The 55,551-nt window shown below is 63.5% G+C and carries 55 protein-coding genes (2 of these 55 running past the window's edge); 33 read left to right on the forward strand and 22 right to left on the reverse strand.

Features of this window, described 5'->3' with window-relative positions:
- The 5 genes from AC1DUB_RS03145 to AC1DUB_RS03165 all read left to right on the forward strand — a co-directional run.
- A protein-coding gene (locus AC1DUB_RS03145; protein ID WP_477728260.1) for an aromatic ring-hydroxylating oxygenase subunit alpha crosses the window boundary here: on the forward strand, nt 1–710 show its 3' portion. 547 nt of this gene lie to the left of the window's left edge; 710 of the gene's 1,257 nt are visible here — the last part of the coding sequence; its start codon lies beyond the left edge, outside the window; it ends in the stop codon at nt 708–710.
- A gap of 28 nt (nt 711–738) precedes the next feature.
- Nucleotides 739–1,839: an FAD-binding oxidoreductase gene (locus tag AC1DUB_RS03150; protein WP_477728261.1), complete on the forward strand. Its 1,101-nt coding sequence runs from the start codon at nt 739–741 to the stop codon at nt 1,837–1,839.
- A gap of 222 nt (nt 1,840–2,061) precedes the next feature.
- Nucleotides 2,062–3,099 (forward strand): quaternary amine ABC transporter ATP-binding protein, encoded by a 1,038-nt coding sequence (locus AC1DUB_RS03155; protein WP_477728262.1) that lies wholly within the window; start codon nt 2,062–2,064, stop codon nt 3,097–3,099.
- Nucleotides 3,092–3,964, forward strand: coding sequence for an ABC transporter permease (locus AC1DUB_RS03160; RefSeq protein ID WP_477728263.1), 873 nt, complete (start codon nt 3,092–3,094; stop codon nt 3,962–3,964). The genes AC1DUB_RS03155 and AC1DUB_RS03160 overlap by 8 nt, the downstream gene beginning before the upstream one ends.
- Nucleotides 3,965–3,983: 19 nt before the next feature.
- The gene (locus AC1DUB_RS03165) at nt 3,984–5,060 is read left to right on the forward strand and encodes a GlxA family transcriptional regulator (protein WP_477728264.1); all 1,077 of its coding nucleotides are present in this window, start codon (nt 3,984–3,986) and stop codon (nt 5,058–5,060) included.
- 120 nt (nt 5,061–5,180) lie between these two features.
- Here the strand turns inward: AC1DUB_RS03165 and AC1DUB_RS03170 are convergent, their stop codons facing one another.
- Nucleotides 5,181–5,354, reverse strand: a complete 174-nt coding sequence (locus AC1DUB_RS03170; protein WP_477728265.1) for a hypothetical protein — start codon at nt 5,352–5,354, stop codon at nt 5,181–5,183.
- Between the two features lie 95 nt (nt 5,355–5,449).
- Between AC1DUB_RS03170 and fdhA the strand changes: the two genes are divergently transcribed.
- From fdhA to AC1DUB_RS03190, 4 genes are all read left to right on the forward strand, one after another.
- Nucleotides 5,450–6,652: a formaldehyde dehydrogenase, glutathione-independent gene (gene fdhA, locus AC1DUB_RS03175; RefSeq protein WP_477728266.1), complete on the forward strand. Its 1,203-nt coding sequence runs from the start codon at nt 5,450–5,452 to the stop codon at nt 6,650–6,652.
- Nucleotides 6,653–6,742: 90 nt separating this feature from the next.
- Complete coding sequence (gene purU, locus AC1DUB_RS03180) at nt 6,743–7,603, forward strand: formyltetrahydrofolate deformylase (RefSeq protein WP_477728267.1); 861 nt, start codon at nt 6,743–6,745, stop codon at nt 7,601–7,603.
- A gap of 125 nt (nt 7,604–7,728) precedes the next feature.
- Nucleotides 7,729–9,120 carry an L-serine ammonia-lyase gene (locus tag AC1DUB_RS03185; protein ID WP_477728268.1) on the forward strand — a complete coding sequence of 464 codons (1,392 nt, stop codon included), beginning with the start codon at nt 7,729–7,731 and terminating at the stop codon, nt 9,118–9,120.
- A gap of 67 nt (nt 9,121–9,187) precedes the next feature.
- Nucleotides 9,188–9,637 carry a dihydroneopterin aldolase gene (locus AC1DUB_RS03190; RefSeq protein WP_477728269.1) on the forward strand — a complete coding sequence of 150 codons (450 nt, stop codon included), beginning with the start codon at nt 9,188–9,190 and terminating at the stop codon, nt 9,635–9,637.
- Between the two features lie 136 nt (nt 9,638–9,773).
- Here the strand turns inward: AC1DUB_RS03190 and AC1DUB_RS03195 are convergent, their stop codons facing one another.
- Nucleotides 9,774–11,108 (reverse strand): aminotransferase-like domain-containing protein, encoded by a 1,335-nt coding sequence (locus AC1DUB_RS03195; protein ID WP_477728270.1) that lies wholly within the window; start codon nt 11,106–11,108, stop codon nt 9,774–9,776.
- Between the two features lie 93 nt (nt 11,109–11,201).
- Between AC1DUB_RS03195 and AC1DUB_RS03200 the strand changes: the two genes are divergently transcribed.
- Nucleotides 11,202–11,819, forward strand: coding sequence for a DJ-1/PfpI family protein (locus AC1DUB_RS03200; RefSeq protein WP_477728271.1), 618 nt, complete (start codon nt 11,202–11,204; stop codon nt 11,817–11,819).
- Between the two features lie 27 nt (nt 11,820–11,846).
- The gene (locus tag AC1DUB_RS03205) at nt 11,847–12,482 is read left to right on the forward strand and encodes an FMN-binding negative transcriptional regulator (RefSeq protein WP_477728272.1); all 636 of its coding nucleotides are present in this window, start codon (nt 11,847–11,849) and stop codon (nt 12,480–12,482) included.
- Nucleotides 12,483–12,759: 277 nt separating this feature from the next.
- On the opposite strand, the gene AC1DUB_RS03210 is transcribed toward AC1DUB_RS03205, so the two are convergent.
- Nucleotides 12,760–13,617 carry a LysR family transcriptional regulator gene (locus AC1DUB_RS03210; protein WP_477728368.1) on the reverse strand — a complete coding sequence of 286 codons (858 nt, stop codon included), beginning with the start codon at nt 13,615–13,617 and terminating at the stop codon, nt 12,760–12,762.
- Between the two features lie 83 nt (nt 13,618–13,700).
- Between AC1DUB_RS03210 and AC1DUB_RS03215 the strand changes: the two genes are divergently transcribed.
- Nucleotides 13,701–14,081, forward strand: a complete 381-nt coding sequence (locus AC1DUB_RS03215) for a tautomerase family protein (RefSeq protein WP_477728273.1) — start codon at nt 13,701–13,703, stop codon at nt 14,079–14,081.
- A 56-nt stretch (nt 14,082–14,137) separates the two neighbouring features.
- Here the strand turns inward: AC1DUB_RS03215 and AC1DUB_RS03220 are convergent, their stop codons facing one another.
- The gene (locus AC1DUB_RS03220; RefSeq protein WP_477728274.1) at nt 14,138–14,602 is read right to left on the reverse strand and encodes a ferritin-like domain-containing protein; all 465 of its coding nucleotides are present in this window, start codon (nt 14,600–14,602) and stop codon (nt 14,138–14,140) included.
- Between the two features lie 87 nt (nt 14,603–14,689).
- Nucleotides 14,690–15,091 carry a cupin domain-containing protein gene (locus AC1DUB_RS03225; protein WP_477728275.1) on the reverse strand — a complete coding sequence of 134 codons (402 nt, stop codon included), beginning with the start codon at nt 15,089–15,091 and terminating at the stop codon, nt 14,690–14,692.
- A gap of 691 nt (nt 15,092–15,782) precedes the next feature.
- On the opposite strand from AC1DUB_RS03225, the gene AC1DUB_RS03230 reads away from it, so the two are divergent.
- The gene (locus AC1DUB_RS03230) at nt 15,783–16,280 is read left to right on the forward strand and encodes an ureidoglycolate lyase (RefSeq protein WP_477728276.1); all 498 of its coding nucleotides are present in this window, start codon (nt 15,783–15,785) and stop codon (nt 16,278–16,280) included.
- Between the two features lie 206 nt (nt 16,281–16,486).
- Here the strand turns inward: AC1DUB_RS03230 and AC1DUB_RS03235 are convergent, their stop codons facing one another.
- From AC1DUB_RS03235 to AC1DUB_RS03245, 3 genes are all read right to left on the reverse strand, one after another.
- The gene (locus AC1DUB_RS03235; RefSeq protein WP_477728277.1) at nt 16,487–17,503 is read right to left on the reverse strand and encodes a ribonuclease Z; all 1,017 of its coding nucleotides are present in this window, start codon (nt 17,501–17,503) and stop codon (nt 16,487–16,489) included.
- Nucleotides 17,504–17,805: 302 nt separating this feature from the next.
- Nucleotides 17,806–18,618, reverse strand: a complete 813-nt coding sequence (locus tag AC1DUB_RS03240; RefSeq protein ID WP_477728278.1) for a class I SAM-dependent methyltransferase — start codon at nt 18,616–18,618, stop codon at nt 17,806–17,808.
- 379 nt (nt 18,619–18,997) lie between these two features.
- On the reverse strand, nt 18,998–20,032 hold the full coding sequence (locus tag AC1DUB_RS03245) for a saccharopine dehydrogenase family protein (RefSeq protein ID WP_477728279.1): 1,035 nt from the start codon (nt 20,030–20,032) through the stop codon (nt 18,998–19,000).
- 112 nt (nt 20,033–20,144) lie between these two features.
- Here AC1DUB_RS03245 and AC1DUB_RS03250 point away from each other — a divergent pair, with 112 nt between their 5' ends.
- The 6 genes from AC1DUB_RS03250 to AC1DUB_RS03275 all read left to right on the forward strand — a co-directional run bounded on the left by AC1DUB_RS03250 (nt 20,145) and on the right by AC1DUB_RS03275 (nt 24,864).
- Nucleotides 20,145–20,756 carry a TetR/AcrR family transcriptional regulator gene (locus AC1DUB_RS03250; RefSeq protein WP_477728280.1) on the forward strand — a complete coding sequence of 204 codons (612 nt, stop codon included), beginning with the start codon at nt 20,145–20,147 and terminating at the stop codon, nt 20,754–20,756.
- Between the two features lie 222 nt (nt 20,757–20,978).
- Nucleotides 20,979–21,281, forward strand: a complete 303-nt coding sequence (locus AC1DUB_RS03255) for a cupin domain-containing protein (protein WP_477728281.1) — start codon at nt 20,979–20,981, stop codon at nt 21,279–21,281.
- Nucleotides 21,282–21,362: 81 nt separating this feature from the next.
- Complete coding sequence (locus AC1DUB_RS03260; RefSeq protein ID WP_477728282.1) at nt 21,363–22,583, forward strand: helix-turn-helix domain-containing protein; 1,221 nt, start codon at nt 21,363–21,365, stop codon at nt 22,581–22,583.
- A 46-nt stretch (nt 22,584–22,629) separates the two neighbouring features.
- Nucleotides 22,630–23,301, forward strand: a complete 672-nt coding sequence (locus AC1DUB_RS03265) for a Vgb family protein (protein ID WP_477728283.1) — start codon at nt 22,630–22,632, stop codon at nt 23,299–23,301.
- Between the two features lie 155 nt (nt 23,302–23,456).
- Nucleotides 23,457–24,248: a DUF899 domain-containing protein gene (locus tag AC1DUB_RS03270; RefSeq protein WP_477728284.1), complete on the forward strand. Its 792-nt coding sequence runs from the start codon at nt 23,457–23,459 to the stop codon at nt 24,246–24,248.
- 25 nt (nt 24,249–24,273) lie between these two features.
- On the forward strand, nt 24,274–24,864 hold the full coding sequence (locus AC1DUB_RS03275) for a hypothetical protein (RefSeq protein ID WP_477728285.1): 591 nt from the start codon (nt 24,274–24,276) through the stop codon (nt 24,862–24,864).
- A gap of 120 nt (nt 24,865–24,984) precedes the next feature.
- Here the strand turns inward: AC1DUB_RS03275 and AC1DUB_RS03280 are convergent, their stop codons facing one another.
- From AC1DUB_RS03280 to AC1DUB_RS03305, 6 genes are all read right to left on the reverse strand, one after another.
- Entirely contained in the window at nt 24,985–25,500 is a 516-nt protein-coding gene (locus AC1DUB_RS03280; RefSeq protein WP_477728286.1) for a GlcG/HbpS family heme-binding protein, read from the reverse strand.
- A 429-nt stretch (nt 25,501–25,929) separates the two neighbouring features.
- Nucleotides 25,930–27,507 (reverse strand): AMP-binding protein, encoded by a 1,578-nt coding sequence (locus AC1DUB_RS03285; RefSeq protein ID WP_477728287.1) that lies wholly within the window; start codon nt 27,505–27,507, stop codon nt 25,930–25,932.
- Complete coding sequence (locus AC1DUB_RS03290) at nt 27,500–29,149, reverse strand: ABC transporter permease subunit (protein ID WP_477728288.1); 1,650 nt, start codon at nt 29,147–29,149, stop codon at nt 27,500–27,502. The genes AC1DUB_RS03285 and AC1DUB_RS03290 overlap by 8 nt, the downstream gene beginning before the upstream one ends.
- Nucleotides 29,150–29,298: 149 nt before the next feature.
- Nucleotides 29,299–30,351 (reverse strand): ABC transporter ATP-binding protein, encoded by a 1,053-nt coding sequence (locus tag AC1DUB_RS03295; RefSeq protein WP_477728289.1) that lies wholly within the window; start codon nt 30,349–30,351, stop codon nt 29,299–29,301.
- Between the two features lie 2 nt (nt 30,352–30,353).
- Nucleotides 30,354–31,415, reverse strand: a complete 1,062-nt coding sequence (locus tag AC1DUB_RS03300; RefSeq protein ID WP_477728290.1) for an ABC transporter substrate-binding protein — start codon at nt 31,413–31,415, stop codon at nt 30,354–30,356.
- A gap of 47 nt (nt 31,416–31,462) precedes the next feature.
- A complete protein-coding gene (locus tag AC1DUB_RS03305) occupies nt 31,463–32,251 on the reverse strand; it encodes an enoyl-CoA hydratase/isomerase family protein (RefSeq protein ID WP_477728291.1) in 789 nt (262 codons plus the stop codon).
- A gap of 431 nt (nt 32,252–32,682) precedes the next feature.
- Between AC1DUB_RS03305 and AC1DUB_RS03310 the strand changes: the two genes are divergently transcribed.
- Together AC1DUB_RS03310 and AC1DUB_RS03315 are read left to right on the forward strand one after the other, a co-directional pair.
- Nucleotides 32,683–33,534: an IclR family transcriptional regulator gene (locus AC1DUB_RS03310; protein WP_477728292.1), complete on the forward strand. Its 852-nt coding sequence runs from the start codon at nt 32,683–32,685 to the stop codon at nt 33,532–33,534.
- A 340-nt stretch (nt 33,535–33,874) separates the two neighbouring features.
- Complete coding sequence (locus tag AC1DUB_RS03315; protein WP_477728293.1) at nt 33,875–35,236, forward strand: MBL fold metallo-hydrolase; 1,362 nt, start codon at nt 33,875–33,877, stop codon at nt 35,234–35,236.
- Nucleotides 35,237–35,274: 38 nt separating this feature from the next.
- Here the strand turns inward: AC1DUB_RS03315 and AC1DUB_RS03320 are convergent, their stop codons facing one another.
- The 4 genes from AC1DUB_RS03320 to AC1DUB_RS03335 all read right to left on the reverse strand — a co-directional run bounded on the left by AC1DUB_RS03320 (nt 35,275) and on the right by AC1DUB_RS03335 (nt 40,823).
- The gene (locus AC1DUB_RS03320; RefSeq protein WP_477728294.1) at nt 35,275–35,985 is read right to left on the reverse strand and encodes a sulfite exporter TauE/SafE family protein; all 711 of its coding nucleotides are present in this window, start codon (nt 35,983–35,985) and stop codon (nt 35,275–35,277) included.
- A gap of 15 nt (nt 35,986–36,000) precedes the next feature.
- A complete protein-coding gene (hemN, locus tag AC1DUB_RS03325; protein ID WP_477728295.1) occupies nt 36,001–37,389 on the reverse strand; it encodes an oxygen-independent coproporphyrinogen III oxidase in 1,389 nt (462 codons plus the stop codon).
- A 257-nt stretch (nt 37,390–37,646) separates the two neighbouring features.
- Nucleotides 37,647–38,111 (reverse strand): universal stress protein, encoded by a 465-nt coding sequence (locus tag AC1DUB_RS03330; protein ID WP_477728296.1) that lies wholly within the window; start codon nt 38,109–38,111, stop codon nt 37,647–37,649.
- A 24-nt stretch (nt 38,112–38,135) separates the two neighbouring features.
- Entirely contained in the window at nt 38,136–40,823 is a 2,688-nt protein-coding gene (locus AC1DUB_RS03335; RefSeq protein ID WP_477728297.1) for a bifunctional acetate--CoA ligase family protein/GNAT family N-acetyltransferase, read from the reverse strand.
- A gap of 335 nt (nt 40,824–41,158) precedes the next feature.
- Between AC1DUB_RS03335 and AC1DUB_RS03340 the strand changes: the two genes are divergently transcribed.
- Both AC1DUB_RS03340 and AC1DUB_RS03345 read left to right on the forward strand, forming a co-directional pair.
- Nucleotides 41,159–41,563, forward strand: coding sequence for a TraR/DksA family transcriptional regulator (locus AC1DUB_RS03340; protein WP_477728298.1), 405 nt, complete (start codon nt 41,159–41,161; stop codon nt 41,561–41,563).
- 42 nt (nt 41,564–41,605) lie between these two features.
- On the forward strand, nt 41,606–42,073 hold the full coding sequence (locus AC1DUB_RS03345; protein ID WP_477728299.1) for a phasin family protein: 468 nt from the start codon (nt 41,606–41,608) through the stop codon (nt 42,071–42,073).
- A gap of 47 nt (nt 42,074–42,120) precedes the next feature.
- On the opposite strand, the gene AC1DUB_RS03350 is transcribed toward AC1DUB_RS03345, so the two are convergent.
- Nucleotides 42,121–43,875, reverse strand: a complete 1,755-nt coding sequence (locus AC1DUB_RS03350) for a PHA/PHB synthase family protein (RefSeq protein ID WP_477728300.1) — start codon at nt 43,873–43,875, stop codon at nt 42,121–42,123.
- 152 nt (nt 43,876–44,027) lie between these two features.
- On the opposite strand from AC1DUB_RS03350, the gene AC1DUB_RS03355 reads away from it, so the two are divergent.
- Both AC1DUB_RS03355 and AC1DUB_RS03360 read left to right on the forward strand, forming a co-directional pair.
- Nucleotides 44,028–45,017: a zinc-dependent alcohol dehydrogenase family protein gene (locus tag AC1DUB_RS03355; RefSeq protein ID WP_477728301.1), complete on the forward strand. Its 990-nt coding sequence runs from the start codon at nt 44,028–44,030 to the stop codon at nt 45,015–45,017.
- A 289-nt stretch (nt 45,018–45,306) separates the two neighbouring features.
- Complete coding sequence (locus AC1DUB_RS03360) at nt 45,307–45,960, forward strand: BON domain-containing protein (protein WP_477728302.1); 654 nt, start codon at nt 45,307–45,309, stop codon at nt 45,958–45,960.
- Nucleotides 45,961–45,966: 6 nt separating this feature from the next.
- Here AC1DUB_RS03360 and AC1DUB_RS03365 read toward each other — a convergent pair.
- A protein-coding gene (locus tag AC1DUB_RS03365) for an IS5 family transposase (protein ID WP_477728303.1) occupies nt 45,967–46,729 on the reverse strand; the annotation gives its coding sequence in 2 pieces (ribosomal slippage) (nt 45,967–46,417 and nt 46,416–46,729; 765 coding nt in all).
- 245 nt (nt 46,730–46,974) lie between these two features.
- On the opposite strand from AC1DUB_RS03365, the gene AC1DUB_RS03370 reads away from it, so the two are divergent.
- Nucleotides 46,975–47,289: an Hsp20/alpha crystallin family protein gene (locus tag AC1DUB_RS03370; RefSeq protein ID WP_477728304.1), complete on the forward strand. Its 315-nt coding sequence runs from the start codon at nt 46,975–46,977 to the stop codon at nt 47,287–47,289.
- Nucleotides 47,290–47,685: 396 nt separating this feature from the next.
- Here the strand turns inward: AC1DUB_RS03370 and phbB are convergent, their stop codons facing one another.
- Nucleotides 47,686–48,435, reverse strand: coding sequence for an acetoacetyl-CoA reductase (gene phbB / locus AC1DUB_RS03375; protein ID WP_477728305.1), 750 nt, complete (start codon nt 48,433–48,435; stop codon nt 47,686–47,688).
- Between the two features lie 247 nt (nt 48,436–48,682).
- Nucleotides 48,683–49,138 carry a universal stress protein gene (locus AC1DUB_RS03380; RefSeq protein ID WP_477728306.1) on the reverse strand — a complete coding sequence of 152 codons (456 nt, stop codon included), beginning with the start codon at nt 49,136–49,138 and terminating at the stop codon, nt 48,683–48,685.
- Nucleotides 49,139–49,472: 334 nt separating this feature from the next.
- Between AC1DUB_RS03380 and AC1DUB_RS03385 the strand changes: the two genes are divergently transcribed.
- From AC1DUB_RS03385 to AC1DUB_RS03415, 7 genes are all read left to right on the forward strand, one after another.
- On the forward strand, nt 49,473–49,607 hold the full coding sequence (locus AC1DUB_RS03385) for a hypothetical protein (RefSeq protein WP_477728307.1): 135 nt from the start codon (nt 49,473–49,475) through the stop codon (nt 49,605–49,607).
- The gene (locus AC1DUB_RS03390) at nt 49,608–50,255 is read left to right on the forward strand and encodes a DUF6629 family protein (protein WP_477728308.1); all 648 of its coding nucleotides are present in this window, start codon (nt 49,608–49,610) and stop codon (nt 50,253–50,255) included.
- Nucleotides 50,252–51,757: a bifunctional aminoglycoside phosphotransferase/ATP-binding protein gene (locus AC1DUB_RS03395; protein ID WP_477728309.1), complete on the forward strand. Its 1,506-nt coding sequence runs from the start codon at nt 50,252–50,254 to the stop codon at nt 51,755–51,757. The genes AC1DUB_RS03390 and AC1DUB_RS03395 overlap by 4 nt, the downstream gene beginning before the upstream one ends.
- Nucleotides 51,758–51,877: 120 nt before the next feature.
- A complete protein-coding gene (locus AC1DUB_RS03400) occupies nt 51,878–53,413 on the forward strand; it encodes a thymidine phosphorylase family protein (RefSeq protein WP_477728310.1) in 1,536 nt (511 codons plus the stop codon).
- The gene (locus AC1DUB_RS03405; protein ID WP_477728311.1) at nt 53,413–54,315 is read left to right on the forward strand and encodes a ribose-phosphate pyrophosphokinase; all 903 of its coding nucleotides are present in this window, start codon (nt 53,413–53,415) and stop codon (nt 54,313–54,315) included. Before AC1DUB_RS03400 ends, AC1DUB_RS03405 begins: the two co-directional genes overlap by 1 nt.
- Entirely contained in the window at nt 54,312–54,905 is a 594-nt protein-coding gene (locus AC1DUB_RS03410) for an NAD(P)H-dependent oxidoreductase (protein WP_477728312.1), read from the forward strand. Before AC1DUB_RS03405 ends, AC1DUB_RS03410 begins: the two co-directional genes overlap by 4 nt.
- A gap of 39 nt (nt 54,906–54,944) precedes the next feature.
- Nucleotides 54,945–55,551 carry the 5' portion of a cation-translocating P-type ATPase gene (locus tag AC1DUB_RS03415; protein ID WP_477728313.1) on the forward strand. It continues 2,282 nt past the right edge of the window, so the window shows 607 of its 2,889 coding nt (coding positions 1–607); its start codon is at nt 54,945–54,947; the stop codon falls past the right edge of the window.

Below are 55,551 nucleotides of genomic sequence, written 5' to 3' on the forward strand. Positions count from 1 at the left end.
GCAAGGTAGCGGCCCAGGTCGATCTGGTGGAAGACTGCAACTGGAAGCTCACCATGGAGAACAACCGCGAGTGCTACCACTGCATGAGTAACCACCCGGAGTTGACCATCTCCTTGTACGAATACGGCTTTGGCTACCAGCCGGACGAACACAACGCGGCGGGGCTACAGCGCTTTCAAGACATCATGGCCGCCAACCACGAACGCTGGGAGGCCATGGGCCTGCCCTCCGCAGAGATCGAAACCCTGGACTCGCGCATCACCGGCTTTCGCGCCCAGCGCCTGCCGATCGACCGCTCAGGCCAGTCACAAACCATGAACGCCGAAGTGGCGTCGAAGAAGTTGCTGGCCAACTTCGTCGATCCAGCACTCGGCGGCTTGTCGTTCTGGACCCAGCCGAATTCCTGGCACCACTTCATGAGCGACCACATCGTCAGCTTTTCGGTGTTGCCGATTTCCGCCACCAAAACCCTGGTGCGCACCACCTGGTGTGTGCACAAGGATGCGGTCGAGGGCGTGGACTACACCGTGGACAACCTGACGGCCGTGTGGAATGCCACCAACGCGCAAGACCGCCGCCTGGTGGAAGAGTCGCAGATTGGCATTGCCAGCGGCGCCTACGAACCCGGCCCTTACTCGCCTTTCACCGAAGGTCTGGTCGAAAAATTTTGCAACTGGTATGTGAACCGTCTAAGCACGCTGACCCGCTGAGCATTTGCCCTTCCCTTTGCCCTTCCCGATGTCCACACCACTCCACGCTCCCGACCTGGCTGCCCCCGCGTCCCAGCCCTGGTCTGCCGACCAGGACGAAACCCTGCGCTGCGTGCAAATCCGCCAGGAAACCGTCGATGTCAAAACTTTCATACTGGCCGCCAAGGGCCCACGCAGTTTTCGCTACCTGCCGGGCCAGTTCATCACACTGGAGCTGCAGATCAACGGCCGCAGCGTGAATCGCTGCTACACGCTGTCTTCCACCCCCACCCGTCCGGACCTCGTAAGCATCACCGTCAAGCGGGTGCCGGGCGGCGAGGTGTCCAACTGGCTGCACGAGCACTTGCGCGTGGGCATGGACTTGGGCGCAATGGGGCCCTCCGGCGACTTCAGCTGCTTCAAGGCACCGGCCCAACGGTATCTATTCCTGTCGGGCGGCAGCGGTGTGACGCCCTTGATGTCGATGACGCGGGCACTGCACGACCTGGGCAGCGATGCCGACATCGTGTTTGTGCACTGCGCGCGCAGCCCTGCTGATGTGCTGTTCCCGGAAGAGCTGAGCCTGATGGCGCGCAACATGACACAACTGCGGCTGGCCACCGTGTGCGAGCAACACAGCCCCGGCAGCGCCTACGCCGGACATTTGGGGCGCATGGATGCGGCGCGGCTGGCCCATATTGCCCCCGACTTTTTGCAGCGCGATGTCTACACCTGTGGCCCGGCACCGTTCATGGCGGCGGTGCGCGCACTGCTGGTGGCGGCGGGTTTCGACATGCAGCGGTATCGGGAAGAGAGTTTCTCTTTTGAAGCTGCGGCACCAGCGGCAATGAACAACGCGACTGCAGCACAAAATGAAAATGCGGTTTCTGTATACCAAATTCAACTACAGAAAATGGGCCAGGCATTTTCATGCCGTGCCGATCAAACTATTTTGCAAGCAGCGGTTACTGCGGGTTTGCGCCTTCCCTCTTCTTGCAGCAGTGGCGCCTGCAGCACCTGCAAAACAAAAAAAATAGCCGGCCAGGTAGACATGAAACATGCCGGCGGCATTCGCCAACGCGAAATTGACCAAGGTTGGATTTTGCCCTGTTGCAGCAGGCCCGTGAGTGATATTGCACTGGATCGGTGAGTTCAAAAACGTGCATGTGCCGATACAAAAATCGCTTCAAGTTTCCATTTGTAATCATGAAAATCTATTTTGGTGCTACTGACAAAAATAGAAGTCCAAGAAGTCCAACCTATAGGCAAACCCCATAGCCTAAAACATATTCGCCCTAGAAAATAGTGGCACGCTGTTTGCTCATAAGAAAAACCCGCAACAGACAGTGAAAAATTCCCCAGGAGACCCACGATGCCCAAACCCAAAATCAGCGTTAGAAATCTTTACAAAATATTCGGAAATAATATTTCCGAGGCATTGAAGTTGCTGGGAGAAGGCCTAAGCAAAGACGAAGTATTTGCCAAAACCGGGCATGTCGTGGGCGTCAACAAAGTCAGCTTCGACGTAATGGCGGGCGAAATTTATGTGCTGATGGGTTTGTCGGGCTCGGGTAAATCCACCTTGATTCGGCTCATCAACCGCCTGGTTGAGCCGTCCTCAGGGTCCATCAACATTGATAGCGAAGACATAGCCGCCCTGCCGCAGTGTGACCTGGTCAAGTGGCGGCGCAAGCGGGTCGCGATGGTGTTCCAGTCTTTTGCGCTGATGCCGCACCGCAATGTGCTGGACAACGCTGCCTTTGGCCTGGAAATGGCGGGCACGCCGCGCAAAGCGCGTGAAGACCGGGCCATGGAAGTACTGCGCCAAGTGGGCTTACAGACTTACGCGGCCAAATACCCGTCGCAGTTGTCGGGCGGCATGCAGCAACGTGTAGGACTGGCGCGGGCTCTGGCCGTAGACCCCGACATCTTGCTGATGGACGAGGCCTTCTCGGCACTCGACCCGCTCAAGCGCGTCGAGATGCAAAGCCTGATGCTCGATTTGCAGCGTGAGCAGCAGCGCACGGTGTTGTTCGTCTCGCACGACCTCGAAGAAGCACTGCGCATCGGCACCCGCATCGCCATCATGGAAGGCGGCAACCTGGTGCAAGAGGGCACCGCCCACCAAATCATCACCCAACCTGCCAACGACTACGTGCGCAAGTTTTTCGAAGGCGTGGACACTTCGCGCTACCTGACAGCGGCGGACTTGCTGGACCCCGGACTGAACGGCCACTCCTACAACGGCGGGCCGCGCCTCCCCTCCCACACCACCCTGCCCGAGGCCATGAAAATCGTGCTGGGCATGGACCAGCCGGTGGGCGTATTCGACGCCACCGATCGCTTGTTGGGCTGCATTTCCGCTCGCAGCCTGCTTGTCAAAATGTCCCAAGAGGCCCGCCATGTCTGATCTTTTATCCCGAGTCACCGAAGCCTCGCACGACGTGCTGCCCCTGGGCCGCTGGGTCAATACCGGGGTGAAACACCTGCTGGACAACGGCGCTACCGTATTCGATTCAATTGGCGTGGTGGTGGAGCAATTTGCCCAATGGGTCGAGATGGGCATGTTGGCCCTGCCCTTCTGGCTGGTAATTCTGATCGCCGCGGCCGTGGGCGTTCGCCGCCTGGGCTGGAAGTTTGGGGTGTTTGTGGCGCTGGCCTTGACGCTGATTGTGGTCACCGGATTCTGGTTGCAAACCATGGTCACGTTGGCCCTGACACTCTCGGCCACGCTTATCAGCCTGTTTTTCGGTATTCCGCTGGGCATTTGGTGCGCACGCAACAACCGCGTCAATTCCACCGTACGGCCGATGCTGGACTTCATGCAAACCATGCCCGCCTTTGTGTACCTGATTCCTGCTGCCATGCTGTTCGGCCTGGGCCGGGTGCCGGGCACCATTGCCACCGTGATCTTCGCCATGCCGCCGGTGGTGCGCCTGACCAGCCTGGGCATCCGCCAGGTGAGCTCCGAACAGGTGGAAGCCGGCAACGCCTTTGGTTGTACCTCCACCCAGTTGCTGTTCAAGGTGCAACTGCCCATCGCCATGCCGACCATCATGGCAGGCGTCAACCAGACCATCATGATGGCGCTGTCGATGGTCATCATCGCCTCGATGGTCGGCGCGGGCGGTCTGGGCAACGACGTACTCGCCAGCATCCAGCGCCTGAACATCGGCTTGGGGTTTGAGAGTGGGCTGGCAGTGGTTTTGCTGGCCATCATCCTCGACCGCCTTACCGAGAGTTTTGGTGCAGCCCGCAAGAGCAGCGATAGCTAAGTTCCGATAGGAGCGCCCCGTGCCACGCATCCCTCTTGAATCTCCCCCGTCCGCAGCTTTGGGTGCCAACGACGGAAAGTCTAAAAAGGGCAGTACCCATATCGGCTTCATCCTGTTGCACGACTACTCGATGATCGCCTTTGCCAATGCCGTAGAAACGCTGCGCATGGCCAACTACATCAGTCGCCGCCCGCTGTACCGATGGACCGTGGTGAGCCCCGACCAGATAGCCGCCGTGGCCAGCAATGGATTGGCCCTGACGTCCATCGGAGATCTTGCCGACCTGGCCGAATGCGACATGGTATTTGTCTGTGGCGGTGTCAACATCCGCAGCGTGACGAATGACGCCGTACGCCAACTTCTGCGCCAATGCGCCGCCACCGGCGCGGCCATGGGCGCGCTGTGTACGGGCTCTTTTGCTCTGGCCAGCGCCGGACTGCTGGACGGTTACCGGTGTGCCATCCATTGGGAGAATCTGGCGGCGATCAGCGAAGAGTTTCCCAAGGTGCGATTTGCGCCTGAGGTTTTCATCCTCGACCGCGACCGTATGACCTGCTCGGGCGGTACAGCACCCCTGCACCTGATGCTGCACCTGATCCGGGACCACCACGGCGCCAAGCTGGTGATGGATATCTCCGAACAATTCATCGTAGAACGGCTGCGTGCCAGCAACGACCGCCAGCGCATTCCGCAGCCCGAGTGCATCGGCCCGGGTTACCAGCATTTGACCGAGGCCGCCGAGATCATGGCAGCCAACATTGAAGACCCCTTGCCCCTGGCCGAACTGGCCAGCGCCATCGGGCTGTCGCTGCGCCAGCTGGAGCGCTTGTTCCACCGCTACTTCAGCATAAACCCGGCGCAGTACTACATGAACCTGCGACTGCGCCGCGCCCAGGAATTGCTGACGCACAGCAGCCAGCCCATCATGCAGGTCACCGTGGCTTGCGGTTTCCAGTCCTCATCGCATTTCTGCAAGGCCTACCGTAGTTTGTTCGGACACGCGCCCAGCGAGGAGCGCCGCCGCCAGGCGGGCGATGGCGAATCGCGCACAGCGGCTTCGCACAAACGTCCAGCATCTGTGATACGGGTGGCTTGAAGCACCTGGCCCCGACCGAGTACCCGCCGCTGCGGTACAACTCCACGTCGTTCCCAGCAAAGTTCTACCGCGTCAACCTGTAAAAGTGCAGTGGTGCCGTCGCGCCGTGCTACTTCACATTTACAAGGAACGGGTCATGAAGTCAAAACCAGCCATTGCGGGCTTGGCCTCAACGGTGAGGCCGAGGTATTCACCATCGTGCCACCGGGCTATGAAGCGCGTTGCCTCGAATGTGGTGGTGCAAAAAAGGCTGCCATTCAGCACGGCAATGGACACCGCGGTGATGCTGGCCATTCTCAACAAAGCCAGACCCAAGCAAGCAGCACGCGCCTAAAACCACAGCCATATAAGCCATACAAGCCATTTCATGCAAAACCAAGGAGACAAAAATGTCAGCTAATCGCGGTGTCGTTTACCTGCGCCAGGGCCAGGTCGAAGTTCAGTCCATTCCGTTTCCCAAACTGGTCAATCCACTGGGTAGCACAGCCGAACACGGCGTGATCCTGAAGGTGCTCACCACCAACATCTGCGGCTCCGACCAGCATATGGTGCGCGGCCGCACCACAGCGTCGGCCGGGCTGGTGCTGGGCCATGAAATCACGGGAGAGGTACTCGAAGTGGGCCGTGACGTTGAAACGCTGAAACGCGGCGACGTCGTTTCAGTTCCGTTCAATGTGGCATGTGGGCGCTGCCGCACCTGCAAAGAGCAGCACACTGGTGTCTGCCTGAGCGTCAACCCGTCGCGTGCGGGCGGGGCCTATGGATACGTCGATATGGGTGGCTGGATCGGCGGGCAAGCCGAATATGTCATGGTGCCGTACGCCGACTTCAATTTGTTGAAGTTTCCTGATCGCGCGCAGGCGATTGAAAAAATCCGCGACCTGACCTGCCTGTCCGACATCCTGCCCACCGGCTACCACGGTGCGGTGACGGCCGGGGTTGGCCCAGGCAGCACGGTGTATGTGGCGGGTGCAGGGCCGGTTGGCCTGGCCGCCGCCGCATCAGCACGACTACTGGGGGCTGCTGTTGTCATCGTCGGTGACATCAATCCGGTGCGCCTCGAACATGCACGCAAGGTTGGTTTCGAGACAGTCGATTTGTCGAAGGATGCAACGCTGGTCGAACAGATTGCGCACATTCTGGGTACGCCGGAAGTCGACTGTGCCGTTGACGCGGTGGGCTTCGAGGCGCGTGGCCATGGCCATGCAGGCTCGCAGGTGGAAGCCCCGGCCACGGTGCTCAATTCGTTGATGGAGGTCACGCGGGCAGCGGGCAAGATAGGCATTCCGGGCCTGTACGTCACGGAGGACCCCGGTGGCGTCGACAAGGCAGCAAAACACGGCTCCCTCAGCATTCGCCTGGGTCTGGGCTGGGCCAAATCGCACAGTTTCTTTACCGGCCAGACGCCCGTCATGAAATACAACCGCGCGCTGATGCAAGCCATTCTGTGGGACCGTATCAAGATCGCCGATGTGGTGGGTGTGCAAGTGATATCGCTCGACGACGCACCCTTGGGCTATGCCGAGTTCGACGCTGGCGCGCCGAAAAAATTCGTCATCGACCCGCATGGACAACTGAAGAAGGCCGCCTAGCTTTCATGAATCCGGGGCGATGCCCCGCATGGTGAAAACGTTATGCAAAATTCAACCAAAACCCACAGCCCTTCAAACTCTTTCGCGCTCATGACGTCGGACCAAAACAACCATTACTGCCTGAATCTGGCCTGCGGCAGCGCCCGAGGGCAGGTCGCCGCCGTATCTGCATTGCTCGACCAGCATGGGGCTTACATCGAACAGTTTTCGGTGTTTGACGACCATACGACCGAGCGTTTTTTTGTACGTGGCGTTTTCAGCTTGCGCAGTCCAGTAGAAGTCTTGCGCTGCGCTTTTGCCGAATTGGCGCAAGGCTTCCCACAGGCGCAATGGCAGGTGCATGACCTGGCGCAGCCGACCCGCGTGCTGGTCATGGTGTCCAGGTTTGACCATTGCCTGCGTGAACTGATTGCGCAGTGGCGACGCGGTGAATTGAAGATGGACATTGTTGCCATCGTTTCCAACCATGCCGATCTGGCACCCTTGGCCGAAGCCGAGGGCCTGCCTTTTCACCATCTGCCGATCAGCGCCGAGACCAAGCCCGCGCAGGAAGAAAAACTGCAACAGCTGATCGCCGATACCAGGGCCGAATTCGTGGTGCTGGCCCGCTACATGCAGGTTTTGTCAGAGGCGCTGTGCCTGCAATTACATGGCCGGGTCATCAATATCCACCATTCGTTTCTACCCGGCTTCAAAGGCGGCAAGCCGTACCAGCAGGCCCACGACCGTGGTGTCAAGCTGATTGGTGCCACCGCCCACTTTGCCACCACCGACCTGGACGAAGGCCCCATCATCGAGCAGTCGCTCGAACGCGTAGACCATGCCGATACGCCGCAAAATCTGTCACAGGCGGGCCGCCTGGTGGAAAGCCTGGTGTTGTCGCGGGCCCTGCGTTTCGTACTGGAGCGGCGGGTATTTATCAACGGCATGAAAACCGTGGTGCTGCGTTGACCATCATGCCGGCCGAAAAGCTGGCCGGCGCCATCCGAGGCAAGGCACCTTTGCCGCGCTCGGGCACCCCTTTCTTCGTGCATCCCCAGTATCAAAGCGCACAGCGCTAAACGAGATCCTCCACCATGGCTGTCAGTGTTTTTGATATTTTCAAGATTGGTATCGGCCCGAGCAGCTCGCACACCGTGGGTCCGATGCGGGCGGCTCACCTGTTCACCGACCGGCTGCTGCATCAAGGCCTGTTGGCGTCCTGCGCACGTATCGAGGTCAAGCTGTACGGCTCCCTGGGCTCGACGGGCAAAGGCCACGGCACCGACAAAGCCGTCCTGCTAGGGCTGGAAGGACATGATCCCGAAAACGTCGACGTGGAAGCCATTCCAGCACTGCTGGAGGCGATCCGCACCACAGGCCAACTACGGCTGGCAGGCCAGCACGCGGTTCCATTCAAGGAAAAAGACCATCTGGCGTTTTACCGCCGCGAGACTCTGCCCTTTCACCCCAACGGCATGCGCTGCATCGCGTATGACGCGGTGGGCGCAGAGCTGCTGAACCGCTGCTACTACTCGGTGGGTGGTGGCTTTGTGGTCAGCGACGAAGTGGCGGCCGATGGGAGCAAGCAAAAAATACTGGCGCCAGACATCACCGTGCTGCCTTACCCCTTCCACAGCGGCGATGAGCTGATGCAGCAATGCAAAACCGCGGGCATCTCGATTGCCGAACTCATGCGCCGCAATGAACGGCATTGGCGCAGCGATGCCGACATCGACGCGGGCCTGCAAAAGATCTGGACGGTGATGCAAGCCTGCGTAGAGCGCGGCTGCCGCACCCAGGGCGTATTGCCCGGCGGCTTCAGAATCAAGCGTCGTGCGGCCGACCTTCACCACAGACTCCGTTCCAATCCGGAGGCCGCCCTGCGTGATCCGCTGCAGGTGCTGGACTGGGTCAACCTCTACGCCTTGGCGGTAAACGAAGAAAACGCCGCGGGGGGCCGCGTCGTCACGGCGCCCACCAATGGCGCAGCGGGCATCGTGCCGGCCGTTCTGCACTATTACGTGCGCTTTGTCGCCACGTCCACGCCAAACGGCGTGATCGACTTCCTGTTGACCGCCGCCGCCATTGGCATGCTGTACAAGGAAAATGCCTCGATCTCGGGGGCCGAAGTCGGCTGCCAGGGCGAGGTCGGCGTGGCTTGCTCCATGGCGGCAGCGGCATTGTGTGCCGTCATGGGGGGTACCCCGGAGCAAGTGGAAAACGCGGCCGAAATTGGCATGGAGCACCACCTGGGGCTGACCTGCGACCCGGTCGGCGGGCTGGTTCAGATACCTTGCATTGAACGCAACGCGATTGCCTCGGTCAAGGCCATCAATGCCGCCCGTATGGCCTTGCATGGCGACGGCACGCATCATGTGAGCCTGGACAAAGTCATCAAGACCATGCGCGAAACCGGTGCCGACATGATGACCAAGTACAAGGAGACCGCGCGCGGTGGCCTGGCGGTCAACATCGTTGAATGTTAGTGTTTAAACGACATCGGTCGCAACGTTTTGCGCACCGCCTCGATCAAATGCGTGAGTTGAACGGCTGATGACGCTTCACTCCAAATGGACGATCCGCGTCCAGTCGCTCCGGACACGGTTGCGCGTCGGCATTTACGAGCATGAACGTGAATCGCAGCCGGTTCTGGTGAGCTTGTGCATCAGCGGACTGGCCGAGACATTCCCCTCTACGTTGGCTCAATGTTTCGACTACGAGCCGATCTGCCGATGGGTACTCGACGAGTGGCCGCTGAGCGCACATACGCCTTTGCTGGAAACGCGCCTGAACGAATTGGTGAATCACGTGTTTTCCGACAAACGGATCACGGATGTATGGGTCGGTTTGCATAAAACGCAACCCGTCCCTCAGGCCCAGTTTGTGGGACTGGAACGTGATATCACGCGCCTTCAATTCGAGGAACAGCAGCGCATGTATCGAGCGGCTGGCTCTGTCGACCCGGCCGTAACTTCGCAAACCGACCTGCAGCACGGGCATTAATCCAAGGCAAGCTCAGTAAACATAGGACTTCCACGCTGCTCGCGCCATACCCGACGTTGCCATCGGCAGGTTGGGTATCGGCCATGTGGTGCCGATTTTTCGAGGATTGCTGCACCCGCAACCAGATGCCCGTGCCTCAATAGGTTTGTTCATCGATCACGCGCCTGACCTTCTCCAGCGCCTCTCGGAGGGTATCCAGCTCGACGGATCCCAATGCCAATCGGATTGCATGCGGCACTTGGGCGGACGTTGCGAAAGGCTCAGCCGTTGACACCGAGATCCGTTCGCGCATGAGCGCCATCACCACCTGGTCGGCACGGACCTCTTCCGCCAGGGGGAGCCAGACGAAATAGGACGCGGGATGGCTAACGCGAGGCATTCTGACGAGGATGTCGTTGGCGATCGCTTGCCGGATCGTTGCATCCCGGCGCTTCTCCGATTCGAGGCGGGTGACGGTGCCGTCGTCGAGCCAAGCGCATGCGATCGCCGTCATCACGCCAGGCGTATTCCAAATGGTGGCCCTGATCGCTCGCTCGATCCTGGGCACCCATTCAGCCGGTGCGGCGATAAATCCAACGCGCAGCCCTGTTGCTACGCTCTTGGAAAATCCCGAGACGTAGACAGTCGTCTCAGGGGCAAGCGCAGCCAAAGGGGCGGGTGGATCCTCAGCAAGAAAGGCATAAGCCGCATCCTCAATGATGAGCAGACCATGCCGACGGGCGATCGAAACCAATTGCCGCCGCCGGCTTGCACTCATCACCCACCCCAGAGGATTGTTCAGCGTCGGCATCACATAGATGGCCCGCACCCGTCGCCTCGTGCACAACCGCTCCAGCGCGTCCAGATCAGGGCCATGTCCGGCCGCCGGGACGGGCGCCAGCTCCAGGCGATGCGCTTCAGCCAACAGCTTGAACCCCGGATAGGTCAGTGCGTCGGTCGCAACCACGTCACCTGGCTGCAGCAGCGCCATCACGGTCGTTGCCAACCCATGCTGGGCCCCATTGACGATCATCACCTGGTCCGCCGTCACCGTTAGACCCCGGCATGCGAGATGGCGAGCCACTGTCGCCCGCTCGTGCTGGCGCCCTCCATGGGGTTGGTAGCGCAACAGGGCTTCCAGGTCCCCAGAAGCGGCGAGCTGGCGCAAGGCCACTCGCAGCAACTCGGCCTGGCCCGGCAGCGACGGATAGTTGAAGTTCAGATCCACCATGTCCGCTGCAACGACATGCTGGTCAATGCCCAGGCCGCGAGGAAGCAAGGCCTCTCTGACAAAGGTACCGCGGCCAGTCTCACCGCTGACCAGTCCCATGGCCTCGAGTTCCGCATAGACGCGGGTCGCGGTAACCAGGGCAAGGCCCTCTTTGGCAGCGAGTTGCCGGTGGGTTGGCAAGCGTGTACCCGGCGGCAGGAGACCTGCGCGAATTTCAGCGGCGAGTGCGTCGACCAACTGCTTGTAGCGGGCGTGGGCCATGCGTCAATGTATCCATGACAATAATTTGATTGTATTGCGAGTTGGTCCTACGATGCCATATCGCAACCCACCTTGCCAGGAGCAGACGACACCATGCACATCGCCATCCTCACCTTTGAAGGCTTCAACGAACTCGACTCACTCATTGCACTCGGCATCCTCAACCGTGTAAAGAAGCCGAACTGGCGCGTCTCGATCGCCAGCCCTGCTGCGAAGGTCCGTTCGATGAACGGCGTGGTGCTCGAGGCGCAGGCATCCCTTCGGGACGCCGCTGAGGCCGATGCGGTGATCGTTGGAAGTGGCATGCAGACAAGGGAGGTCGTCGCCGACGCGGCGTTGATGGCGCAATTGAAGCTCGACCCATCACGACAACTGCTGGGCGCGCAGTGCTCCGGCACACTCGTGTTGGCCAAACTGGGGCTGCTTGATGGTGTCCCGGCGTGTACGGATCTGACGACCAAACCCTGGGTCGAAGAAGCCGGCATCGCTGTGCTGAACCAGCCTTTCGTTGCCAGGGGCAATGTGGCAACTGCGGGTGGTTGCCTGGCATCGCAGTATCTGGCCATTTGGGTCATTGCCCGTTTGGTGGGCCTCGAGGCGGCCCAGAGCGCGATGCACTACGTCGCACCCGTGGGAGAAAAGGAAGACTACGTATCGCGCGCGATGCGAAATATCACGCCGTACTTGCAAGGAGCGGTTGTGGCCGCGTGAGATTGGTTACAAGCTTTCGGAGCCAGGATGTACGTCCCAAGCCACTTTGAGGAATCGCAAGCAGAAGCCTTGCACAGCTTTATCGTCGAACACCCGTTGGGGGTACTCGTTACCCACGACAGGGATGGGTTGGACGCCAACCACCTACCATTCGAGCTGGATGCCAATGGTGGGAAACACGGGGTTTTGCGAGCACATGTGGCACGCAACAACCCGGTCTGGCAGTCGATTGGCAACGGGGCTGAAGTGCTCGTGGTGTTTCGCGCGGAAGAGGCTTACATCTCACCGAACTGGTACCCCAGCAAGCATGAGACACACCAGCAGGTGCCGACGTGGAACTACAGGGTCGTGCACGCTCATGGACGGATCACCATACGCGACGAAGAAAAGTACGTTCGTGGTGTCGTCGCCCGACTGACACGCAGGCACGAGGCTGGTCAACCGACACCCTGGAAGATGGGCGATGCGCCGCAGGACTACATCGACACGATGTTGCAGGCCATCGTGGGCATTGAAATCGAGATCACCCGTCTGGTCGGCAAATTCAAATTGAGTCAGAACCGGGCAGCATGTGACCGAGTCAGTGCCGGCGAGGCCTTGATCAGGCAGGGAGACATCGCGTTGGGACGAGCGATGCTGGACGCCAAGCCATCACCAACATGACCGCCCGGCGTGCGGCCTTGCCTCTGTGACATGGGGCGTTCACTTGGGGTCGACTGCCGACATAGGTCTACCCGAAATGCTCGCTCCATACCCGAGGTTGACATCGGCGGGTTGGGTGTCGGCAATGTGGCGCCGATTTCGATGATTGCTGCACCCGGATCCGGCCAACTGCGGCCTCTCGACAATGTCGGCTTTCCGGAGTTTGCCGCAATGAGCCTGGTTCTCGGCACCTCATCTTCTTTCACCAGCTGTGTGGCTTATCCTGCGTGGCTCATCGTTAGCCTCGTACCGCGCTCTTGAAGGCAGCCGAAAGCGCGGCAAGCGCATCGCGCGACCGGCCGTCCTTGACCCTTGAGTGAAGCAGAACTGGCAAGCGCGGTAAATCGGGAAGCCCGAGCTTGGGGCCCACGTCAACTGCGCCAAATGGCAGCATGCGCGGAGCCAATGCAGCAACGCCCAGCCCGGCCATGACGGCCGCAGCGACCGCCGCAACGCCGCCGCCGACGAAAATTTCTGTCCAGGGCACGCCTGCCGCATCGAGAAACTGCCCGGCCATCACACGCACGCCGCAGGGCTCGGCAAGCGTGGCAAGCGGCAGGGGCTCGCCCGCGCGATGCTGCCAGCCTGGCGCTGCGAACCAGCCGAATTTTTCTTCGATAAGAATTTCCCCGTCGCTGCGCCCGACATGCAGGCGGACGATCACCGTGTCGAGTTCCCGCCGGTCGAAGCTTTGAAGCAGGTCGCCCGACGATCCGATCCGGATTTCGATCAATAGCTGCGGGTCGTGCGCGTTCATGCGCGCGATCAACGCGGGGAGCTCCGGCCCCGCAACATGGTCGCTGATGCCGATGGTGAGGCGCTGCCGCGCTCCGGCAAATACGGCGAGCGCGCGCTCATGTACTTCCAGGAGCTCGCGGGCGTGTTCGAGGAAGGCTGCGCCCTGCGCCGAAAGCTCCACGTACCGGGGCGTCCGCTCGACGAGCCGGCAGCCAAGCCTGTCTTCGAGCCGCTTGAGCTTCAAGCTGACCGCGGCCTGCGTCGTCCGCATGGCTTCAGCCGCGCGCGTGAAGCTGCCAAGCTCGGCGATGCGGATGAAAGCCGCGACGGCATCCAGGTCGAGGGGGCGCTCTATCATATTCAAACGTTATTATTGATATAAATATCCATAGCATATCGAAATAGATAACATGCAGCCAGCACAACATGGAAAGGCCCCCAATGCCGCTGCTTCACATCTCACTACGCGCCGGAAAGCCGGAAGCCTACCGGCAGGCGATCTTCGACAGCCTTTACCGCGCGATGCGCGAAACGTTCAACGTGCCCGAAGACGACGAGTTCATGACCATCACGGAGCATGACGCTGCGAACTTCCGCTACGGCACGTCTTATCTTGGCGTCGCCCGGAGCGACGATCTCGTGTTTATCCAGATCACCGCGAACAACACCCGCACCGTGGAACAGAAGAAGGCGCTGTTCCGGCGGATCGCGGAGCTGCTCGGCGAAAGCCCCGGCATCCGGTCGGAAGACGTGCTCGTGAGCATTGTCGAGGTCGCGAAAGAGAATTGGTCCCTCGGCCACGGCCTCGCGCAATACGCTTGAGGCGATTGCGTTGAACGCGGCCGCAGTTTGCGGGCTGCTGGTCGCTTTCGTTCCGGTCAACCTTGGGGCGGGGCGAACGCCGCGGCATGTCCCGGTTTGCGCAGCATCTTGTCCACGTCCCCGGCATGCAGTTCTTCCAGTTGGATCATCTGGCGAGCATATTCTTCCAGCGCGACGGAGCGATGCTCCACCAGTGTCAATAGCTCGCGGTACAGCTTCAAGGCACCCATCTCTGCTTCCAGTGACTCGCGCAAGATCGCGGCGATATCAAAGGTGTGGCTGTCCAGCAGCTTGCCGATCGCAAGCGACGGATAGGCGCCGAGCGTGGTGATCCATTCCCCGGCCTGCTGGGCATGCAACAGCGATTCAGTGGCCTGTTCGCGCAACCAGGCAACAACCGGAATACGGCCAAACCCGAATACCAGAAATGAGTAGTGGGTGTAGCGGACGACGCCGGCGAGCTCGGCCTCAAGTATCCGGTTCAGCACGCCAACGACCTGGTCTTTTTCAATCTCCGACATGATTCGTCCTTCCTGAAGCTCTTTCAATACGGATAGGAAATTCAACCATCTCTGCGCGAAGCGGTCGCCAAACTCAGAGCTGAGGCCTTATGGATCGTTGATGGTTTCGTGTTCAGCGGGAATGAGGATCTCGAGGAGCTCGCAGTCGTCCGACCAGCCGACGACCGTGTGGCGGATGCCGGGTGGCTGGACCCAGCACGACCCGGCGACCAGCCGCTGTGGTCCGATGCCCTCGAAGTCTGTCTGGAACCAGCCCTTCAGACAGTAGACCAGCTGGAAGTGCACATTGTGGTGATGCCGCACGCTGAGTTCGGTGCGGAACGGTGCGATCATGCGGATCACATGTGCCTTAGCCAACCCATTGGTCGCAGCCGCGACGCCCAGATCGCGGTAAGCCGAGTAGTCCCGCAGGCCACCGGTCTTGAAGTCGGCCTCGTCGTGGTGGCTGATGACAAAGCGCTGCGGCGCCTCGCGAGAAGGACGTTCCATCTGATGCTCCGAAAAGATCGTCAGACCGCAATTTAACCTCCGAATTCAGAGTGACGCAAGCGCATGGCGGCGCCAGCGCCGTCAGGCTGTCAGCCGACATTGGTATGGGGGCTGACAGCAGCGGAGATCCGAGGTTGTCGCCCTTCGACGAGCGGCGCAACCATCTCGCGACCATGCGGCGCAGGTCGGGAAGCAACAGGATCGGGGTGCGATCAATCCGGTTCTTGCGCTGCATTGATCACCCGGCGTAATCAGCCTGCGGACACTGGCGATTGCCTGCGCCTGGCCGGAACCACCAGTTAGAGTTAGGCGGTCCCAATGGGAGGTCCGATTTCGCTGCAATGCGGGTGCGCGGCATCCTCCATAGCCGACTTTGGAGTTGACAGTCAGCTTTCGGCGGCGATGCGATGTTGGCCCAGATTCTCGCAAATGCTTCAATCAGTTGTCCCCGCTGCCTGTGGCCTACGCTGTTGATAACTTTTTGGATAAGTCCCCAAAGCAGCGCCAGCACTGGGTTGGCAGATCATGCTAAAAAATGAGGCAGTATGGATGTTCGCCGAGCCGTGACAACCGGGCAACGCCTTATGCTGTACAAAACAACAGTTTCTAACTATCTGCATGTCGCTCGTCCCTTTCGATCTCGCCACCCCCACCTCTGAAGGGCACCACCATGTCAACCCGTAGCCACGTCATGCCCATCGAACCCCTCAGCGCGGGAGCGTTTCGCCGCTACGGCGATGTCATTGAGGCCAGTGATTCAGTCGAGCAGTTCACGGTCAACCAGGGCGACGCGACGCGGTACCACGATCTGGCAACGGTGGACGTGGCTGCCGAGCATGGCCATCCGGTCATTAGCATTTTCCGCGCGCAGCCATGCAACTTGCCCCTGCGCCTGCGGCTGCTCGAGCGCCACCCGATCGGCAGCCAAGCGTTCATTCCGATGGGAAATCACCCCTATCTGGTGATTGTGGCCGCGGCCGACACGCCGCTGAGCCCACAGCACATCCACTGCTTTCGGGCGTCGCCTGGCCAAGGTGTCAATTTTGCACGCGGGACATGGCATCACCCGGTGCTGCCCCTGCACTCGGCTTGCGATTTTCTCGTGATCGACCGGGGCGGGCCGTCGAAGCTCCCCAATTGCGAGGAACTCGCGCTGGATGATGAATTGGAACTGTGGATCGAAGCTTGAGCACAACGCCAGCACACCAAGGGCTCTCTTGGGGAATGCGTCCAGCCGATCGAGCAGTGCGCGCCTGCGGACCATGAGGCCGACACGATCAGAGATACCAGCCGTCGCACAAGCCCAACGCGGCCAGTGCCTCGTCCACTCATCCATGCCGGATCAGTTTGGCCGACAGGACCCGCCGGCCGCGTCTACTCAGGACTGGCTCGCAGTCACACCGGCCAACCCGACCAGGCCGCCCGCGCTTCGGCGATCAGTTCAGCCGATCGTCTTGCGTAGCGTGGCGAGTAGTGGAATGGCACGATGGCCCTGGCGCCGACACGGCGCGCAATATCGCCGGCCTGGCGGGCCGTCAGGTGATTCTTGCGTGCCGCATGCGCCTGGTCCTCCTCCAGGAACACGCTTTCGATGAAGAGCATGTCCACATCTGCAAGCAGTTGCGCGAGCGTCTCGATGTTGGCGTCGGTGTATCGGAGGTCGGTGACATAGCCAATGCGCCGACCCGGAACGACATCGAGGACCAGATGGCGCAACTCGGCGAGCTGGCGTTCCATGGCGTGCTCGCCTTGTCGATCACGCCACCGCACCTGAATCGACGTGTCATCCGGTGCTCCCGTCAGAACCGCATGCTTGAGTTCGCGTAACCACGGTCCCGTCGTTACGCCGAGCGCCGCCAGGCGATCCGTCGCCACCCTGAGCTGGGCTTTCTCCTCGATCACATAGGCCACGCAGGGGATAGCGTGATCGACGAAGCGGCCGCGAACGCGAAAGAGCGCTTCCTCGTGCAGCACGTCGTCGGGCAGCTCGAAAGAGGCGCCAGCCTCGCGCGCAAACCCACGCCGACTCGAAAAGCGGGACCACTGCCCGCGCCGGTCCACCCCGACTTCACAGACATCGATCACCAGCTCGACCTCGTAGCGGTGCACGATATTCCAGGTGTAGGCCAGCAGCTTGTGTTCGACCTGCGCCACGAAGTCGGGCCCGCCGAACAGGACCAGGCTCGCCTTGCGTCCCAGCACGACGCGCAGCAGGTGATCGAAGCCCGAAAAGTGGTCCATGTGCGCGTGGGTAACAAAGACATGCGACAGCCGCAACAGCTTGCGCGGCGGCAGCACGGAGAGGTCGCCGAGATCGAACAACAGCGAGCGCCGTTCGTCACGGAACTCGACATACAGGGCCGGGTCGCCGAATGGGTCGTTGACGAGACGGGGTTCGAACAGGGAAGGCATGGAAGTTCAGCGTGCGGTTCGCGGCCGTGTGGCATCGGCGTCACATGATTTTCGCTCCAAGCGGGTTTGGCAGCCAAATTTTGACGGGCTTGTTTAAAGTCATAAAAACGCGCCTGTCACTGTGAGATGCCGGGCGACTGCCAAGTGCCCAAAGCGGAGACCGGATCAGACTCACTGCCGACATAGGCGTATCCAAGCAGCTCGCTCCATACCTGACGTTGACATCGGCAGATTGGGTATCGGCAATGTGGCGTCTATTTCGATGATTGCTGCACCCGTACCCTCCTTGCACCGGGACTCCGCTATCGCGCCGCTACGATCACATGCGCCTGAATTTTACCGACCACCGGGCCTTCGCCATGGCGGCTGGCGATCGCCTCCGTCGCGCGGTCCGTAGCGAGCTGAAGCAAGCTGGCGTCGCGCGCCTCGATTTCGTTGCGCAGCGGCGTTCCCTGGCAATAGGCGGTGGCGGCGGCGCGTGCCGAGGGCGCGCGACTCACCTTCTCACGCGTCTCGATCTCGATGTCGGCGAACCCTGCGCGTCTCAATTCCTCGCGGATCAGTGCGATATCGTGATAACCGTGCGGCGTGCGGGCGAGGAATCGCGGCGGGTCGTGCGGAAACACCGCAGCGACGGCGTTGGTGACTTCGTCGGCAAAGGCGTTCTCTTCGATGCGGTCCCAGACACTGAAGACAAAGCGCCCGCCTGGCCTCAGCACGCGACGCGCCTCGGCGTAGCCGGCGACCCGATCAGGGAAAAACATCGCGCCGAACTGGCAGCACACGACGTCGAACGAGGCATCTTCGAACGGCAGGTCGAGCGCGTCGGCCTGCCGCCATTCGATGCGGCTATCGCCCCCCTGCCGGGTGGCGGCATAGTCGAGCATGGGCTGGTTGAGGTCGGTCACCACGTAGCGCGCGTCGGCGCTGAGTTTTGGCGCAAGCGCCCGCGTGACCACGCCGCTGCCGGCCGCCGTTTCAAGCACCGAGCCGGGCAAGGAGGCAGCGACAAGCTCCGCCATGTCGGTGGCATAGGCCCCGAAGATCAGGGGGACCATCAGCGTGTCGTAGAACTTCGGGATCGAGCCCGCAAACACTTTGTCGCTCTCAGCCATAAGACCCCCTTGAAAACTCGAAATGGCGCCTGTGACCACCCATTCCAGAGCGGGCCAGGCCTCTCCAACGAGTCCGCCGCCTGGTTGGGCATTGGCTACGATGCGCTATTGTGGCCACGCATGCCAGCCTCGTCAACGGCGTCCTGCGGTCTTCTCCATCATGCTTGTCGACTCCTTTGCCGGAGATTCCCGCCTGCGTAAGGCGCCTCGGGCGCATTCAGCCCATGGATTCAGAGCGAATGGCTGCTTGACTGGCGTCGAACGAATGCTTTCGTCTCGATTCATCACGCTTCGCCGTCATCAACGCTCATCGGCTTGCAAGCTCAGCCTGAGCCCTCTCCTGCATCACTCCTCAGGATTTCAGAGGGCTCGAAGAAACTCATCGTATTTCCAATGAGAGATGCTCAGGACAGAGCGACGCCAGGAAGTCCCGCGCGTCAAATGCCTGTCCAGCGGTAAAGACGCCGGCTGTTTTGACCTGGCCGCTGACGACTCGCGCCATCGCCTCCACGACGAGAGGAGCGCTGAACGCGTAAATGTCTCGCCCGCTGGCAACTGCCCGGCGCTCCTCGCCTCCCCGGCGCACAAGCACTTCAACCAGAAAAGTTTGTGATGATCGGCCGCTTTCGTCGCTTGCCGTCGGCGCCAGCTGATTCGGATCGGTCAGGTCCTTGACTGCTGCGACCGTCATGTACGAGCGAATCTCGGGCGTCTTCAGGTGACGCGAGATCGTCACGGTGTCCGCCATGGTGAACTCTGCGATGACCGGCTGCTTTCCCATTGGCGCGGGAAACGTCCAGTCGACGACCGGCGCCGCCCCCGTGACATATGACAGTTTCCCGTTCGCGAAGACAACCCGACGGCCGTCCCGACGCTGCTTCGAAACTTGCCCCGCGACCAATGTACCGGGCGTCGGCCTCCAGCTGTCAAGTCCGTATGCGATGGAAATTTCATCAGCCGAAGTCCAGTCGCCCATCGCCGCGGTCGCCAACAGATCACCCAGCCCCCCGTAGAACGCCATGGCGTGCACAACCACAATGCCTCCTTCGCGTGCGCGATCAGCGAACAGCTCGAAGGTGTCAATGTTGGCCTCTATTTCCGCCGCAACGTCCAGATAGGGAATCCGGGCACGCAATGCGGCTTCGATCAGGGGGGCGGAGGTGCTGGCAAAAGGGCCGGCACAGTTGATGACCGCCACGGCACCCATCAGCGCACGATCGAGCGAGGCAGGCTCATCGACCGATGCGGGCCGCACCTCAAGCCCGGGGTGTTCCGCCCCGACGGCGCTCAACTTCCCGGGATCGCGTCCGGAGAGGATGGGCGTCCAGCCACGCCTGCGCAACTCCGAAACTACGAACCGCCCGGTGTGCCCATAGGCGCCATACACGGTCACAGCTTGTTTTTTTGATGTCATCACTGAATCCCTTCGATGGAGAGCCATCTGCCGCAAGACGCTACAGATCTGTACTCTTTCAATGAGTGTAGAGTACAGATCTGTAGCGTGTCAAGGATATAGAGGAAATGCAATGAAAAAGCGTACGACGGAGACCACCAAAGTGAGTGATGAGCAGGGTGTCCTGAGCGTGCGGGAACGCCTCCTTGAGACCGCGGCGACGCTCTTCTACCAGGAAGGCGTCAGAGCCGTCGGCGTCGATCTTGTGGTCGAACGATCCGGCGTGGCCAAAACCAGCCTCTACCGGCACTTCGCCACCAAGGACGACCTCGTGGTTGCATTTCTCGAGCACGAGGATGCCGAGTATTGGAGTGACTGGGAAAGTGTCGCGGCGCAAGGCAAGGATGATGCCGAAGCGGAACTTCAGGCGCTTCTGCACTGGATCGCCGAGCATATCGCCGGGCCGAAGTACCGCGGCTGCCCGTTTCTCAATGTGGCGACCGAGTTCCCGGCCCCAGCCCATCCCGCCCGCGCAGTCGCCAGAAGGAACAAGGTGGAACTGCATCGCCGTCTCGGCGTGCTGGCCAAGAAAATGGGGGCTCGCAAGCCTGACGAGCTGGCCGACCAGCTTGTGCTTCTCATCGATGGTGCCTATATGAACGGTCCGCTTCTCGGCAAGAAGGGGCCGGCGCACTCGTTCGTGGCGGCGGGAATGGCTTTGATCCTTGCTGCTCCACGTCGCTGATGTTCGAGGCAACGACCGAACGCACCGAACAGCCGCTTTGGTCCCGTTGTTGACCGCCATGAACGACCGCTGACCGGCAAGTCGCCCATTAAAATTCAACATCCAGAAAGCTGCCGCTGGCGAGTACCCGCAAACGCTGCAAAGTCGCCATTGGCTTTTCAACCCGAGCCCAATGGCGCTCGTCTGCAGCCCTGTGGCGGTCACCGCGGTTACGATTGGTAGATGAGCAAGATTGATTTACGGGCAGTTGCATCTACCCTTCCAAGCGCTTGGCGCTCCAGGGTAGTCGGCTTGGCGGCAGGTGCTAACGTCAAGGTTCTCCGAATGGATGGGAGCGAGTATCCAAATGAAGACCACGGTTTTGATGAAGCGCTCCTCGTCGTCGAAGGACAGATGAACTTGAGGCTCAACAGCGAGCTTGTGCAGGTTGCAGCAGGCGAGATCTACATTGTTCCTGCGGGTGTCCCACACGCCGTTGCATCCGGAAGCCATGGCACGCTTGTCATCATTGACCGCGACGCGTAACCTCTCCATCAAGGGGACGTCTTGCGGCAAGCCGCAAGCCGCCCCTTGCGTCGTCAGGGCGCAAGTGGCTAGCCTATCGTCATGGATTCCCTGATTACCGCCTCCGCGCGCGCGCTTGCCGCCGGCGACGCGCTCGGCGCCCTCAAGCGGGTCGCCCTGCGCGACGACCCGCCGGCGCTGGCCCTGCGCGGCATCGCCATGGCCCAGCTCGGTGAGCACGCGCGCGCCCGCGAACTCCTTCGCCGCGCTGCCCGTGGCTTTGGCGCCCACGAGGAGCTGGCGCGGGCCCGCTGCGTCGTGGCGGAAGCCGAAGTGGCGCTGGCCATGCGCGACTTCGCCGGCTCGCCGCGCTCGCTGGCAGCGGCAGCGGCCACGCTGGAGGCGCATGCCGACACCGCCAATGCGCTGCAGGCGTGGCTGATCACGGCGCGCCGGCTGTTGCTGCTGGGTCGGCTTGATGAGGCGGCAGCCGCGCTGGCACAGCTGGATGCTCGCGGCCTGCCGCCTTCGCTGAGAGCGGTGGCCGAACTGACCGCAGCCGAACTTGCGCTGCGCTCACTGCGCGTCGGCGAGGCGCGGATGGCGCTGGCGCGTGCGCACGCGGCGGCTGAACGCGCACAGGTGCCGGCGCTCATGGCCGAGGTCACAGAAGCGCGCGCCGCACTCGATCGCCCTGCTGCCCGGCGCCTCACCGCCGACGGCGGGCAGGCGCTGCGCCTCGACGAGGTCTCGGCGCTCCTGGCCTCGGACGCGCTGGTGGTTGACGCCTGCCGGCGCGGACTGGGCGCCGGCGACCAGTGGCGGCCGCTGGCGCGCCGGCCTGTGCTGTTCTCGCTGGCACGTTCGCTCGCTGAAGCATGGCCGGGCGACGTGAGCCGCGAAGCCTTGATCGAATCCGCGTTTCGCACCAGGCGCCCTGACGAGACACATCGGGCGCGCCTGAGGGTCGAGATCGGCCGCTTGCGCGCGCTGGTCAAAACACTCGCAGCCATCGAAGCCACCGAGCGAGGCTTTATCTTGAAGCCGCTGGCCGAGCGCGACGTGGCCGTGCTGGCGCCGCCCATTGACGGCGACCAGGCATCGCTGGTGGCGCTGCTCTCCGATGGCGCGGCCTGGTCGACCTCCGCCCTGGCGCTGGCCCTGGGGGCAAGCCAGCGCACCGTGCAGCGGGCGCTGGCCGATCTCGAAGCCGACGGGCGGGTGCGCTCCATTGGGCGCGCGCGGGCGCAGCGCTGGCTGGCGCCACCGCTGGCGGGATTCACGACGATCTTGTTACTCCCCGCTGCGCTGCCGATTGGGTAGAGTTGTCTCCACGGCGCCGATTCACGGTGCGTCACAAGGAGCAGCGATGAGCAGCAAGACAATCAAGGACAGACCCGAGGCCAAGGCACGCCCTGCCGAGGTCGTGCGCGAATACGGCCCCTTCCCCGGCGTCAATGACATTGCCGGCGTCACCCACGACGGAAAGCGTGTCTGGGCCGCCACCGGCGCCAGGCTGATTGCCTTCGACCCCGCCAGCGGCGAGCAGACGCGCACGCTGGAGTGCGCGGGCGACGCCGGCACCGCCTTTGACGGCACGCACATCTACCAGATCGCCGAGACGCGCATCGACAAGATCGACCCGGCCACCGGCAAGGTGGTGGCGTCCATCCCGGCGCCCGGCAGCGGAAGCGACTCGGGCCTGACCTGGGCAGAGGGCAGCCTGTGGGTGGGCCAGTACCGTGACCGCAAGATCCACCAGGTCGACCCGAAGACAGGCGCCATCCAGCGCACGATTGAATCCAACCGCTTCGTCACCGGCGTGACCTGGGTSGACGGCGAACTGTGGCACGGCACCTGGGAGGGCGACGACAGCGAGATTCGCCGGATCGACCCGCAAAGCGGCGCCGTGCTCGAGCGGCTGGAGATGCCGCATGGCGTCGGCGTCAGCGGTTTGGAATCCGACGGCGCGGACCTCTTTTATTGCGGCGGCGGAAAGAGCGGAAAAGTCCGCGCCGTGCGGCGGCCCAAGGCCGCATAGAACGCAGCTCGCAAGGCATGGCGCCCTTGCGCTGACAACCCCATTCGGCCTTAAGGCCGATAACGAGCGCACCTGTTACCAGCACGGGTCGGGCAGCGCATTGACTCACGCAAGGCAAACCCATGCAAACGGCTCATCGAGCCAAGGAGAAAACCATGAATACAGCAACTGCCGAAAAAATGAACACCACAAACCACCCCGTCGTCTCCAGGGAGCGATGGCTGGCCGAGCGCAAGACGCTGCTGGCGCAAGAGAAGGAGCTGACGCACCTGCGCGACCAGATTGCCAGCGAGCGCCGCGCCCTGCCCTGGGTTCGCATCGAGAAGAGCTATGTTTTCGACACGCCCCAAGGAAAGCGTTCGCTCGCCGACCTGTTTGAAGGCCGCCGCCAGTTGATAGTGCAGCACTTCATGTTCGGCCCCGGCTGGGAGCAGGGCTGCCCGAGCTGCTCCTTCATGGCCGACCACACCGACGGCATGAAGATCCACCTTGAGCACCGCGACGTGAGCTTCGTGGCCGTCTCGCGCGCGACACTGCCCGAGATCGAGCGCTTTCGCCAGCGCATGGGCTGGCAGTTCAAGTGGGTTTCATCGAACGGCAACGACTTCAACTACGACTTCCACGTGAGCTTCAAGCCGGAGGAACGAGTCAACGGCACCGTCAACTACAACTACGGCATGGTGGAATTCCCGGCCGAGGAAGCCCCTGGCATCAGCCTGTTCTACAAGGACGACGCGGGCGAGGTCTTTCACACCTACTCGACCTACGGGCGCGGTGTGGAGGTGATGATAGGCACTTACAACATGCTGGACCTCGCGCCCAAGGGCCGTGACGAACACGACGGGTTCTACAAGATGGACTGGGTGCGCCACCACGACCGCTACGAAACCGCGTCCGCATTTACGTCCGCGCCTGAAGCCGCTTCGTGCTGCAGCACGAAGGCCTGACCGACCCGGGACCGGTGCGCGCATCATGTCAAGCCTTTGGCCGTGGTTCGTGGTGGCAGGGGTCGGCGCCCTTCATGGGCTGAACCCTGCAAGTGGCTGGATATGGGCCGCCGCCTGGGGCCTGCGCTCGCGCGACCGGGCGCAGGCACTGCGGGCCCTGGTGCCGATCGCGGCCGGGCACGCCGCATCGGTTGCGCTGGTGGCCGGCGCGGTGGTATTCGGCCTGGCGATGGATCGTGCAATGCTCCAGGTCCTGGCGGGCGGCGTCCTTGCCGTCGCCGTGATCGCTCACCTGTCGGGGCGCCTGCCCAAGGTGGCGCGCGCGCCTGCAGGGCACGCCGGGCTGGCGCTCTGGTCCTTCATAATGTCCACCGCGCACGGCGCTGGCTTGATGCTGGTGCCGGCACTGATTCCGCTTTGCGCCGGGGACGCATCGGCCCGCGAGATCACCGCATCAGGTTCACTGATGCTGGCGCTTGCGGCGGTGGGGGTTCACACCGCGGCGATGCTCGCCGTCACCGGCGTGGTCGCCACCGGCGTTTGCCGTGGCTTTGATGCCGGTGCCCGTTTGCTTGGCGGCCGCAAGCGGGAGCCGCCTGCAGCGCCGCACGGATAGCCGGTTCTGCGCGTTCTTCCGGAATATTCGTTGGCACCGAAGGCATGGGCCGAGACTGACGGCGGGTTGATTGACGCCATCAAAGGACGTTCGCGAGGCCGCAGACGTCTACATGCAGACTCACTTCAGCCCCTCAAGTCCGGCCTTCGCCACTTGCCCATCCTGCGCACAGCTCCCCCCAGAGACACCGATCGCCCCCACGATCTTCCCATCAACAATCACGGGCAAGCCGCCCTCGAGCGGCACAGCGCCCGCTAGTCCCAACACCCGGTTGCCGCTGCCGCCCCCGCCGATGACATCCTCGAAAGCTTTTGTGGGCCTCTTGAAAGTCGCCGCTGATTTGGCCTTTTCCTGTGCGACCGTCACACCGGCCAGGATGGCATCGTCATGCCTCTCGAGGTAGAGCAGCACACCGGCCTGATCCGTAATGGCGACGACCATGGGCACCCCAACGCGTCTCGCCTCGCTCATGGCTGCATCTGTGACTTTTTTGGCCGCAGCCAGGGACATGGATGCGCCGTAGCCGACCGGATGCATCGAAGGCGCCGCTGTGGCCTGTGAAGTGGTCTGGGCCTGAACTGGGAAGACCGTGTAGGCGGCGACGGCCAAAACCGGCCAGAGGAGGTTTGTTCGCATTGCTTGTATTTGTCCTTTTGGTTGCACCCACTATCGCTGAGAGACGCGGACAAAGTCCAACGAGTATTTTTTATGAGCCAATGAGCCACACTCATGAAGTACGGAACGGCGATGCTCGCCGTCATCGGCGTGGTCGCCACCGGCGTTTGCCGTGGCTTTGATGCTGGCGCCCGTTTGCTTCGACGCCTCAAGCGGGAGCCCCCTCCAGCACCGCGTTGAAGGTGATGCGTGGCTGCGTCGGGAAGGAAAACCCCGAAAAATACCCGCAGCAGGTAGACGCCTGAATGGGGCCCGAAATTCGAGGCTGGTCGTAAGCGTGACGCTGACAGACATCCAGGTCACTGTGGCATCAGGGACGGTCACCTCATTTCAAATTTCACATTTCACATTTCACATTTCTACCCAACATTTCTCCTACTCCATTCGATTTCAAGCCAGATTTTTCAATGCGGAAGACGGCGTAGATCCAACGCTACGTCGATCCCATGCATCGGTGATATCCCGTGACAGAAGATGCTTCCTGATCCGCTCGCTCGGAGTCAGGTCGAACCGCTCAATAAACTTGTAATAGCGTGGCACCTGAAAGCTGGCCAGTTTCTCCGCCGCCCATCCGGCCAGTTCGGGCGTCACCGATGCTGGATCCTGCAGCACACCGTCCGCCAATTGAAGATAGATCAGGATTTCCTGTTCACCAATATCGCTGGTGACACCAATGGCGGCGGTCATGGCAAGCGACGGGTGCTGGGCGAAGACTCGTTCGACCTCCCAGGCCGAGACGTTTTCGCCGCGCACGCGCATGCTGTCTGTCCGTCGGCCGACAAAATAGTAATAGCCTGCGGCATCCTTCCAGGCATAGTCACCGGTGTGAAGTTTGCCGCCGCGCACAGCCTGTGCTGTGGCGTCTGGGTTGTCCAGGTAGCCGCTCAGGAATGCACCGGGCACGCGGCTGGACAACACCATCTCGCCGTGGACGCCGGCTGCAACCAGTTGTCCTTCTGCATCCACCAGTTCAATGTCGATCCAGGGCAGCGGCTTGCCGATCGAGCCCGGTCGCCCTTCCGCGTTAAGCGTGGCGAAACTTGAACACTCCGTCATCCCGTAGCATTCGCGCACCTCCACGCCGAAAGCCTCGCGAACCAGATTCCAGGAATGAGAATTGAGCCCCCCTCCCCACGCGATGCGCAGCGCATGCGGCGGAATGGCCTCGCGCGGCTGCTGCAGCAATATCTCCAGCACGCCCCCCAGGTAGTGAAGCTGCGTAGCGCCTGACTGCACTATCTGTTGCCAGAAGCGGCTGGCCGAGAACCCCGGATAGACATGCAACCGGACGTCTTCCAGGAACGGTGCCAGCAGCATCTGCGCGCCGCCAACATGGCACAGGGGCTCCCATAAAAAGAGCCGGTCACCGGGCCGTCCATCGGCGACCATCAGGGCCGCCTCGGTGGCGATGCGCAGCATGCGGTGCGTGAACTGCACGCCCTTCGGCGCGCCGGTGGTGCCCGAGGTATAGATCACGCAGAGAGTGTCCAGCGGCGCACTGTCGATACGTTGCAAAACGGCGCCGCCCAGATACCCATCGCAAGGCAAGGGCTGGACGATACGGCATTCCGAACGAATGGTGTCGTCAAACATCTTCGCCAACTCAACGTCCGCGACGATCAGGTCTGGCTTGCTGTGCCAGACCAGGTAGCGAAGGCCCTCGGACTTCAGGCGTGTGTTGACCGGTATCCACACGATGCCGGACAGGATCAATGCGTAGATCAGCGCGACGTGGTCGGGACTGTTCTTCAACATCACTGCGACTCGGTCGCCACGGGCGAGACCCTCGGCGGCCAACCACGCCTGGCAGGCGGCAACAGCGTTCCTCAGTCGGCTGGTAGGCCACGGGTCGCGCTCAAAGAAAAGCACGTCCTCTTCAGTGGGGCGACTTAGCCCCTGGAAGAGCACACTCACAACGTCGAGTTGGTCGTCCGCGCACCGGCGTTCGAAATACAGGAATTCATTCATGGTCGGAACGGTCGCGTCTGGCGAGCGACATCACAAAGACAAAGAGGGTGACAACGACCAGCAGGGTGGTCGATACGGCGGCAAGAGTTGGGTTGACCTGAAGAATCATGTCGTCCCACATCTGTTTGGGAAGCGTGGTGCTGAGGCCGCCGCTCACAAAGATCGCGATGGTCAGTTCATCGAACGACGTGAGGAACGCCAGCAGGAAGGCCGACGCCATCGACGGCAGCAGGATCGGAATCATCACCGTCCGGATGCGTGCGAAGGATGAAGCGCCCAGGATCCTGGCGGCATCATCGAGACGCCAATCGTAGCGCTTGAGCGCCGCGGCCAGCGTGACCACCACATACGGAATGGCGAGCACCGTGTGCCCAATCACCAAGCCGGTTTCGGTGCCGATCAGCCCAAGGCGGGCGAACAGGTAGAACAGGCCCACCGCCACCACGATGCGCGGCAGGATCAGCGGCGCGACAAAGAAAGCAAAGAGTGCATTGCTCGCTCGCCCTCCGACTTTAGCCAGCATCAATGCGGCGCCGAGGCCCATCGCCACGGAGACCACCGCCGTCAGCACCGCGACCAGCACCGACCGCAGCATCGCTGCCTGCCAGATGGGCGAGGTGAGGAAGGTTTCATACCATCGCAGGCTGAAGCCCTGCGGCGGGAACGACAGGAAGGACGAACTGGTGAACGAGATCGGGATCACGATCATGGTCGGCAACACCAGCAGCACAACCACCAATACGCCGTAGGTTTTCAGCACCGCACCGCCTTCGCCCAACGGCGCAGATCCACCACGCGGTGACCACTGATCGAACCAGAGCCCGATGCGCACCATCAACCGGAAAAACCATTGCGTGCCAATGCCGGACGCCCTGCGGGATGAGGCCACCCCACCAATCGACGACAGACCCACCGCGCGGTCGTACACCACAAACACGACGATGGTAGCGACGAGCAGCACCGCCGAGAGCGCACCAGCAAAAGGCATGTTGAACAGCTCGAGGATGACCGAGATGATCAGTTGCGCGACCATGGTCTGCTTCGGCGAGCCAAGCAGAGCTGGCACGATGAAGAAGCCCAGGCTGGTGATGAAGACCAGCAGGCCGGCGGCCGCGACACCCGGCAGAGACAACGGAAGGAAGACCGTCAGAAACGCGCCCTTGCGCCCCGCACCCAAGGTCTGCGCAGCACTGATCAATTGGGCATTGATGCCCTGCATGATCGGCAGCATGCTGACCACGGCCAGGGGTACCAGAGCGTGAACCATGCCGATGAGCACGCCGCTCATGGACGGAATGATGGACATGTCGAATTGATCCGCGCCGAAAGCCTTGGCGAGGACACCGATCACACCGGTCCTGGACAGCAGCAACATCCAGGCGAAGGTCTTGACCAGGTAGCTGGTCCAGAAGGGAATCAACAGCCAGATCAACCAGCGCGACCGGCGCTTGGCGGAGATCTGGCTAAGCAGGCAGGCCAGCGGGTACGCCAGCAGTACGCTGATGACCGCGACTGCCAGCGAGATCACAAAGGTAGTCCCAATGACCTTCGCATAAGACGTCTCGGCGGCAAGCCGGGCGTACTGGGTCATGCCCCAATGCGTGTCATCCGCCTTGAACGAGTTCAGCAGGATTTCGCCCACCGGCAGCAGAAAAAACACAGCCAGGAACAGCAGCGCCGGAATGCCGGCAAGCCAGGGACGCACGGTTCCCCGCAGGGACCGCAGGGTGGTGGCGGTCCTCAGCCAGGGACGCACGGTTCCCTGCAGGGACCGAAGGGTGGTGGCGGTCCTCATCGCGTTAGCAGCACGGAGTGCGCGGGGTCCCACTCGATACCGGCATGGTCGCCGACAGAGGGTCGTGCGCCGCGGCAGGACGACCTGACACTGAAGGTCTGGTCGCCGGAAATGGCCAGGATAACTTTCAGGTCTGAACCCTGGTAGACGACTTCGCGCACCTCGCCGCGGAGCGTGCCGCTTTCCGGCGCCACAAGGCGGGCGTTTTCAGGGCGAACCATGAGCGTGACATCGGCGACCGAAGAGGCCGGCATACCTGGCAGACGCAAGGTCTCAGTTCCCCTATTGAGCCAGGCGCCCTCGGCATTGGCGTGCACCGCGCCGTTGAGCAAATTCGAATGGCCGATGAAGTTGGCGGCAAATCGCGATGCGGGCGCGTCATACATTTCGGCGGGCGTGCCGATCTGCTCGACTTGCGCCTGGTTCATCAGGCAGATGCGGTCGGACAAGGTGAGCGCTTCTTCCTGGTCGTGCGTTACATAAATGAAGGTCGCACCGAGGTCCCGATGCAGCTTGCGGATTTCCAGCTGCATGTGCTCCCGCAGGTTTTTGTCCAGCGCGCCCAGGGGCTCGTCGAGCAGGATGACCTCGGGCCGGTAGACAAAGCACCGCGCCAGGGCGATACGCTGCTGCTGACCGCCGGACAGCTCGCGCGGCAGGCGTGCGCCGAACGCGCTCATTTGCACCATGTCGAGCGCGCGTGCCACTTCTTTGGCGATATCCGCTTGCGCGACCTTGCGCATGCGCAGCGGGTAGGCGACGTTTTCGCTCACGGTCAGATGGGGAAACAGAGCGTAGCTCTGAAACACCATGCCGATTCCGCGTTGCCCCGGAGGCAGGTAAGTGGCATCGCGGCCGTCGATTAACAACTGGCCTTCACTGGGTTCGACCAAGCCGGCAATCATCTGCAACAACGTTGTTTTTCCGGACCCCGATGGACCGAGCAGGGTGAGGAGTTCACCCTTGCGCACGTCCAGGTGCGTCGCCTTGAGCGCGACCGAGGAACCGTAGCGTTTTCCGAGTCCGTTGACGGACAGCTTGGTCGACATGTTCAGCCAATCATCCATGAGTTGAAACGTTCGGCCACCTTCTCGCGGTTCAGGTGCCACCATTCCGGGCTGGGGAGCAGCATGCCTTTGATGTTGGGCGCCGCCGTCGGAAGCACCGCGGCGCGTTTAGCCGGGATGACGTCGTATGCCTTCAGGTTCGTAGGGCCATAGGCAAGGTCCTGGGTGAATTCGGACTGACGCTTCGCGTCGCCACAGAAGCGGACGAAAGCCTTCGCCATCTCGGCGCGCGGAGTTCCCCTGGGAATCCCCCAGCCTTCGATGGAATACAGGCCCTGGTTCCAGATGATGCTCACCGGCGCGCCACCATCGATCGCAGCTTGCGACCGGCCGTTCCACGCCGAAATCATGTCGACCTCACCGGACTGGATCAGCTGCATCGACTGCGCGCCACTGGTCCACCACACATTGATGTGGGGCTTGATCCTGTCGAGGCTTTTGAAGGCACGGTCGATGTCGAGCGGGTAGAGCTTGTCCGCCGGCACCCCATCGGCCATGAGCGCCTGTTCCAGCGTGTCGATCGGGTTGCGCCGCAGGCTGCGGCGGCCGGGAAATTTCTTGACATCCCAGAAGTCGGCCCATGTCTTGGGACCGTTGGCGCCGAATTTATCGGTACGGTAAGCGATAGTTGTGGCATAGACATCGACCCCCAGCCAATGATCGGTCACAGCTTCAGGCATTAACCCGGGAAATTCTGACGCCTTGAGGCCAATCGGTTCCAGAAGGCCACGCGCCTGAAGTAATGGAATCTCACCTGAAAGCGTCAGCGTGGTCACGTCCCAAAGATAGTTTTTTGTCTGAACCATGGCCACGAACTGAGCGAGCGGCTGCGATTCACGCGCGACGCTCACGACTTTGATGCCGGTGCTCTTTTCGAATGGGTCGTAAAAGGCCTTCCTGTAGGCCGTGGTGTACGGCCCCCCCGGATCGGACACCACTATTTGTTTACTCTGTGCCCATGCCAATGGGGCAACAGCTATTGCACTTGCTGCCACGCCTGCTGCCTGGATCAGCTTGCGGCGGTTGGTATCAATTTGCTCGTTCATGGAGGCTCCTTGGTGAAGTGAATTACGGGTAGGGATCACTACGGCTGTCAGGCCACTTGCGTTGCACCGGGCACTTTTCCGCCACGCTTTCTGAAAAACTCCTCCATCATCTGGGCCGGCTCGCCGGTGCCATAGGCCTCCGCCTGAATGCGGATACCGGCAGTGATGGCATCCTTGAACCCGGGGTCGGACATTTCGCGAAAGCGCTGCTTGTCCAATCGCATGGCTACCGGAGGTTTGGCGGCCAGTTCTTTGGCGATCTCCATCGCTTTCGCGAGAACCTGGCCTTCGGGAACGATGTGATGGATGAGGCCAATGCGCTGGCATTCATCAGCCTCCATCATCCGGCCCGTCAGGGTCAGCTCGATGGTTCGCGACATGCCCAGCATGCTGTTCATGATCCATGGACCGGTCACGCTGGCGATGCCTGAATTGATCTCGGGCTGACCCATGCGGACGCCCTGGTGGGCCACCCGGATGTCGCCGAGCAAGGCGACCTGAAACGCAGATCCGGCAGCCGTGCCGTTGAGCGCCATCACCAGCGGCTTGGACAGGGAGCGCAGCAACGCATAGAAGGTTTCCCACTCACGCATCCATGTTTCTGACGCCTTGATGTCGAAGGCGTGCGCTTCTTCCAGGTCCTGTCCGGCACAGAAGGCCCGCGTACCGGCGCCGGTCATGACGATCGCCTTGATTTCCGGGTTCCCGTCAAAGCTTCGCAGCGCTTCGACGATCTCCGTCCGCATGGGCGCATGCCACGCGTTGAGCTTTTCGGGGCGGTTGAGCCGGATGAGCGCAACGGCTTCGGTGATCTCAATTTCAATGAAATTTGGCATATCTGTTCCTATTGGATAGTGATAACAAGTGGTGCAATGCACTATAACTCCAGGATTTTTGGAGCGCAAGCTGGTTTCTTCCTGTTTGCCAAAATTTTTTTGAAGCAGGAAACGCCGCGACGGGAAACGCACTTTGCCGATGCGCGATCCGCATGAATTTGGTGTTCCATGAGACAAAATGGGGCGGCATCGTATGCGTCCGGGGCAGCCTTTCCTATCCGCAAATTTCCTGGCGATGCTGATCAAGTAGCAGGAAACCGTTTTGCGTGAAGACGCTGATGCGCCCGCCACAATCGCTCCATGCTGTGATTTCAGCCTTCGTCATCTGCTTATGCAGCATCAAGCCTGGCGCAGCAGACAAAGAAAATACACGCGGGATAAGATATCCCTTTGGCGGAATGCGCTAACTACATAAAACGAACTGGAATCCCATGGACACTGCGAGCAAAGGCCCCATCAAGAAGACTCAACGTGCGGCGGATGTGCGTTCTCACTCTGCAGCGAAACCTTCGGAAGAGCAGCCCACGCGCTCGTCTCTGTTTGTCAATTCGGTCGAAAAAGCCATGAGCGTTCTCACAGCGTTTGACGGGTCAAAACGCTGTCTGACGTTGTCCCAGATCGCCTTGCTAACCGAGATGGATCTGAGTTCGGCGCAGCGCTTCACCTACACCTTGACTACCTTGGGCTACTTGCGCAAGGATGAGATATCGAAGACTTATGAGCTTTCGCCAAGACTCTTCGACTTCACCTATCACTATCTCGCTTCGAGTGAGTTGATGTATCGCGCGACTCCCTACGCGCAGCAACTCAGCAAGGAGACCGAAGAGACGACGAACATCACTGTTTTGGACGGCAGCGACATCGTTTTTGTGTTTCGAATCGTCAGCCGCCATGTGCTGAACCCGAACATCATCGTCGGCACTCGCCTGCCAGCCTATTGCACAGCGCCAGGACTGGCGATCCTCGCGCAATTGCCGGATGATGAAGTGACAGCCATACTCAACAATTCGCAGCTCAATCAGCACACGCCGCACACGATCTTCAAGCCACGCGCTATTCGAGAGCGACTTGAAGCGATTCGAGAGGCCGGATACGCGCACTCTGAAGAAGAGTATTTTTTGGGTGACATTTCGACTGCCGCCGCAATTCTCGACAGTAATGGTCGGGCCACTGGCGCTATCAATGTTGCTGTCGCAAAGCCCCGATGGAAAGGAAAAGCTGACGAAAACCGGATCTCAGATCTTGTGATCACGGCAGCCGCCGCTATATCCGGTCGACGTTAATTTTTGCAATCCAGGTCTGCTGACTTGTTGATTTCGTTTAAAAAACCGAGCCGCGCTGAGCTGGATGCCGCTCCAAATTTGAGCCACGTCTCAATAGCTTGACTCACCCCGTGGGAACATCCGGAGGGATCCGGTAGGCATAGTTGGGTCAAAAAAAAGCCCGCACGCCCATTGGCATTGCTTTTTTTTCATACGACTGCACGGCCACGGGACGCATCGTCAAAGGATTTGACCGGCATTCAGAGATATCCGGAACTTCTCTGTTGACAGTACTTGATCGAAATCAATCCGCCCGTGGCGCAACGGCCGGAAACTGGCCACTCACACGGCGAGGATTTCCATGCGACTCCAGTTTCTCGGTGCTACCGACACGGTGACCGGCTCCAAGTACCTTGTGCAGCACGACAAGGCCAGGGTCTTGGTCGATTGCGGCCTGTTCCAGGGGTACAAACAGCTGCGCTTGCGCAACTGGTCGCCCCTGCCGGTGAAGCCATCCGCGATTGACGCCGTGATACTGACCCACGCCCACATCGACCACAGCGGTTACCTGCCGCTGCTGGCGCGCCAGGGCTTTCGCGGCAAGGTCTATTGCACGCCCGCCACCGCCGACCTGTGCCGCATCCTGCTGCCCGACTCCGGCCACCTGCAGGAAGAGGAAGCCGAGTACGCCAACCGGCGCAGCCTGTCGAAGCATTCGCCCGCGCTGCCGCTGTACACGCGCGAAGACGCCGAGCGCTGCCTCAAGCTGCTCCATCCGGTCGACTACGGGAAACACTGGCAGCCAGCGCCCGGCCTGAACGCGAGCCTGACGCCGTCGGGCCACATGCCGGGATCGTCGTTTGTGCGGCTGGACAATGGTTCACGCTCGCTGCTGTTTTCCGGAGACATCGGTCGCCCGAACGACATGGTGCTCAAGGCGCCCTCACAGATGGACGGCGCAGACTACCTGGTCGTCGAGTCGACCTACGGCGACCGCCTGCACAAAAATTCCGATCCCCTGACGGCGCTTGGCGAGGTGATCAACCGAACCGCAGCGCGCGGCGGCGTGGTGGTGATCCCGGCTTTCGCGGTCGGCCGGGCCCAGAACCTGATGTACTGCATTCATCTGCTCAAGGCCCAGGGCGTGATTCGCGACAGCCTGCCCGTTTACCTCAACAGCCCCATGGCAGCCAGTGCCACCCAGGTGTTCCTCAAGCACAGGAACGAGTTGCGCCTGACGGCCGCGCAATGCGAGGCCATGACACACACGGCGCACATCGTGGGCACGCCAGAGGAATCGCGCCTGCTCAATACGCGCAAGGGCGCTATGGTCATCATTGCCGCCAGCGGCATGGCGACGGGCGGGCGCGTGGTGCACCACCTCAAGGCCTTCGCGCCCGACCCGCGCAACACCATCCTGTTCGCCGGCTTCCAGGCCGGCGGCACGCGCGGCGCGATCATTGCCGGCGGTGCGCCCACCGTACGCATCCATGGGGAAGACATCCCCGTGCATGCCGAGGTGGCCATGCTCGACGACCTGTCGGCCCATGCCGACGCGGTTGAGATCATCGGTTGGCTGAAGGGCTTCAAGGCGGCCCCGAAAAAGACCTTCATCACCCACGGCGAGCCGGCGGCCGCCGATGCCATGCGCCAGCGCATCGAGCGCGAGCTGCACTGGACCTGCCACATGCCTTGCTACCTGGAAACGGTCGCCCTCAACTGACCGTTGACCGGCTCCGGGCCGGCTCACAACCATTAAGGCTAAGCCAGCCCACACCAGACGGCCACGCGGGCGGCAAGATCCGCCCACAGGGCCCACGCAGCGGTCAGCGCCAGCAGGGCACCGGCCGCACGGGTGCCCCAGTCCTGCCGCAGCCGGTCACCCGCGCCCCGCAGGCGCGCCAGCAACGTGGGTGCCAGCGCCAGTGAGGCGCCGCTGCCAGCAGCGAACAGCGCCATCGACAGCGCCCCTTGCGGCGCGCCACCGCTCAGTGAGGCAACCAGCAGCGCCGAATACAGAAGGCCGCAGGGCATGAAGGTCCACAACGCGCCCGCGGCAAACACACCGCCGCGCGCCGCCGCGAGTGGCCGCATGCGCGCCCAGGCCGAGCGGCCAGCCGCATTCACCCAGGCCGGCTGACGCGCCTGGGCCAGCAACACCAGCCCCCACGCCAGCACCGCCAGATGGAACAGCGTCCAGACCGGCCGCAGCACCACGGCATGGGCCGTGAGCCAGGCAAAGCTTTCCACTGCGAGTGCGGCCGCGGCCCCGGCCACTGAATAACCGGCGAGCCGGCCTGCCAGGAAGATCCAGAGCGAGCGCGACGGCATGGAAGTGGATGTGGGTGTAGATGTAGGAAAACCGTGGCCAGCACGGGGCATGGCGGCGCAGGCCGCGCCGCACATGGCCACACAATGCGGGCCACCCGCCAGCCCCATCAGCAGCGCGGTGACAGCGAGGGTGGTGGACATGGCCGCTGGAGCTCTTCAAATAATGCGCGAGAACTTCGCGCGGTTGCGATCGGCCTGCAGGTAGCGGTCGAACGCCATGGCCACGGCCCGCACGAAAAACCAGCCCTTGGCCGTGACCTGGATGCTGGCGTCATCCAGCACCACCAGCCCCTCGTCGGCCAGTTCACTCAACTGCTCGAGCTCGGCCGCAAAGTAGGTCTGGAAGTCCAGCAGCCACGCCTGCTCGATCGACTCAAACAGCACCTGGCCCTGGCACATCAGCGCCATGATCACGGCCCGGCGGGCCAGGTCGTCCCGACTGAGGGCCAGACCGCGCGCCACCGGCAGCCGCCCCTGGTCGAGGTGGTCGCAATACTCTTCCATGGTCTTGGCGTTCTGGCTGTAGGTCGCGCCAATGCGGCCAATCGCCGAGACGCCCAGGCCAATCAGGTCGCAGTCGGGCTGGGTGCTGTAGCCCTGAAAGTTGCGGTGCAGGCGGCCCTGCCGCTTGGCAATGGCGAGCGCATCGCCGGGCAGTGCGAAATGGTCCATGCCAATGTAGACATAGCCCGCCGCCTCGAAGCCCGAGAGCGCTTGCGACAGCATCGCCAGCTTGGCCGCAGCGCCGGGCAGCTCGGCGGACACGATGCGCCGCTGCGGCTTGAAGCGCTCGGGCAGGTGGGCGTAGGCATACAGCGCGATGCGGTCGGGCCGCAGCTGCTGCACCTGGGCCAGTGTGCGCGCGAACGACTCCGGCGTCTGCCGCGGCAAGCCATAAATCAGGTCGATGTTGACCGAGTCGAAGCCTGTCGCCCGCGCCTGCTCCATCAGCGCGAACACCTGCTCGGCAGGCTGGATGCGGTGCACGGCTTTCTGCACCTCCGGGTCGAAGTCCTGCACGCCGAAGCTGATCCGGTTAAAGCCCAGTTCGGCCAGCGCGGCCAGGCGGGCACCGTCCACGGTGCGCGGGTCGATCTCTATGGAGTATTCGCCGCCGGGCACCAGCGCAAAACTGCGCCGCAGCATGGCCATCAGTTCCCTGAGTTCGGCGTCGGACAGGAAGGTGGGGGTGCCACCGCCCAGGTGCAGCTGCGTGACGGGTTGCTCCAGGCCCAGCTGGGCCGTGTGCAGGTCCACTTCGCGGCTGAGATAGCGCAGGTAGGAGGCCGCCCGGTCGTGGTGCCTGGTGATGATCTTGTTGCACGCGCAGAAGTAACACAGCGATTCGCAAAACGGGATGTGCAGGTACAGCGACAGCGGCTGCGGTTGCGCCAGCGCGGCCGGTCCGCTTTGGCGCTGGACCAGCGCCTGGCCATAGTCGGCCGCGGTAAATGCCTCGACGAAACGGTCGGCCGTTGGATAGGAGGTGTACCGAGGCCCGGGAATGTCGAATCGGCGCAAAAGGTCGGGCGAAACAGTGGTCATGGAGCAAAGTTTGCCGCGTGCTGCAGGTCGTCTGCTTGATCTAAATCAGTCGTTCGATATGCGGAGATAGGCGGAGATAGGCGGAGTGGGACCAGTTTGATCCAGATCAGAAGGGTCCAGATCAGAAGGACAAAAGGTGCACCGCGATGAAGCAGATTTCCGCCCGGCGACAGGCGACGAAGCCATCCCTCCGCCGGGGCTGCGGGAAGCCGACCGCGTCTTCTCACCGGAGCACCTAACGCGGGCATCAGCGGGCATCAGCCGGCAGACGAGTCGCCCCGCACCACCAGTACCGGTACCGGCGCATGCCGCACGATCTGCTCGGCATCGCTGCCCAGCAGCACCCGGCCGATGCCGCGGCGCCCGTGCGAGCCGACCACGATCAGGTCCGCCTTGATGCGCCGCGCCTGCTCTGCCACGTGGTCGCAGATTCGGCCCGGGCCTTCCACAACCAGCACAAAGTCAGCGTCCACGCCCTTGTCCACGGCCTTTTGCCGCTCATGCGCCAGCAACTTTTCGCCCGCCTCCCGCATCAGCGGAATGATTTCATTGAGGTAGTTCATCGCCGGCTCGAAGCCGTTGACATAGCTGAGCTCGTCCACGACATGGACCAGCCGCAGCCTGGCGCCGGTCAGCTGGGCCAGCCTGATGGCTTCGTCGAGTGCTTTTTCCGAGGTGGGGCTGCCGTCGACCGGCACGAGGATCTGATGGTAGGTGGACATGGTGGCTCCGGAGTTGAAAGGGTTTCAGCGCAGCGGCAGGCGCATCATCATGGTGTCTTGGGACGGCTCGGCCGAGACCTCGAAGCCAGCCTGCCGGGCCAGCGCGGCCATGCCGGTGTTCTCCAGCAGGCACTGCCCCACGACTTCGGCCGTGCCGCGCTCGCGCAGGTAGGCGGTCAGTTTGTCCAGCAGCAGGCGGCCCAGGCCCTTGCCCTGCCAGCCGGACGTCACCTGGATGGCGAATTCCGCCCGCAGGTTGTCCGGGTCGCACACGGCCCGCGCCTCCGCCACCATCGCGTGACCGCCAGACACCTGGGGCGCCAGCGCAATGAAGGCCATCTCGCGGTCGTAGTCGATCTGGCTGTAGCGCGCCAGCTCGGAATGCGGTACCTCGCGCCGCGCCATAAAAAATCGCAGGCGCATGTCGGCGGGCGACGCGCCGGCATAGAAGGCCATCAGGCGCTGGCCATCTTCGGGCCGGATCGGGCGCAGCAGCAGCTCGCACCCCGCCAGCTGGACACGCTCCTCCAGCGACGACGGATACGGGCGAATGGCGAGCCGGCTGCCCTCGCCCGCCGGCACCGGCCGCAGCCTGACCCGCGCATCCAGCGCCAGCACGCCGCGCTCATCGACCAGCAGCGGGTTGATGTCGAGTTCCGCCAGCCAGGGCAGGTCGCAGGCCATCTGCGACACCCGCAGCAGGGTGGTCAGCAGCGCCTGCTCGTGCGCCGCCGGACGGCCGCGATAACCGGCCAGCAGCGGCCCCAGCCGGCTCCGGGCGACCAGGTCGCGTGCCAAGCTGGTGTTGAGCGGCGGCAGGGCTACCGCATGGTCCTTGCGCAGCTCGACGGCGGTGCCACCCTCGCCCAACAACAGGACCGGACCGAACACGGCGTCGGTGGCGATGCCTACGATCAGCTCATGGGCGCCAGGGCGCTGCACCATGGCCTGCACGGTGAAGCCCAGCACCACCGCCTGCGGCAGCATGCGCGTCACCTGCTCAGACATCCTCACGGCCGCGGCCCTGACCGCTTCGGCCGATGCCAGACCCAGCACGACACCGCCGACGTCGGATTTGTGGATGACCTGCGGCGACACAATCTTCAGGACCACCGGGTAGCCGATCCGGTTGGCAGCGGCAACCGCCTCCTCCACGTCGCGGGCCTTGACGGTTTCAACGCCGGGGATGCCGTAGGCCCGCAACAGCGCCTGGGCCGGCGCCCCGTCGAGCCACTCGCGGCCGTCATGCAGCGCCTGTTCAAGCAATACCCCGGCTTGCGCCCGGTCCGGCGTGAAGTCGTCCAGCGTGGCGGCCGGGAGCTGTTGCAGGGCTTGCTGGTTTCGCGCATGGCCAAGCAGCTGCAGCCACGCCGCCGCCGCGCGCTCAGGCGTGCTGTAGGAGGCGATGCCCGCCCCCGCGCTGGACTGGCGCGCAGCCGCCACGGCGGCACCACCCAGCCAGCACGTCAATACCGGCTTGGCCGATGCCTGCATCATCGGCAGGCAGGCCAGCGCGATCTCGCTGGATGGAACAATGGCCGTCGGCGCATGCATGAACAGCACGGCATCGACGTCCGGCGCAGCCAGCAGCACGCGCAAGGCGTCCTGGTAACGGCTGACAGGGGCGTCGCCAATGATGTCAACCGGGTTGCCATGCGACCAGGTCCCGGGCAGGCATTGATCGAGGGCGGCCAGCGTCTGCTCACTCAGTTGCGCCAGGCTGCCGCCCCCCAGCTGCAGTGCATCGGCCGCCAGCACCCCGGCACCGCCGCCGTTGGTGACAATGGCCAGCCGCTCACCGCGCCACGGGCGCGCATGGGCCAGCGTTTCCGCGGCATCGAAGAGTGACTCTAGCGTGTCGACCCGCAGCATGCCAGCGCGCCTGACTGCGGCGTCGAACACGGCGTCCGAACCGGCGAGGGCTCCGGTGTGCGAGGCGGCCGCCCGGGCGCCATCGGGCGCGCGCCCGGCCTTGACCACGATCACCGGCTTGTTGCGCGAGGCCGCACGCGCGGCCGACATGAACTTTCGCGCCGCCTTGACCGATTCCGCGTACATCAGGATGGCCCGGGTCCCCGGGTCGCTGGCCAAGTAGTCGATCACGTCGCCGAAATCCACATCGGCGCTGTCGCCCAGCGAGATGAAATGCGAAAAGCCAATGCCGCGGCTGTTGGCCCAGTCCAGCATGGCAGTGGCCAGCGCGCCGGACTGGGTCACAAACGCGAGCCGGCCCGGCTGGGCATTGCCGGGCGCAAAGCTGGCATTCAGGCTGGCACCCGGCACCAGCGCGCCAATGCAGTTGGGCCCCAGGATGCGCAGCAGGTGTGGCCGCGCAGCATCCAGCATGGCCTGCTCCAGCGAGACCCCGCCTGCGGAGCCACCCTCTACGGCCAGCTGCTTCAGCCCTGCCGTGAGCACGATGGCGGCGCGCGTACCCTTGCGGCCCAGGGCGGCGATCAGTCCCGGCACGGTGTGTGCCGGCGTGCAGATCAGGGCCAGGTCCGGAGCCTGTGGCAGCGACTCGACATCGGGCCAGGCCGGCCCGCCATCCACGCTCGCATGCCGGCGGTTGACCGGCCAGACCGGCCCCTTGAAGCCGCCGAGCTTGAGGTTGCGCAGCACCACCGACCCCAGGCTGCCCTCGCGGTCGGAAGCGCCAATCACCGCCACCGACGCGGGCTGGAACAGAGCTTCAAGATTACGTACGCTCATGGGATTCCTTGCACGCAGGCGGGCCACCCCGTCTGACAAAACCAGATTAGCGCCAATACCGTTCAGTTAAGGACCCTTGAAGCTCCCTCCCCTTCCGGGGGAGGGTTGGGGTGGGGGCCAGCGACGACCAGGCAACACTGTGGCCCGACGCCCACGCCGTGAGCCCCCATCCCGGCCTTCCCCCAGCGGGGGAAGGAGATGATCGGCACTGCACGCGGTGTGCTAACTGAACCGTATTGAGATTAGCGCCCGGACAGCGCCAGCCTTTGCTTTAGATCAACGATTGCAGCGCTTGTGCCCCACAAAATGGAACGCAACATCAACAAGGATGCTCCATGGAAACCTACAACAGCAGCCAGGCACCGCGCTTTCGCCTGCTCCTCACCCAGCGCGGGGCCGAACTGCGTGCAGTCTTGCGCGCCGCCGGCCGCTTGCCCGACGAAGCAGCCGAAGCCGAGTCGCACGATGTGACGGATTTCAAGGACGTGGCAACGGAACAGTCACTGGCGACGGTCGCCGACGCCAAGGTGGACCATGCCGCCCACGAACTCGAGCAGGTGCTGACCGCGCTGCGCCGGCTGGACGACGCCACGCCCGGCCATCCTTCGGACTACGGCCAGTGCCTGGACTGCGGCGAAGCCATCGATCTGCGGCGGCTTGCGGCCCTGCCGGCTACCCCCTACTGCATCGCCTGCCAGGCCATTCATGAGCATGAACGGCAGCCGGCGCTGCGGCGCTAACCCCTCCACCCTCCACCCACCCTGAAACCGAAAGGAAACCCCATGAGTACCAAAACCACTCAGCGTGCGCCGCCCCACGAGGCGAGCGCCGCCGATTTCGCCCCCTGGAACCTGCTGGCCAACCTCGGTCGCCTGCAGTTCGCGCTGGCGGCTGACAGCGCGAGCGCCATGTTCCGCGGCTCCGAAGCCATTCGCAAAGTCCAGCAGCAGGCCGCGCACCAGGCCGCGGTCCACCACGAGGCGGCTGCACAAAGGCTGCGCGACCCGCACGGGCCTGCCGAGCTGCTCACCATTGAGTCGGACCTGCTGCGTTTCGATATGCATGAGGCGGCCCACTACTGGCAGCAGATCGCGACGGCCATGATGAAGGCCCAGCTGGAAATGATGGGCTGCGCCAGCCACCTGCTGGGCTCCAGCGCCGGCGACAGCTTCAAGCCGGCGCTGCAAGCCTGGCAAGCCAGTCTTTCCGCCTCCCTGAATGGCGCGGAAAACCGGCCAACGACGCATTAAGCTGCCGCCCCGCGGCCTGCGACCGCTCTCCCGGGCGGTCGCGCCTGTCAGTCGAGGTGCACGTAGCGGCCGGGTGCTGCCAGCGGAGCGCCCTCGAACATCACCGCATTGACACGCGGCGGCTTGACCCTGCTAGACGAGTGCTGCCTCAGCCAGTCATGCCAGCCGGTCCACCATGAACCTTGCCGCAGCGCCGCCGTGTCGAGCCAGTCGTGGGGATGGGCAGGCGCCTTGCCCGGCGCGTGGGAGGCGATGCGGTAGCTTGCCTGCGGATGCGCGGCAGGACCAGCCGGCGGATTGACGATGCCCACGTTGTGGCCGCCGGAACTCAGGACAAAGCTGACCGGGCTGGAGGTCAGGCGGTGAATCTTGTACACCGAGTGCCAGGGCGACACATGGTCGTTCTCTGTCGCGACCACAAAGAGCGGCAGCTCGATATGGGACAGCCTCACCACGTGGCCGGCAGCGCGGTAGCGGCCCGCGGCCAGGTCGTTGTGCAGGTAAAGGCTGCGCAGGTATTCGCTGTGCATGCGGGCGGGCAGGCGCGTTGCATCGGCATTCCAGGCCCGCAGGGCCGTCATGGGCGTGTGCGCCCCCATCAGGTACTCATGGACCAGCTTGGACCAGACCAGGTCCTTGGAATTGATCAGCGCGAAGGCACCCGCCATCTGCCGCTCATCGAGGTAGCCCCACTCCGCCATCAGGTCTTCGACGAACGCGATCTGGCTCTCATCGATGAACAGCCCCAGTTCGCCCGGCTCGTGGAAATCGGCCTGCGCCGCCAGCAGGGTCACCGTCTTCAGCGGGTTGGGGCTGCTGCCGGCCAGGGCCGCCGCCGCGATGGCCAGCAGTGTTCCGCCCAGGCAGTAGCCCATCGCGTGGATGCGCGCGCGCGGCCGGATGGCCCGAACCGCCTGCAGGGCCGCCATGACGCCCATTTCCAGGTAGTTGTCCATGCCCAGGTCGCGATCGGCGCTGTCGGGGTTCCGCCATGAAATCATGAAGACGGTGTGCCCCTGCTCCACCAGGTATTTGACCAGCGAGTCGTCGGGCGTCAGGTCGAGGATGTAGTACTTCATGATCCATGACGGGACGATGAGCACGGGTTCGGCATTCACCTCGGCCGTGACGGGCTCGTACTGGATCAGCTCGATCAGGTGGTTTCTGAATACCACCTTGCCCGGCGTCAGCGCCACGCCCTGTCCGGGCGCGAAGGCCTCGACGCCACGCGGCTTGCCATCGGTGAGGACGGCGAGCGCATCGCGCGACCAGTTGGCCAGCCCGGTGGCCAGGTTGACGCCCCCATTGGCCAGCGTCTCCTTCAGGACCTGGGGATTGGTGGCGATGAAATTTGAAGGCGACAGCATGTCCAGCCACTGGCGGGTGATGAAGGCGGCCACCTCCTCATGGTGCTGCGATACACCCCGGACGCCAGTCATGGCCTCGGCCCACCACTGCTGCTGCTGCAAAAAGGCCTGCGCCAGAACGTTGAACGGCGGCGCCTGCCACTCGGGCCGCGAGAAGCGCTTGTCCTGCGGCAGGGCCTCCACGCTCACGGGGTGATCCTGCTGCCAGGGCTGCGGCGCGTACTGCAGCCACAGCAGCCACTTGCGCAGGGCGCTGGCGCCCAGCTCGGCCTGCTTGGACGGTGAAACCAGCAAGTGGCTGAGCCAGTCGGTGTAGGCCAGGATGAGCGACGCCGGCGAGATGCCGTGTGCCTGCCGGGCCAGCCAGAGCTTGAGGGGAACGTCCATGGGAGGCAGTGCGTGCTGCCCCTCGGGACGCGGGTCGTAAAGCGCCATGAAAACCCCCGTTCTGTGGCGATGGCCGCCACATGCCTGCCACATGATCCCACCTGCACCGTATTTTCGGCTTGCGCCAGATCAAGGACAAGCCCGCCAACCCACCCATGCCGGGGTGGATTGCGTACCATGGTGGCATGTTGCCGACCTCGATGTTTGCAATGACCGCCGACCCCGCCGGACGGCGATTGCTGCCGGCTCACAAACCGCTGCCGCCCACCGGCGACCACGACCTGTTGGTGCGCGTGCTCGCTTGCGGGGTCTGCCGCACCGACCTGCACATCATTGACGGCGACCTGCCGCCGCGGCGGCCCCAGGTGGTGCCGGGGCATGAGGTGGTCGGGCAGGTTGTCGCCCTCGGGGCCGGGGCCACGCGGTACACCGTCGGGCAGCGTGTCGGCATCCCCTGGCTGGGCGGCGCCTGCGGTCGCTGCGCCTTCTGCGCCATGGACCGCGAAAACCTCTGTGATTTTCCGGTGTTCACCGGCTATGACCGCGACGGCGGCTTCGCCGAGTACGCAGCCGCCAATGAGCGTTTCTGCTTTGCCCTGCCGGCGCGCTACGACGACGCCCATGCCGCGCCCTTGCTGTGCGCCGGCTTGATCGGCTTTCGCGCCTGGCGCCTGGCCGGTGCGGCCCTGCCGCGCCGTTTGGGCCTGTATGGCTTCGGGGCTGCCGCGCACATCATCTGCCAGATCGCCGTGGCCCAGGGGCAGGAGGTGTTTGCCTTCACCCGCGCCGGTGACCAGCCCGGGCAGGACTTCGCCCGCAGCCTGGGCGCCGCGTGGGCCGGCAGTTCCCTGAACGCCGCCCCGGCGCCGCTAGACGCGGCGCTCATCTTCGCGCCCGCGGGCGAACTGGTGCCGGCGGCGCTGGCCGCCACATGCAGGGGCGGCACCGTGGTCTGCGCGGGGATCCACATGAGCGCCATTCCCTCCTTCGATTACCGGCTGCTCTGGGGCGAACGGGTGCTCAGGTCGGTGGCCAACCTCACGCGCGCCGACGGCGAGGACTTCTTCCGGCTGCTGGGGGATTTGCCGCTGCAAACCCATGTGCAGACCTTCGCACTGCGCGACGCCAATGCTGCGGTGCAGGCGCTGCGCGCCGGGGCGGTGAACGGGGCCGCGGTGCTCATTCCCTGAGCTGGGCGCCTGTCGCGCGGGGTCCGCCCACGGTCCGTATCAAACACACCGCTGGACACATCACTGTATTTTTTGCGGTCCTGGTCATCGCCACGGGCGTCACCCTGCGGCCGGGCACTCATGCCGTTGAAGCAGATCAAACACTTATCTCGACAGGTCACGTGCAGTGTCCCGATTTGCGAAATGTCAAAGACAGAAAAAGCCAACGGCATAGAGTGAATTGAGTCCGCCATGCGCAGCGGCCAGCAGTCACTTCCCGGCCCCCGATTCAGATTCAAGGAGTACGAAGATGAAAACAGATGCACAGCTCAAGGCCGACGTCACGGCGGAACTCGCCTGGGACGCGGCCATCAACCCCATAGGCATCGGGGTCATTGCCAGGGATGGCGTGGTGACACTCACGGGCCACCTCGACACCTTCGCTGAAAAGCGTGCGGTGGAGCGCGCGGTGCGCCGCGTCTCGGGAGTCCGCGGCATTGCCCTCGAGCTGGACGTCAAACTGGCTGCCGAGCACCAGCGCAGCGACTCCGAGATCGCGCAGGCCGCATCCTCGGCGTTGCGTTGGAGTTCACTGGTTCCCGACGAACGGGTGAAGGTCGAGGTCGAAGACGGCTGGGTGACCCTGACCGGCGAGGTGGACTGGAGCTACCAGCTCGCCAGCGCCGAGCAGTGCATCCGTCCGCTCGTCGGCGTACGCGGCCTGACCAGCCACATCCATATCAAGCCCCGTGCAAGCCCGAAAGACATCGGCGCCGGGATCACCGCGGCGCTCACACGGCAGGCAACACGCGAAGCCCAGCATCTCGACGTCGAGGTCGAGGGCGGCGTCGTCACGATCAGGGGCAAGGTGCACTCGCTGGCGGAGCATGACGCCGCCATAGGTGCCGCCTTCGCCGCCCGGGGCGTTTCGCGTGTGGTCGACAAGCTGGAGGTCGGTGCCTAGGGCCTGTTAACACAAACGCAGTCCATCGGCAATCAGCGCGAAGCTGATGAAACCGACGAACATCACGTCGAGTTTCTCGAAGCGAGAGAAGATACGGCGATAGCCCTTCAGGCGCCGGAACAGTCGCTCCACCTCATTGCGGCGTTTGTACATCTCACGGTCGTACTCCCAAGGCTCGACTCGCGTCTTCAGAGGCGGCACGACGGGGATAAAGCCCAGATCGAGCGCGAGCTGCCGAGTCTCATTGCCTTCGTAGGCGCGGTCCATGAGCAAATGAAGCGGTCGATCCGGCGCACCCAGGCGGCTGAGGAGCGCGCGCCCCGCGGGCGCATCGTGCGCCTGGCCGGGCGACAGCGAAAACGTTACGGCCGTTCGAGCATCCGCGGCAACCATATGAATCTTGGTGGTCCACCCGCCTCTGGATTTTCCGATGGACTGGGGGCCGTTTTTTTTGACGCCCCGGTGCCATCGGGTGCACCTTCACGATGGTGCTGTCCAGCGACACGGCCTCGATCCTGATGCGCACCACCTGGGCTTGCTGAAGTTCTGCGAAGACGCGGTCCAGCACGCCGCTCTTGGACCAGCGGTTCATGCGCGTGTAGATGGTGTGCCAGTTGCCGAAGCGCTTGGGCAGGCCGCGCCACTTGCAGCCGTGCTCGGCGACATACAGGATGGCGTTCAACACACTCAGATTCGACAGGCTGACATTGCCGCGTTGCAGCGGCAAGCAGTGCTCGATCTGGGCAAACTGGGCTTGAGTGATCTCCATGTATGAAGTATCTCGCTCCATTCATGATCAACTCAATTAGTGTTAACACGCCCTAGCCCGTCTTTCGCGTCTCGCCAAATTTTTCAATCGCATTTTTTCAACCCCCCCACGAGGATCATCATGACAACTCATCTGCGTGTATTCGAACCCGGCATCAGCGACACCTTCGAGTCGGCCCTGCGCCGCTTCTTCTCACCAGTCCCGCTGTCCCGCTGGATATCAACGCACAGGCCATCCAGATGCGCGTGGACGTCTCTGAAAAGAAAGACGCCTACGTCGTCAAGGCAGACCTGCCCGGCGTCAAGAAGGACGATATCAATGTGCGCATCGACGGCAACATCGTGCAGATCGACGCCGAGGTCAAGCAGGAAAAGGAAACCAGGGGCAGCGATGACAAGGTTCTGCGCAGCGAGCGCTACTACGGCAGCGTGTCGCGCACCTTCAGCCTGTCCCAGGACGTGGACGACGCCAAGGCCGTAGCCAAATATGCCGACGGCGTACTGACGCTGGAACTGCCGAAAAAGGCCACCGCCGCGTCCAAGAAAGTGACCGTGCAATAAGAGCTGCCCCTTGCCGACGCTGTGGGCCCTGTCCACAGCAGCAGACCATCCGTGACGGATGGTCTGCTGCACGTGGGGGGAAAACCGTGCGACGACCGGGCTGGCGACCGCGGCAGAACGGGTGCGTGTTTGCGTATTTGAAAACCCTGAGGGGAAACCGCTTTGCCCGCACCCCGCGACGGCGGTGCAGCATCGCATACAGCCTCATCAGGGAAGATCGGCCTCTAGTGTGGTGTTGCACGCTATCCGGCACCTAAAACCGCGTCTTTTCGTCCATGGCGGCGTTGCAAATCCGCGCAATAGCGGGGCTATTGCTGTGGTTTGCGCCTTGCCCTGACCAAAAATCCATCGGTTTTATGGGTGCCGTCAAGCATGCAACACCACACTAGCGCACAGTCAGTACATGTGCTGGCCACCGTTGATCGAGAAATTGGCGCCCGTGGTGAAGGCCGCGCGCTGCGACACCAGGTAGGCCACCAGTTCCGCGACCTCGGCCGGGTCGCCAAGCCGTCCGGCGGGAATCTCCGGCAATATTTTCTCCTGCAGCACCTGCGGCGGCACCTTCTCGACCATGCGGGTGCGCAGGTAGCCCGGCGAGACGGTATTGACGGTGATGTTTTTGCTGGCAAACTCCAGGGCCAGCGACTTCGTGAACCCATGGATTCCGGCTTTCGACGCCGCATAGTTGGCTTGACCAAAAGCGCCGCGTTGGCCATTGACAGACGAGATATTCACAATACGGCCCCATCCGAGCAGGAGCATGTCTTCAATGACCTGCTTGGTCATGTTGAACATCGAGTCGAGGTTGGTACGCAGCACCGTGTCCCACGCTTCCTCAGACATCTTGCGAAAGCTCGCGTCGCGGGTGACGCCGGCGTTGTTGACCAGCACCGACACGGGACCATGCTGTTGGCGTATGGCCTCCACCGCGGCGGCACAGGAAGCGAAGCGCGTGACGTCGACCGCGGCGGTTGCAAAATGGTAGCCCAGCGCCTGTTGCGCAACCAGCCAGTCGTCCACCTGCTTGTTCCCCGCCGAGTGCAGCGCCACAACGGTGAAGCCATCGTCGGCCAGGCGCCTGCAGATCGCCTCCCCGAGACCGCCAGTGCCGCCGGTCACCACGGCGATGCGTCGCGTTGTTTCCATATGCCACTCCTTCGCGTGATGATATTCGCGTAGCGGTGTCAAGCCAATACCCGTTGAGCCACCCATCGAGCCAGATCAAGCACCAACCTGGGGCAAGGCGACCAGGCGAGCCCCGCGCAGGCCCATTACTCCGGCTGGCGAAGGCTGCATGCAGAAACCGCGCCGCTGTAGCGACCGCAAACTGTCAGTCACCAGGGAGCACTGTAGCGCGTATGTGTGACCTGTATGTGACCTGTGAGACGCCGGCTCACGACTTCGGCTCGTCCAGCCGCACCAACAGCACGGGCACCGTGCTGCTGCGCACCACCCGTTCGGCCTCGCTGCCCAGGGTCAGGCGGCTGAAGCCGCGGCGGCCATGGGTACCCATCACGATCAGGCCGCAACCGGCCTTTTTGGCTTCGTCGATGATCACATCGGCAATGCGCCCCTGCGTCACCTCGCACAGCAGGGTGTCGGCCTGCACGCCGGCATCGGCGGCGGCACGCTTGGCCTTGGCGAGCACGTCTTCTCCGTACCGGCGAAGCTCGTTCAGCATCTCCTGGTAGTTGGTCACGGACGACATCTCCACAAGCATCGGGAAGTTGTCCGCCACGTGCAGCAGGGACAGCCGTGCCTTTTGCTCGGCGGCCAGGCCGATGGCTTCGCGCAAGCCACGCTCGGCCGTGGCGCTGCCATCGAGGGGAACGAGGATTCGGTGGTACATGGTGGGTTCCTTCCAGGCCGGTCCAGCAGGGTCCCCGCCGCCGGCCAGCCGCGCGGACGGTTAAATTCTGTATCCCGGATGAGCGCAGGCACTTGAGATACCTCAAGCCCGCGTCAGGTCATGCAACCGTATCTCGTCGCACCCCCGTGTACGTTGCCCCTATGCGTTCCCCCGCTTCGCAGGACAGGTCGGCGCACCGTCTGTACGGCCGGCCCATTGATCTGCATCAATGGCATGGACGGGCGGGCTCCTATGCTCTTATGCTGTAGGTGAGGAACATCCGTTCGCGACCCTATGGCAACCACATGGGCAACCCTATGGGAAAGGCATCGCAATGAGCCACACCCGTCCCCACGACCCGCACAGTGCTGCAGGCCCTGCCATGGCGTTATGCGAGCGCAAGACGGCACCGCCCGGGGCCGACGAAGCACCCGGCTACCGCGGCCGACTGACCGCAGGAGCGGACTGAATGTGCTTCTCGGCCACCGTCAGTTTCGCGGCTGGCGCCTACCTCCTCGGGATCGGCACGCTGACCCTGAAGCAGCCTCGCCGTCCGCGCGAACTGGCCTTTGCCGCCATCCCGCTGCTGTTCGCCGTCCAGCAGTTGAGCGAGGGCATCCTCTGGCTGACCTTCGAGCCCGCCATGCCCTGGCTCAATGAGGCCATGACACACGTGTATTCCTTCATGTCCCATGTGTTGTGGCCCATCTATGTCCCGGTCGCGGTGCTGTTGATCGAGCCACCGGGGCCGCGCCAGCGGGCGCTGCTCGCGCTGGTGGGCATCGGGGTCGCGGTGGGCGCCTTCCTGCTGTACCACCTGGTCGACTACCCGGTGAGCTCGCGGCTGACGGGGCAACACATCCAGTATGTCTCGCCGCCGCATTTTCTGGCTACGGCGTCAACGCTGTACCTGGTGTCCACCACGCTCAGCCTGATGCTGTCCACGCACCCGAAAGCGAAGGTCTTCGGCGCCCTGGCACTGCTGTCCTTTGCCGTCGCCTACGGCTTCTACACCACCTGGTTCATCTCGGTCTGGTGCTTCTTTGCCGCCTTGCTGAGCACCGCGGTGTATTTGCATTTTCTTCCCCGCCGCACGCCAAGAAGGAGCTTCCCGTGAACGCCGCGTCCGGTCCGGCAGTTGGCGGCACCCCGCCTGAGGACGGCAGGCCCGTGGGAGAGGCTGCCGCGCTGGTCAACAGCCTGTCCGCGGCATTGCAGGCGGAGCTGATCGAAACCCACATCTCCTGGGTGCTGCTGGCCGGAGACACCGCCTACAAGATCAAGAAACCGGTGCAGCTGGCCTTTGTGGATTACGGCGACCTGGCTGCGCGGCGTCATTTCTGTGAAGAGGAAGTGCGGCTGAACCGGCGGCTGGCGCCGTCGCTGTACCTCGGTGTCACGCGCATCACCGGCACGCCCGGGGCGCCCGTCCTCGATGGCGCCGGGCCCGCGCTGGAGTACGCGGTGCGCATGCGACGCTTCGCGCCGGGTGCGCTGTTCAGCGAGCAGCTGGCTGCAGACAGGCTGCGCACCGACGGTGTTGACCGGCTGGCAGCACTGCTCGCCAACTTTCATGAGTCCGCGCCGCGCGCCAACGCAACCAGCGATTTCGCGAGCCCCGAACGGCGGCGCGCCAGCGCGCTGGCGGCACTTGAAGGCGTGCGGCCGCTGGCGAGCGAGGACGTGTTCGCCGCGCTCCGGGCCTGGCTAGAAGCCGGAGCTGGCGCGCTGGCGCCGTTGTGGACCTCCCGCAAGGCGGATGGCCGTGTGCGCGAATGCCATGGCGACCTGCATCTGGCCAATGTGGTGGCGCACGATGGCGGCGTGGTGGCCTTCGACTGCATCGAGTTCGACCCGGCACTGCGCTGGGTTGATGTGCTGGATGACGTAGCCTTCGCCGTGATGGACTTCGACGCCCGCGGGCGCCGCGACCTCGGCTTTCGCCTGCTCAACGGCTGGCTCGACCGCACCGGCGACCATGGCGGCCTGCCCGCGCTGCGGTTTTCGCTGGTCTATCGCGCGCTGGTGCGGGCGCAGGTAGAACACCTGCGCCGGGCCAACAGCAGCCAGGCGCAACGCTACCTGCGGGCGGCGATGGGCTGGATAGCGCCCCGCGACGTGCGGCTGTCCATCACCCATGGCCTGCCGGGTTCGGGCAAATCCTTCGCATCACAGCGCCTGCTGGAACAGCAGGGAGCGATCCGGCTGCGCTCGGACGTCGAGCGCAAGCGCCTGTTTGGCCTTGGCCTGCTCGAGGATTCACGCGCCCGGGGGCTGAACCTGTACGACGCCGACGCCACCGCGCGCACCTATCGGCAGCTGTTCGAGACGGCGCGCACCGCGCTGCAGGCAGGTTACCCGGTGATCCTCGATGCGGCGTTCCTGCGTCGCGCGGAACGCACCCAGGCCCAGGCACTCGCGCGCACGCTGGGCGTGCCGTTTTCCATCATCGCCTGCGAGGCGCCGCTGCCGGTGCTGCGCGCGCGCCTGCTGGGCCGCCGGGGGGACCCGTCCGAGGCTGACACCGCCGTACTCGAGCGTCTGCGCACAGCTGCCGAGCCGCTCGCCGGCGACGAACTTGCCTTTGTCCAGGCCATGGCCGGGGACGGGGTCCCGTGATCGTTTTGCTGCCCTGCTCCGTCTCGTCCCGCCCGGCCACCGGAACCGGCGCCCCGCGTTGAGCTTTGTCAAGGCCGCGCGCGCGTGCCTTGCCTACAGTAACCGGAACAGGCCCCCATCATGCAAACCCCGCCGACTCCGCTCACTTCACTCACTCCGCACAAGCTGCGCCTGCGCCGGCTGGGCATAGACACCTACCAGGAGCCGGTGCTCTACATGCACCGCGACTGCCGCGTCTGCCACTCGGAAGGCTTCGAGGCGCAATCGCGGGTGGAGCTCGCGCTGGGCGACCGCACCATTGTCGCCACGCTGAATGTGGTGTCGGGCGATTTTCTCGCGCCCGACGAGGCTGGCCTGTCCGAAGCGGCTTGGCGTCTGCTCGGGGCGCAGGAAGGTGACCTGGTCTCGCCGCGCCACCCCTCGCCGCTCGAATCGCTGGGTCACGTGCGCGCCAAGGTCTATGGACGGCACCTCACCCAGGCGGCCATCACGGCCGTGATTGAAGACGTGGCCGCGGGTCGCTACTCGGACCTGCAACTGGCGGCCTTTGTAACCGCCTGTGCCGGCGACCGGCTGGACCTGGAAGAGACCGTCTCGCTCACCCGCGCGATGGTTGCCGTCGGCGAGCGGATTGACTGGGGTGAAGGCCTGGTGATGGACAAGCACTGCGTGGGCGGGCTGCCGGGCAACCGCACGACCATGGTGATCGTGCCCATCGTGGCGGCCTGCGGGCTGCGCATGCCCAAAACCTCGTCGCGCGCCATCACCTCCCCCGCCGGTACGGCCGACACCATGGAAACACTGGCGCCGGTGGACCTGGATGTGGCGCAGATCCGCCGGGTGGTGGAACGCACCGGCGGCTGCGTGGTGTGGGGCGGCGCGGTGCGCCTGAGCCCGGCGGACGACATCCTGATCCGGGTAGAGCGCCCGCTGGACCTGGACAGCCAGGGCCAACTGGTGGCCTCGATCCTGTCCAAGAAGGTGGCTGCGGGCTCTACCCATGTACTGATCGACATGCCGGTAGGGCCCACCGCAAAAGTTCGCAGCGTGCCGGCCGCGGAGTTGCTAGGGCGGCTGCTCAGCCAGGTGGGGCAGGCGCTGGGACTGCAGGTGCGCGTGGTGCAAACTGACGGCATGGCCCCGGTGGGCCGGGGCATAGGCCCTGCGCTGGAGGCACGCGACGTGCTGGCCGTGCTGCGCAACCAGGCCGATGCGCCGGCCGACCTGGCCCAGCGCTCGCTGCTGCTGGCCGGCGAGGTTCTCGAGTTCGGTGGCGCCGCGCCGGCCGGTGGCGGACTGGCGCTGGCCAGCGCCGTACTGGCCGATGGACGGGCCTGGCGCAAGTTCCAGGACATCTGCACGGCTCAGGGCGGTCTGCGCGAGCCACCCGTCGCGGCCTACCAGCAGGCCGTGCAGGCGCGGCGCAGCGGCAGCGTTGTCGCCATCGACAACCGGCGCCTGGCACGCATTGCCAAACTGGCCGGTGCGCCGGAAGCAGCTTGCGCGGGCATCGACCTGCATGTTCGGCCAGGAGATTTCGTCGAACGCGGCCAGCCGCTGTTCACGCTGCACGCGGCCACGCCGGGTGAGCTGGCCTATGCATTGGAATACGCGGCCTCGCAGGCCGAGACCGTGCATGTGCTGGAGGATGTCTGATGCTGATCGTCGCCCTTCCGGGTGAGGCCCGGCTCGCGGGCAGGCTGGCGCGCCTGCTGCGCTGCGGCTGGAGCGAGCTGCGACAGCACCGCTTTCCCGACGGGGAAACCCTGGTGCGCATTGACGCGCCGGTGATGGGCCGCTGCGTCGTGCTGGCCGGCAGCCTGAACCAGCCCGACGCCAAGACTCTTCCCCTGCTGTTTGCCGCCGACGCGGCACGCGAGCTGGGCGCCTCGCGGGTCGGCCTGGTGGCGCCCTACCTGGCCTATATGCGGCAGGACCACCGCTTTCACCCCGGCGAGGCGATCACTTCGCGCAGCTATGCACGGCTGCTGTCGGCATCACTTGACTTCCTCGTCACGGTCGACCCGCACCTGCACCGCTGGCGCAGCCTGGGCGAGATCTATCCAATCCGCACACAGGCGGTCGCGGCGGCACCGATGATCGCGCGCTGGCTGCGCAGCCATGTCGACCGTCCGCTGGTGATCGGGCCCGACGAGGAAAGCGGGCAATGGGTTGCCGAGGTGGCCAGGCTGACGGATGCCCCCTGGACGGTGCTGGGCAAGACCCGCCTGGGCGACCGCGAGGTGCAGGTTACGCTGGCCGACGGCGGCCCCTGGCCAAACAGGACGCCGGCGCTGCTGGACGACATCGTCTCCACCGGCCAGACCCTGGTCGCCGCTGCCACGGCGCTGACACAAGCCGGCATGGCCGCACCCCTGTGCATCGGCGTGCATGCCCTGTTTGACAGCGGCGCACTGCAACGGCTGCAGGACGCCGGCGTGACACGCGTGGTGACCTGCGATACGATCCCTCACGCCAGCAACGCCATCCGCCTCGCGCCCTTGCTGGCCAGGGCCGTGCTCGCCATTTCAAGCCATACACAGCGCAACCCGCCATGACGTCAAAAAATGTCCTGCTGATCCAGGGTCACCCCGACGCGTCCACCCGCCACCTGTGCCACGCCCTGGCCGCCGCCTACGCCAGCGGCGCGCAGGAGGCCGGCCACAGCGTGCGCTCGCTCAACGTGGCGGAACTCGAGTTTTCGCTGCTGCGCAGCCAGAAAGCCTGGGAGGAAGGCGAGTTGCCCGCCGGCCTGCGGCAGGCGCAGGACGCCATACGCTGGGCCGAGCACATCGTGCTGTTCTTTCCGCTGTGGCTGGGCGACATGCCCGCGCTCCTGAAAGGCTTTCTGGAGCAGGTGGCGCGGCCCGGTTTTGCCTTTGAGCGCGAGGGCGGCAGCACCGCCTTCACCAGAAAGGGGCTGACAGGCCGCTCGGCCCGCATTGTGGTCACGATGGGGATGCCCGCCCTGCTTTACCGCTGGTATTTCCGCGCGCACAGCGTGAAGTCACTGGAGCGCAACATTCTGGGCTTTGCCGGCATCGCGCCCGTGCATGAGACACTGATCGGGATGGTGGGCAATTTCAGGGCTGGCGACGCGGAGCGCTGGCTGATGAAACTGCAGCGGCTGGGACAAAAAGCGCTGTGACGGGCGTCACCGGGCTCGCCGAAGGACTAAAGTCGGGCCATGTCCGTAACACGGCACTGGAAGCTCGCATCGGTGATGACGCAAACCGGCAAATCTGACGACCCGTCCGTGAAGGACGCTGACGAAGTAGCCCGGGCTTTCGGGGCAGACCTCGACCGCGGGCTGACGTCGCAGGAAGCCGCGCGCCGGCTCGCGGAACAAGGCCCCAACGAACTGCGCGCAGCGCCGCGAGTGCCCACCTGGCGCCGTATCCTGGCGCATTTCCAGGACCCGCTGATCTACCTGTTGCTGGCCGCCATTGCCATCTCGCTCGTCGCCTGGGCAATCGACGGCTGGGTCGGCTGGCCCGTCGATGCGATGGTGATCGCGGTCATCGTCATCCTCAATGGCGTTCTGGGTTTTATGCAGGAAGCGAAGGCAGAGCATGCCGTGGCTGCGCTGGCCCGGATGACCGCGGTGACCTCGGCGGTTGTGCGTGACGGGCAGGTGCTGCGGGTGCCGAGTGCCGAACTGGTGCCCGGGGACTTGCTCGTGCTCGGCGAAGGTGACGCGGTCGGAGCGGATGGACGCCTGGTGCTGGCCACCTCACTGCGTGTACAGGAAGCCTCGCTGACGGGTGAGAGCGAGGCCGTGCTCAAGGACGCGG

The sequence above is a fragment of the Polaromonas sp. P4_F9 genome, from assembly GCF_056401235.1.

Excerpts from the sequence above, each read along its gene's own strand:
- AC1DUB_RS03150 (WP_477728261.1), top strand. The coding sequence starts at position 739 with ATGTCCACACCACTCCACGCTCCCGACCTGGCTGCCCCCGCGTCCCAG.
- AC1DUB_RS03155 (WP_477728262.1), top strand. The coding sequence starts at position 2,062 with ATGCCCAAACCCAAAATCAGCGTTAGAAATCTTTACAAAATATTCGGA.
- AC1DUB_RS03160 (WP_477728263.1), top strand. The coding sequence starts at position 3,092 with ATGTCTGATCTTTTATCCCGAGTCACCGAAGCCTCGCACGACGTGCTG.
- AC1DUB_RS03170 (WP_477728265.1), bottom strand. The coding sequence starts at position 5,354 with ATGGCCAGCATCACCGCGGTGTCCATTGCCGTGCTGAATGGCAGCCTT.
- fdhA (WP_477728266.1), top strand. The coding sequence starts at position 5,450 with ATGTCAGCTAATCGCGGTGTCGTTTACCTGCGCCAGGGCCAGGTCGAA.
- purU (WP_477728267.1), top strand. The coding sequence starts at position 6,743 with ATGACGTCGGACCAAAACAACCATTACTGCCTGAATCTGGCCTGCGGC.
- AC1DUB_RS03185 (WP_477728268.1), top strand. The coding sequence starts at position 7,729 with ATGGCTGTCAGTGTTTTTGATATTTTCAAGATTGGTATCGGCCCGAGC.
- AC1DUB_RS03190 (WP_477728269.1), top strand. The coding sequence starts at position 9,188 with ATGACGCTTCACTCCAAATGGACGATCCGCGTCCAGTCGCTCCGGACA.
- AC1DUB_RS03195 (WP_477728270.1), bottom strand. The coding sequence starts at position 11,108 with ATGGCCCACGCCCGCTACAAGCAGTTGGTCGACGCACTCGCCGCTGAA.
- AC1DUB_RS03200 (WP_477728271.1), top strand. The coding sequence starts at position 11,202 with ATGCACATCGCCATCCTCACCTTTGAAGGCTTCAACGAACTCGACTCA.
- AC1DUB_RS03205 (WP_477728272.1), top strand. The coding sequence starts at position 11,847 with ATGTACGTCCCAAGCCACTTTGAGGAATCGCAAGCAGAAGCCTTGCAC.
- AC1DUB_RS03210 (WP_477728368.1), bottom strand. The coding sequence starts at position 13,617 with ATGATAGAGCGCCCCCTCGACCTGGATGCCGTCGCGGCTTTCATCCGC.
- AC1DUB_RS03215 (WP_477728273.1), top strand. The coding sequence starts at position 13,701 with ATGCCGCTGCTTCACATCTCACTACGCGCCGGAAAGCCGGAAGCCTAC.
- AC1DUB_RS03220 (WP_477728274.1), bottom strand. The coding sequence starts at position 14,602 with ATGTCGGAGATTGAAAAAGACCAGGTCGTTGGCGTGCTGAACCGGATA.
- AC1DUB_RS03225 (WP_477728275.1), bottom strand. The coding sequence starts at position 15,091 with ATGGAACGTCCTTCTCGCGAGGCGCCGCAGCGCTTTGTCATCAGCCAC.
- AC1DUB_RS03230 (WP_477728276.1), top strand. The coding sequence starts at position 15,783 with ATGCCCATCGAACCCCTCAGCGCGGGAGCGTTTCGCCGCTACGGCGAT.
- AC1DUB_RS03235 (WP_477728277.1), bottom strand. The coding sequence starts at position 17,503 with ATGCCTTCCCTGTTCGAACCCCGTCTCGTCAACGACCCATTCGGCGAC.
- AC1DUB_RS03240 (WP_477728278.1), bottom strand. The coding sequence starts at position 18,618 with ATGGCTGAGAGCGACAAAGTGTTTGCGGGCTCGATCCCGAAGTTCTAC.
- AC1DUB_RS03245 (WP_477728279.1), bottom strand. The coding sequence starts at position 20,032 with ATGACATCAAAAAAACAAGCTGTGACCGTGTATGGCGCCTATGGGCAC.
- AC1DUB_RS03250 (WP_477728280.1), top strand. The coding sequence starts at position 20,145 with ATGAAAAAGCGTACGACGGAGACCACCAAAGTGAGTGATGAGCAGGGT.
- AC1DUB_RS03255 (WP_477728281.1), top strand. The coding sequence starts at position 20,979 with ATGAGCAAGATTGATTTACGGGCAGTTGCATCTACCCTTCCAAGCGCT.
- AC1DUB_RS03260 (WP_477728282.1), top strand. The coding sequence starts at position 21,363 with ATGGATTCCCTGATTACCGCCTCCGCGCGCGCGCTTGCCGCCGGCGAC.
- AC1DUB_RS03270 (WP_477728284.1), top strand. The coding sequence starts at position 23,457 with ATGAATACAGCAACTGCCGAAAAAATGAACACCACAAACCACCCCGTC.
- AC1DUB_RS03275 (WP_477728285.1), top strand. The coding sequence starts at position 24,274 with ATGTCAAGCCTTTGGCCGTGGTTCGTGGTGGCAGGGGTCGGCGCCCTT.
- AC1DUB_RS03280 (WP_477728286.1), bottom strand. The coding sequence starts at position 25,500 with ATGCGAACAAACCTCCTCTGGCCGGTTTTGGCCGTCGCCGCCTACACG.
- AC1DUB_RS03285 (WP_477728287.1), bottom strand. The coding sequence starts at position 27,507 with ATGAATGAATTCCTGTATTTCGAACGCCGGTGCGCGGACGACCAACTC.
- AC1DUB_RS03295 (WP_477728289.1), bottom strand. The coding sequence starts at position 30,351 with ATGTCGACCAAGCTGTCCGTCAACGGACTCGGAAAACGCTACGGTTCC.
- AC1DUB_RS03300 (WP_477728290.1), bottom strand. The coding sequence starts at position 31,415 with ATGAACGAGCAAATTGATACCAACCGCCGCAAGCTGATCCAGGCAGCA.
- AC1DUB_RS03305 (WP_477728291.1), bottom strand. The coding sequence starts at position 32,251 with ATGCCAAATTTCATTGAAATTGAGATCACCGAAGCCGTTGCGCTCATC.
- AC1DUB_RS03310 (WP_477728292.1), top strand. The coding sequence starts at position 32,683 with ATGGACACTGCGAGCAAAGGCCCCATCAAGAAGACTCAACGTGCGGCG.
- AC1DUB_RS03315 (WP_477728293.1), top strand. The coding sequence starts at position 33,875 with ATGCGACTCCAGTTTCTCGGTGCTACCGACACGGTGACCGGCTCCAAG.
- AC1DUB_RS03320 (WP_477728294.1), bottom strand. The coding sequence starts at position 35,985 with ATGTCCACCACCCTCGCTGTCACCGCGCTGCTGATGGGGCTGGCGGGT.
- hemN (WP_477728295.1), bottom strand. The coding sequence starts at position 37,389 with ATGACCACTGTTTCGCCCGACCTTTTGCGCCGATTCGACATTCCCGGG.
- AC1DUB_RS03330 (WP_477728296.1), bottom strand. The coding sequence starts at position 38,111 with ATGTCCACCTACCATCAGATCCTCGTGCCGGTCGACGGCAGCCCCACC.
- AC1DUB_RS03335 (WP_477728297.1), bottom strand. The coding sequence starts at position 40,823 with ATGAGCGTACGTAATCTTGAAGCTCTGTTCCAGCCCGCGTCGGTGGCG.
- AC1DUB_RS03340 (WP_477728298.1), top strand. The coding sequence starts at position 41,159 with ATGGAAACCTACAACAGCAGCCAGGCACCGCGCTTTCGCCTGCTCCTC.
- AC1DUB_RS03345 (WP_477728299.1), top strand. The coding sequence starts at position 41,606 with ATGAGTACCAAAACCACTCAGCGTGCGCCGCCCCACGAGGCGAGCGCC.
- AC1DUB_RS03350 (WP_477728300.1), bottom strand. The coding sequence starts at position 43,875 with ATGGCGCTTTACGACCCGCGTCCCGAGGGGCAGCACGCACTGCCTCCC.
- AC1DUB_RS03355 (WP_477728301.1), top strand. The coding sequence starts at position 44,028 with ATGTTTGCAATGACCGCCGACCCCGCCGGACGGCGATTGCTGCCGGCT.
- AC1DUB_RS03360 (WP_477728302.1), top strand. The coding sequence starts at position 45,307 with ATGAAAACAGATGCACAGCTCAAGGCCGACGTCACGGCGGAACTCGCC.
- phbB (WP_477728305.1), bottom strand. The coding sequence starts at position 48,435 with ATGGAAACAACGCGACGCATCGCCGTGGTGACCGGCGGCACTGGCGGT.
- AC1DUB_RS03380 (WP_477728306.1), bottom strand. The coding sequence starts at position 49,138 with ATGTACCACCGAATCCTCGTTCCCCTCGATGGCAGCGCCACGGCCGAG.
- AC1DUB_RS03385 (WP_477728307.1), top strand. The coding sequence starts at position 49,473 with ATGAGCCACACCCGTCCCCACGACCCGCACAGTGCTGCAGGCCCTGCC.
- AC1DUB_RS03390 (WP_477728308.1), top strand. The coding sequence starts at position 49,608 with ATGTGCTTCTCGGCCACCGTCAGTTTCGCGGCTGGCGCCTACCTCCTC.
- AC1DUB_RS03400 (WP_477728310.1), top strand. The coding sequence starts at position 51,878 with ATGCAAACCCCGCCGACTCCGCTCACTTCACTCACTCCGCACAAGCTG.
- AC1DUB_RS03405 (WP_477728311.1), top strand. The coding sequence starts at position 53,413 with ATGCTGATCGTCGCCCTTCCGGGTGAGGCCCGGCTCGCGGGCAGGCTG.
- AC1DUB_RS03410 (WP_477728312.1), top strand. The coding sequence starts at position 54,312 with ATGACGTCAAAAAATGTCCTGCTGATCCAGGGTCACCCCGACGCGTCC.